Here is a 57671-nt window from a genome sequence, read left to right as displayed (position 1 = left end):
GTTGGGAGGTCATGTCGTCGAAGCCGACGAGGATCTCCTTGATCGTCTTGGCGACACCGACCCCCAGCAGCGCTCCCACGAAGTTGAGGATCGCAGCCATCACCAGCGCGATGCGCGGCGTCAGGGCACGGGTCGACACCGAGGTGGCGATCGCGTTGGCAGCGTCGTGGAAGCCGTTGGTGTAGTCGAAGAACAGTGCGATGACGACAGTGGCGATCACCAGGGCGAGGACAAGGTCCACTGCTCAGGACTCCTTGACGGCGATCTGCTCCACCGTGTTCGCGACTGACTCCAGCGCGTCGATGGCGTGCTCGAGGGAGTCCACGACGTCCTTGAGCTTGAGCACCTCCAGCGACTTGTAGCTTCCGCTGAACAGGTTGGCGACGATTCGGCGGTACGAGCGGTCGCCCTGGTTCTCCAGCCGGTTGATCTCGATCCAGTACTCGTCGAGGTCCTTCATCGTGCGCAGTCGCGGCATGGCATCGGCGGTCAGCTGGGTCGCCCGCTGCAGCACCTCGACCTGCGGCGCGAAGTCGGCCGGCAGCTCGCCGAGCTCGTACAGGCCCACGAGGTCGACGGTCTCCTCCATGAAGTCCATGACGTCGTCGAGGCTGCTGGCGAGACGGTAGATGTCCTCACGGTCGAACGGCGTGATGAACGTCGTGTTGGCCCGCTTGATGATCTTGTGGGTCGTCTCGTCCGCTTGGTGCTCGGCTTCTCTCATCAGGTCACCGAGAGCGTTCTTGTCGGTGCCGGAGTCGAGCATCTGCGCCAGCAGATTTGCACCCTCCACGAGGTGGTTCGCCATCTCGGTGAACAGATCGTAGAAGGATGTTTCAACTGGCCGAATGCGAAAACGCACGACTAGCTCCTGTCAATGCTGAGTAGGGCAAGCCCATGCTAGATGCACGCTGTTCGCACATGCCAGCCGCGGGGTCACCCGGCAGTGGGGATGCCCAGGATCTCGTCGACCTCGCGTTGCGAGAGGTGTCCGTCCTTCGAGGACGCCGCGATGATGAGACGGCTTGTCATCTCGATCTCGTCGAGCGCGTCGTCGTCGCGCAGGCGACTGTCCAACGGCTCAGGCATGCGGCGGGCTCCCAGGTGGTCCACGGTCAACATCAGCTCGACACTATCTCGCGGGCCGGTCTGGACGCAGCCGATCGCGCCCGCGTCAGTCGTGACGTGCGCGACGTACGAGGTCGAGCACCCCCATGACCAGGGCGAACACGATGAAGGCGATCGTCACGTGCAGGCTGTAGGACAGCGCATCGGCGAAGTCCCCGTCGGTCGACCTGACCCGCTCGAAGAACAGGGCGAGGACGATCGCGACGCCGATCGCCGAGCCGACACGCTGGGCGGTCTGCAGCAGACCACCGCCGGCACCGGCCCGGGCGGGATCCACCTCGTCCAGCGAGAGGGTGATGTTGGGCGAGATCACGAGACCGCCACCCAGACCGGCCAGGAGCAGCAGCGGCGCGAGCTTGAGCCCGATGCTGCCGTCCAGATGAGGCACGACCACGTCGATCCCCACGAGTGCGACGGTCACCATCGCGAGGCCCAGGACGACCAGCGCCCTGCCGAACCGCTCGACGAGGCGACCCCCGATCCACGCGGACGTGGCCGAGCCCACGGCGAAGGGCAGCTGGGAGAAGCCGGCCTCGAGCGGGGTGTAGCCAAGCCCTTCCTGCAGGAACAGGGTGAGGATGATGAAGATCGAGGTGAACCCGGCGAAGTAGAGGGTGCCCACGCCGAGCCCGAGGACGTACGACCTCACTCGGACGAGCGAGAGGTCGAGCAGCGTCTCGCGGCCTCGCGCCGTCCAGCGGCGCTCCCAGAGGACGAAGACCGCCAGCAGCAGTGCCGCGACTCCCACGAGCCACCAGGGCCGCTGCGCCAGCGACGAGTCCTGACCGCCCTGGACGAGGGGAAGGAGCACGAGGAGCATCGCCGTGCCGAACAGGACCACCCCGACCGGGTCGAGGGACTGCTTCGGCCCCTTCTCGGTGCGGGGCAGGTAGCGGGCGGCGAGGACCAGCAGCGCGATCCCGATGGGGAGGTTGACGTAGAAGACGAGCCGCCACCCCCACTCGTCCCCGCCGAGGTGGACGAGCAGGCCACCGAGGAGCGGGCCGATCGCGGTGGAGACGCCGATCGTGGTTCCGAAGAGACCGAAGGCCCGGCCCCGTTCGGGGCCACGGAACAGGTTCTGGATGAATCCGGAGACCTGCGGGGTGATGAGTCCACCGCCGAGCCCTTGGACGACTCGCGCCGCAGCGAGCATCCACGGCGTCTGCGCCGCTCCGCACGCAGCACTGGACAGGGTGAACAGTGCGACGCCCCACAGGAAGACGGTCCTCCGGCTGCGGGCGTCGCCCAGGCGTCCGGCCGGGACCAGGGCGATGCCGAAGGCGAGCGCGTAGCCGGCCACGACCCACTGGATCGTGCTGTTGCCGGCACCGAGCCCCTCGCTGATCGACGGCAGGGCGACGTTGACGATGCTGACGTCCAGCAGGGTCATCGCACCGGCTCCCAGGCACACGGCGAGGGCCTGCCAGCGCCGGGACTGTTCCTCGGGGGTCAGCTCACGGGCGTCGGTCTGCGTCACCAGACCACGCTAGGTCCGCTCACGCCTGCCCGCGAGTCGATCGTGCGGAGCCGGAGCGTGAGACGATGAGGACCTAAGTCCTGGACACCGTCATTGGGGAATGCCGTGCCTACCTACGACGCGCTCATCGAGCGCTACGGAGTGCTTGATCGAGCGCCCGGCCGCGACCTCCAGTCACTGGTCAGCCTGATCGCGCAGATCTGCGGTGTCCCGCACGCGGTGATCAACATCCTCAGCAGCAACCAGCAGCACCAGATCGTGGCCCACGGCATCGAGCCGGCGGTGTGCGCGCGGGAGGACTCGATGTGCGCGGTCGTGATGGACGACCCCGAGCCGGTGATCGTGCCCGACGCCAGCAACGACCTGCGCTTCTCCTCCAATCCCTTCGTCAACGGCGAGATCGGCGATGTCCGCTTCTACGCCTCGGCGCCGGTCACGACGGCCGACGGTCTGGCCATCGGACGCCTGTGCGTCTTCGACGTCGTCCCGCACGAGCTCACCGACGTGCAGCAGCGGGCGCTCGCGGTGATGGCCTCACAGGTCACCGACATGCTCGAGCTGCGCTACCGCAGCCAGGCGCTCGAGGACTCGCTGCGCGACCTGACGGCGGTCCGCGACGAGCTGCGTCGGTCCAATGAGCACCTCATCCAGTTCGCCGGCCAGGTCAGCCACGATCTCCGCACGCCACTGACCGCGATCCTCATCAACACCGAGCTGCTGGCCGGCGAGCCTGCGGTCACGGCCGACATCGGCGTGTCCGAGATGGTCCTGGCCGTCAAGGAGGCCGGGCACCGCATGGACGCCATGATCGAGGAGATGCTGACGTTCGCGCGGGAGAACGGCCGCCTGCGTCTCTCGCCGACCGATCTGTCCACGGTCGTCAGCTCCGTCGTCCGCGATGTCGCTCCGTTGATCATGCGCGAGGGGGCAGAGGTCAAGGTGGGCGAGCTGCCCGTGGTCCTCGGCGACCCCGACCTGCTCTACTCCGTCGTGCTCAACCTGCTGACCAATGCGGTCAAGTTCGTACGTCCCGGCGAGAAGGCCGTCGTCTCGATCACCGCCGACCGGCTCGACCGTCACTGGCGGGTCCGGGTCACCGACAACGGCATCGGCGTGCCCCCGGCCCGCCGCGCAGCGATGTTCGAGCTGTTCGCCCGGCAGGACGAGCACGCGTCCGGCCACGGCATCGGCCTGGCGACCGCGCGGAGGATCGTCGAGGCGCACGGCGGGACGATCGGGATGGAGAGCGCCGCCGAGGGCGGCACGAGCGTCTGGTTCGACCTGCCCGTGTGAGGTCCCGCTCCGGGACTGTGGAGCTCCCCGGCAGCTGATGCCGAACTGTGGAGTGCATGAGGACGTTGTGTGGAGATCGTGTGGATCGCGGCTCAATAGGTTGAGGTCACAAGCCAACGCAGCGCCTCGCCACTACCTCCCAAGGACACACCATGAAGAAGATCCTCCTCCCCCTCGCCACCCTCGTCGCCGCCGGCGCGGTCGCGGTCGGATCAGGCGCCACGTTCACCTCGACGAGCGCCAACACGATCAGCTCGGTCACCGCGGGCACCCTGTCGCAGACCAACTCGAAGGACAAGGCAGCGATCTTCACCGCCACCGACATCAAGCCCGGCGACACGGCCACCGGCTCGCTCACGATCACCAACACCGGCTCGCTGCCCGCGAAGTTCTCGCTCACCGAGACCGCGTCCACCAACACGTTCGCGGCCAGCAGCATGACGATGGTCATCACCAACACCACGACCAACAAGGTCGTCTTCAGCGGCCCGTTCGGCGATCTGGTGGACGGCGTGAAGACCGATCTCGGCGAGGTCGCCCCCAAGGCTGCCAACAGCTACACGTTCAGCGCCAAGCTGGCCGCGTCCGCGCCGAACGCCGACCAGGGCAAGGTCGCCACCGCCGCCTTCCAGTGGGACTCGGTCCAGGTCGAGAACCCCGCCAGCTGACACGCCGGGGCGCCGTGACGGCGCCCCGCCCCCGCCATCTCGACCCGCACACCTCGACAGGACACGCTCATGAGCCGCAAGCACAGCCGCCCCCGCCGCAGCACCGCTGCCCGCGTCGGCTCCGGCCTGGTCACGCTCCTGTCGATCCTCGCCACCCTGGCCGGCGTCGCGTACCTCGCGCCGAGCCTGTTCGGCTACGAGCGCTACGTGATCACGGGCGGCTCGATGTCGGGAACGTTCGAGAAGGGTGCGATCGCCTTCGAGGAGCCCGTCCCGGTGGACGAGCTCAAGGTCGGGGACGTCATCACGTACCTCCCACCCGCTGACAGCGGCGTGACGACCCTCGTGACGCACCGCATCATCAAGGACACCACGTTGAAGACCGGCGTCCGCCAGCTCCAGACCCAGGGCGACGCCAACCCGGACCCCGATCCGTGGAAGTTCAGCCTGACCGAGGGCGAGCAGCCGGTCGTACGCCACACCGTCCCGCACCTCGGCTGGGTCTTCGTGGCCCTGGCCGACCGGGAGATCCGCATGGTGGTCATCGGCATCCCGGCGGCGCTCATCGCCCTGGCCGCGCTGGTCGAGCTCGCTCGCGCCATCGGTGGTCGCCGCGAGGACGGACCACGAGCTGTCACGGGCCCTGTCCGTGAGCCCGCACACTCCGCCTGATCCGGACCGGTCATGACGACGATCACCCCAGGACTCATCTCGTGAGGACCATGAAGATCCTCGCTCCGCTCGCCACGGTGGTCGCCGGCGGCGCGCTCGCGGTGGGATCGGGCGCCACGTACACCTCGGTCAATGCGAGCACGATCAGCTCCGCCACCTCCGGGCCCCTGACGCAGAGCAACTCCAGGTCACGGGCCGCGATCTTCGACGCGAGCAACCTCCAGCCCGGTGACGTCGTCAGCGGAGGCCTGACGATCACGAACACCGCCTCGGTGCCCGCGCGGTTCCGCCTCGTCGAGACCGAATCGACCAACGCGTTCGGCCGCAGCCTGTCGATGGTCATCACCGACACCACCGCTCGACGCGTGATCTACGCCGGCACGTTCGGCGGTCTCGCGGACGGGGCCCTGACCGACCTGGGCCTCATGGGCCCAGGCGCCGCCACCGACTACTCGTTCACGGTCGAGCTCGACCGCCGTGCGACCAACCGGGCCCAGGGCAGGACCGCCGCCGCGGCCTTCGAGTGGAGCTCGGTCGAGGCCGGCGCCGCCACGAGCGACGAGTAGTCCCCCCAGCTTGCGGGCACCCCCGGCCCGCTCGACGACGTGCCGCCGACCACCTGGTCGGCGGCACGTTGTCGTTCGCGCAGATGTGGAGGTCCTGAGGCATTCGTGTGGAGATCACGTGGATCGTCCCTTCCTAGAGTTGAGTCATGAGCTCGACGCACGCACGGCACCGGCAGCAGGGGATCTCCCTGACCCGCCGGCTGCCCTGGGCCGTCGGCGCCCTGGTCGCCGTCGTCGCCTCGGTCGCCGTGACCGGCTCGTCCTCCGCGTCGTTCGTCTCCCGCACCGGCTCGACCAGCACCGTCACCGCCGCGGCCGACTGGACGCCGCCGTCCGTCACGGTCTCCACCCCGAGCCCCACCGTCAAGGGCATGACGACGATCGCCGCTCCCGCGCAGGACGACGTCACCGGCATCGACCGCGTCACGATCCAGCGGGCCGCCGCCGGCAGCTCCACCTGGACGACGGTCTGCACCGCGAGGACCGCCCCCTACGCGTGCGACTGGAACACGCTCCCGGACGCCGACGGCTCCTACGACCTGCGAGCCACGGCGGTCGACGGCGCCGGCAACAGCGCGACCTCCACGACGTTCCGCGCCACCGTCGCCAACAACCTCACGGTCTCGCTGCCCCGCCCGGGCGACTTCCTGCGGGGCACCGTGAGCACCACGGTCGGCGTCAGCAACCAGGGCGGCGTCAAGATCTCCTCGGTGAGGCTCGAGTTCGCCCCCACGGGCAGCACGAGCTGGGCCACGGCCTGCTCCTCGAGCACCGCGCCCTACACCTGCTCCGTCGACACCAGCGCCGTCCCCGGCGGGACGTACGACCTGCGCGCCGTCGCCGTGGCCGGCACCGCGACGTTCGCATCGCCCGTGGTCAGCCGCGTCGTCGTCGACAACATCGCTCCGGCCGTCACGATGACCGACCCGGGCACCCCCCTGAAGGGCACCAAGACCTTCGCCGCCGGTGCCAGCGACGAGCGCTCGGGCATCGCCAAGGTGGTCGTCCAGGCCGGGTCGGGCAGCACCTGGACCGATCTGTGCACCGCGACGAGCCTCCCGGCCAGCTGCGCCGCCGACACCAACACCCTCGCGAACGGCACCTACACGTTCCGCGCCGTCGCCACCGACAAGGCCGGCAACACCACGACCTCATCGCCGACGGCAGGGCGCGTCGTGCAGAACACGGTCTCCTCGGTCACCCTCACGGCGCCCCGCACCCAGCTGCGCGGCACGGTCACGCTGGACGCCCAGGCCAAGTCGACCGGGACGATCGCCTCGGTCAAGTTCCAGCGCTCGCCCGCCGGCGCCGGCACCTGGACCGACATCTGCACCGACACCACCTCGCCCTACAGCTGCTCGTTCGCCACGACCGGCCTCCCCGACGGCGCGTACGACCTGCGCGCAGTCGTGACCGACTCGGCCGGCGTCCAGACCCCCTCCGCCGTCGTCACCGATCGCACGATCGACAACACGCGTGGCAAGGGTGTCGACATCCAGACCACCAACGGCGGGACGAACGGCAAGGTCGACGCCGGGGACACCATCGTCTACACGTTCAGCGAGCAGATGGACCTCAGCTCGATCTACGCGGGTTGGTCCGGGACGGCGACGTCGGGCTCGGTCCAGTTCAGCAACGCGAGCTGGTGGGGCGGCGACGACGTCCTCGACGTCTCCGGTCCGGGCAATGCCGATCTGGGCACCGTCGCCCTCAACGAGGACTTCTTCCTGCTCGCCACCAGCGCTCGCGTGACGATGAGCGCGACGACCCTCACCGACGGCGGAGCCCGCACGGTCGTGACGATCCGGCTCGACTCCTCCCCCTACTCGGCCGCCGGCACGGCGAAGGCCGCCGACATGGTGTGGAGCCCGTCGTCCTCGATCCTCGACCTGGCGGGCAACCCGATCAGCACGAGCACTGTGACCGAGTCCGGCCCGACGGACGTGGACTTCTGATGCGCATGGAGCACACCACCCGCTCGCGGGGTGCCACGATGGCCGCGGCCCTGCTGGTCCTCGTCCAGCTGCTTCGTGGTGGGCTGACCCAGCCCGAGACGTACATCGAGGTGCTGCTGATGGCGCTCGTCCTGATGACGACGGTCGCCGCGTACTGGCTGCATCGCAGCAGCACGTGGGAATCGCGCCTCGTGCTGGGACTGATGGCGGCCGTGAGCGGAGCCAGCGCCGCCCTCACGTCGACGATCGGCCTGCCCGGACAGGACGTCCAGACGGTCAGCCCGCTGGGCGTCCTCGTCCTCGCACTGTCGATAGCGGTGATCGGCCTGCTCGTCGCGGACCGGCCGCGCACGACCGCCGGCCCGGACACGCGGTCACCGTATGCTTCCTGAGATGCCCCACCTCGTGCTGCTCGTCGAGGACGACGACCAGATCGCCGCTCCCCTCATCCGCACCCTCGAGCGTGAGGGCTACTCGGTCCAACGCGCCTCGGCCGGCCTCCCCGCGATCGACCGGGTCCAGGCCGGCGACGTCGATCTCGTGCTCCTGGATCTCGGCCTGCCGGACATCGACGGGCTGGAGGTCTGCCGTCGCATCCGCGCGGGAGGCTATGCGGGCGGCGTGCTGATCCTGACGGCCCGCGGCGGCGAGCTCGACCGCGTCGTGGGCCTCGACGTGGGCGCCGACGACTACCTGGCCAAGCCGTTCGGCCTCGCCGAGCTGCTGGCCCGCGCCCGTGCCCTGCTCCGGCGTGCGGCGCCCGCGGCAGCCGATGCGCCGGCGCCGGCAGCCACCCCGGCTGCGCCTGCCCCGCCCGCAGCAGCCACCGACGACGCCGGCGCCCTGCGGGTCGACACCGATGCTCGCCGTGTCTGGGTCGGCGCCGCCGAGCTGGCCGTCACGGCCAAGGAGTTCGACGTCCTCGCGCTCCTGCAGTCCACCCCCGGCGCGGTGTTCACCCGCGAGCGGGTCATGGACGACGTCTGGGACGAGAACTGGTTCGGCTCGACCAAGACGCTCGACACGACGATCGGGCGTCTGCGGCAAAAGCTCGAGGAGAGCGGCACCTCGTCTCGCATCGTGACGGTCCGCGGTGTCGGGTTCAGGCTGGAGAGCACCGCCGATGCGTGAACGCCTGGTGGTGACGCTCGTCGCGATGACCGTCGGGATGATCGCCGTCTTCGGCGTCGTGCGGGCCTACTCCACCGCCAACCTCGTCCAGGACCAGGAGCGCGAGTCCGTCAGCGAGTCGGCCGATCTCGTGGCTGTCGCAGTGGCGGCCCGCGGGCCCGACGAGATCACGCCCGCGTTCCTGGACCAGCTGACCCAGGAGGGGCAGACCCTCACGTACATGGCTGAGGACGGCACTCGCATCAGCACCCGCACGGCCCCCCGTGACGATGACGACATCTCCGCGACCCGACCCGTCGCCGACACCGGGGCCCGGGTCATCCTGACGCAGCAGGCCTCCGTCAGCGCGGGTCGTGTGTCGGACGCCCTGTGGTCGCTGGTGCTCGTGGGCCTCGCACTTGCCGTGCTGGCAGCAGTGATCGGCTGGCTGCTCGCCCAGCGCTTCGCCTACCCCTTCCGCCGGCTGGCGGAGGACGCGAAGCGCATCGGTGAGGGACACTTCGACACCCCTGTGCACAGGTCCAACATGCGGGAGGCGGCTGAGCTGGGCGACGCCCTGCGCAGCGCCGCCGGTCAGCTCGACGAGCTGGTGCGTCGCGAGCGCAATCTCGCGGTCGTCGCGTCACACGAGCTCCGCACGCCCATCACGGCGCTGCGGCTCTCGCTCGAGGACCTGACGCTGTGGCCCGAGACCCCGCCCGCGGTCGCCGACGAGCTGCAGCACAGCCTGACCCAGGTCGACCGGCTGAGCGGTGTCGTGACGGCGCTGCTCGAGAGCGGTGGCGATCGACGCAAGAACCGGGGCTCGACCGTCGACCTCGCCACCGTGGCCACCGACGCCGCGAAGCGCTGGTCGGCTCAGGCAGAGGCAGCCGGCCGCGAGATCACGGTGCTGCCCACGGAGGATCCCGCGATGGTGTGGGCCGCCCGCGAAGCGATCGACGCCGTCGTCGACATCCTGATCGAGAACGCCCTGCTGCACGGATCGGGCACCGTCACGATCGAGATCTTCCGGGACAGCACCCACTTCCGCTTCCGCGTGCACGACGAGGGGTCGCGCGTGATCGAGCCTGGCGTCCTGCACGCTTCGCCCACGGAGGCCGTCTCGGGTCTCAGCGACGCTGCCACCCGGGCCGAGGCGCTCGGCGGCTTCATCGGTGTCGGTGACCACCCGACGACCCTCGTGGCGCTGTTCCTTCCCCGCGCTGACCGGCGGCGCCGGGCCAGCGACGCCGTCAGGTGACGCTCTCGGCGTCGTGACCGAGGGGCTTCTCGCCCTCGCCCTGCTCGATCGAGTCCCGCTCGGGGCGCGAGCCGCCGGGCGCCATCAGCTCGGAGATCTGCCGCGCCAGATCCGGTCCCAGGGCGCCCCAGCCGTCCTCGTAGCCGTAGGCCGCACGCAGGGACACCGCCTCGTAGTCGCCCTGCAGGATGTCCACGTCGTCGGGGGTGATCAGGCCCGGATGCGCGACACCCACCGCCTCTGACACCTTCACCAGCTCCTTGCGGAACGTCCGGACGTACTGGGCGCACCGCTGACCCTTCTCGGTCGGATCGAGGCCGTGGGCCAGCCACGGGTCCTGGGTCGCGACGCCCGTCGGGCAGCGGTCGGTGTGGCACTTCTGCGACTGGATGCAGCCGATCGCGAGCATCGCCTCGCGGGCCACGCTGACCATGTCGGCACCCAGCGCGAACGCCACGACGGCGTTGTCGGGAAGGCCGAGCTTGCCCGAGCCGATGAACGTGACGTCATCGCTCAGGCCCGCGGCGGCGAACGTGCCGTAGACCCGGGAGAAGCCCATGCGGAACGGCAGGGCGATCGAGTCGGCGAAGATGCGCGGCGACGCGCCGGTGCCGCCCTCGCCGCCGTCGATCGTCACGAAGTCGACGCCGCGGTCCCGGCGCGACATGTGACGCGCGAGGTCGTACCAGAAGCCCATCTCGCCCACCGCGCTCTTGATGCCCACCGGGACACCCGTCTCGGTCGCGATGAGCTCGACGAAGTCGAGCAGGCTGTCGGTGTCGGTGAAGGCGGTGTGCCGCGAGGGACTCGCGCAGTCCTGCCCCATCGGGATGCCACGGATCTCGCTGATCTCGCGGGTCACCTTCGCCGCGGGCAGCAGGCCGCCGAGACCCGGCTTGGCGCCCTGGGAGAGCTTGATCTCGACCGCCCGGACCGGCGCGGACTCCACGACCTCCTTGAGCCGGTCGATCGAGAAGGTGCCGTCCTCGTTGCGGCACCCGAAGTATGCGGTGCCGATCTGCAGGACGATGTCGCCGCCCTGGCGGTGGTGCGAGGACAGGCCGCCCTCCCCCGTGTTGTGCATGCACCCGGCGAGCTTCGCTCCCCGGTTGAGCGCCTGGATCGCATTGCCCGACATCGACCCGAAGCTCATGCCCGAGACGTTCACGACCGACTCGGGACGGAACGCCTTGGCGCGCCCGCGCGGTCCGCCGAGGATCTTCGCGCTCGGCAGACCGGTGCTCTCGGCGTGATCGTGCGGCAGGGAGTCGGCGAACGTCCGGTGCTTGATGATCGCGTAGCCCGGCAGGTGCTCGATGTCGTTGTCGGTGCCGAAGCCCGAGTAGTTGTTCTCCTGCTTGGACGAGGCGTAGATCCAGGAGCGCTGATCGCGGCTGAACGGCCGTTCCTCGTCGTTGCTGGTCACGATGTACTGACGCAGCTCAGGGCCGATCGTCTCCAGCCAGTAGCGGGCGTGCGCCAGCACAGGGAAGTTGCGCATCAATGCGTGCTTCTTCTGTGTCAGGTCACGAGCCGCCACCGCCCCGATCGCTATGCCGACCCCTCCGAGCACCTGGCTGAGCTTCATGTCCAAGTCCTACCCCGCACGGGTGCGCTTGTCCACGCGAGGCGCGGACAAGCGCCGCCGTCCGGGACCTCGCCGGTCACCGTGTGAACGACTCGGCGCGCGGCACGGGACCGACGTCGTGATGGCGTCCCGGTCGGCGCAAGGCGTGCCGCTGCCCGGGCCCGGGGCCGTCGCGCCCGGCCAGGGCGTCCGCGACCGCGCCCGTGACGAACCCGTAGACGGTCTTGTGCACCAGGTCCACCGCCAGCTCGCCGCGGGGCCAGGTCTGCGGAGGGGCGCCGACTCCGGTCGCGTTCTCCAGGATCTGGTCATTGGTCAGCCGCAGGACGGAGAACTGCGCCGACGCGAGCGCGCCGCGAAGCCCGGCCTGGGCCATGAGCGAGCGCACCGTCCCGAGCAGGATGCCCTGCCCGTAGTGCATCGCGAGGTTGACCGCCCTGGAAGGACGTCCGGGGGTGTCAGTCCGGCCCACCAGCCGTTCGAGCACCCGCCCAGGGACGTCCGAGTCTGGTCTGCCGGTCAACCGCTGCTCGACCTTCTCGCCGGCCGTCATCACCGCCACCCCGACGGCACCCGAGACGACTCCCTGCCACGCCACCTTTCGCCACATGGGCTTCAGATACCCCGACGCCCTCACCGGGAGTCAGCTCCTCCGCAGCCCGCACCCCGCGCCCACGCGACGGCTCTCCTGAGGTACCGGACCTGTCTGCCGCACACCTCTGCGATACTCGCTCTTGGGCGTAGCGACGTTCTCCGGAGGGTTCTCCGGACCATTGTCCCCATGTCCCGGGCCTCTAGCTCAATTGGCAGAGCAGCGGACTTTTAATCCGCGGGTTGTGGGTTCGAGTCCCACGGGGCCCACCCGCTCGATCTCCAGCGCTGTCTCGGGACGGAAGCCCCCGGGGGCTCGCCCCCGACACAGTCATGGTCATACCGGTGGAATGCGCTCAACGTCACCCGCGCTTCCTATCCTGTTCTCAGGTACGCCTCGTATCGTAGGACGTCTGCCGGTTTGGCCGGCAGCCTTTCGAACGCCCCGAACCCGCAGGAGAAGATGGTGAGCAGCCCCGACGCGCCGGCCCCCGAGCCCGCGCCCGCGTCGCCGCCGACCTCCCGCAAGCGGGAGCGTTCCCGTGGCAGGCGCATCGTGCGGGGCCTCGGCTTCGGCGCGCTCGTCCTGGCCCTGATCGTCGGCATCGGGGGCGCGGCGGCGTACTGGAAGTTCAACCACAACATCGAGTCCAAGGCCCTCGACGAGGCCGACCACGTGGTCAAGGACGACACCCCGAAGGGCGCGCTCAACGTCCTGTTCATCGGCTCGGACTCGCGCAAGCTCAAGACCAAGGGCTACGGCAAGGAGGAGGGCCAGCGCAGCGACGCCCTCATGCTGGTGCACTTCTCCAAGAACAACACCCGCATCGACGCGGTCCAGATCCCCCGCGACACCCTCACCGACCTGCCCGCGTGCGACGACACCGGCAGCGGCGCGTTCGCCGGCGGTCCGCAGCAGATGATCAACTCGGCGCTCGCCGGCGGCCCGGCCTGCTCGGTGCGGGCGGTCGAGCAGCTGAGCGGCGTGCACATCAACCACTTCGTCCAGCTCGACTTCGACGGCTTCGCCTCGATGGTCAACGCCCTCGGTGGCGTCAAGGTGTGCCTCAACCAGGCGATGGTCGATCCCGACGCCAAGCTCAACCTCCCCGCCGGCAAGCAGAAGCTCAAGGGCAAGGACGCCCTCGCGCTGGCCCGCACCCGCCATGCGGTGGGCGACGGCAGCGACATCGGTCGCCTCGGTCACCAGCAGGTCGTGATGTCCTCGATCATCAGCCAGGCCCGCAGCGCCGGCACCCTCACCCGTCCGGACCGCCTGTTCAAGTTCATCAACGCCCTGACGTCCTCGATCACGGTCGACGACGGCATCTCCTCGATCCCCAAGCTCACGTCGCTGGCCCAGCGCGCCAGGTCGGTCGACGACTCGGACATCCGGTTCATCACGATGCCCAACGGCACCGCACCGACCGATCCCAACCGCGTCGTGAAGACGGCGGACGCCGACACGATCTTCGCTGCGATCGCGAAGGACAAGAAGGTGCCGGTCGAGGGCTCCGAGGACGAGAAGAAGGCCAGCCGGGAGACCCCGGTCAAGCTCCTGAACGCTGCGCAGACCAACGGTCTCGCGACGGCGGCGCAGGCCTCGATGTCGACCCTCGGCTACACGATCAGCGGCATCGAGAACGCCCAGAAGCCTGCCAAGAACACCCGCATCTTCGTGGACGGAACACCCGAGGCAATGGCCACCGCCGACGCGATCAACCGCGACTTCGGCTTCAAGGCCGACGTCGTCGTGCACTCCTCGGGCATGACCGGAGTTTGGCTCATCCTGGGCGCGGACCGCATCGAGGGCGGCGTCCAGCCGAAGGCTCCCAAGGCCGTCAAGGCCACGACCCGCACGGCCAGCGACTCCCTCTGCGCCTGAGCCCTGCTTGACCCCGGCCCGGCGGGGTACGACCGGCGCATGAGCCAATCACCGAACGAGCCCTTGGACCCCGACGAGACCGCCGACAACCCGGAGGTCGACGCACCCCGACCCTTCGAGCCCAGCGTCAGCAACCCGGACGCCGACGGGCTTGACGACTCGGTGTCATGACCCGCGTCGGAGCCGTGCGCTCGATCGTGCTGGAGTGCCGGGACCCGGAGCCCCTCGCGGAGTTCTGGTCGCAGGTCCTGGGCCAGGAGATCGACCAGCGCGAGGACGACTGGTGGTCCCTCGAGCGTCAGGCCGGCGGCCCCCGCCTGGCCTTCCAGGTCGTGGAGGCGTTCGAGCCCCCGCCCTGGCCGGGCCGCTCCGGGGAGCAACAGGTCCATCTCGACATCGAGGTCGACGACCTGACTGCCGGGACTGACGACGTCGTGCGGCTGGGTGCGCACATCCTGTCGGACGTCGTCGACCCCGACCAAGACCCGTGGCGGGTGTTCGCAGATCCGGCTGGTCACCCGTTCTGCCTGGTCTCGTTCGGCTGACTCAACCCCCGTGCACGAGGCGGCCGTCCACGTACGTCCGCAGCACACGCACGTCGGCGATCCGGTCCGGCGGCACCCCCAGGACGTCGCGGTCCACGACCGCGAAGTCTGCAGCCGCGCCCACCGCGAGACGCCCTGAGGTGCGCTCGAGCCGATTCACCCAGGCGCTGCCGCTCGTGTAGGCGTCGAGCGCCTCCGCGACGGTCAGGCCCTCGTGCGCGAGCAACGGGCCGAGCCGACTGGTCGGTGCCGTCCGGTTGACCGCGACGTGCATCGCGCCGAACGGGTCCGGCGACGACACGGGCCAGTCGCTGCCGAACGCGAGGCGCGCTCCGGAGGTGAGCAGCGACCGGAAGACGTACTGCTGCTCCCGAGCGGACGCGGTGAGGAACGGCAGCGTCAGATCGACCATCTGATCGTCCAGACAGGCCCACAACGGCTGCGCATTCGCCGTGACGTCGAGCGCCGCGAATCGCGGCACGTCGTCCGGGTGGACGATCTGCACGTGCGCCAGGTGGTGCCGGTTCCCCCGCCGCTCGTTGACCGCGATGGCGTGCTCGATCGCGTCCAGGCTGTCGCGCACGGCCCGGTCCCCCAGCGCGTGCACGTGGACCTGGAAGTCGGCGGCGTCGAGCTGCTGGACGTACGCCGCGAGGTCGGCGGGCTCGATGAAGGACAGGCCGCAGTTCTCGGTCGGTCGGCCGTGCCCGTCGAGATAGGGATCGATCACCGCCGCGGTGAACGTCTCGCACACCCCGTCCTGCATGATCTTGACGCTGCCGGCGTCGATGCCGGCCGCAGCGGCCCGGGCCCGTCGTTCGATCAGCCCGGGGATCTGGTCCGCCCCCCGCCCGCGGTCCCACCACAGTGCCGCGACGACCTTGGCGGTCAGCAGGCCGTCGCGGGCCGCAGCGAGATAGGTCTCGAGCGAGTCGGCCATGCCGAGGCCCTCGCCCACCAGGGCGTCCTGCCACCCCACGATGCCCAGCGAGTGCAGGTACGCCTGCGCGGTCAGCAGCGCCCGGGTCTGCTCGCCCGGCGTCGCCGGCGGGACCAGGGCCCGGACGAGCTCCATGGCCCCCTCGTGCAGCGCCCCGGTCGGCTCGCCGTCCGCGTCCCGCTCGATGCGGCCGTCGCTCGGGTCGGGCGTCGTCCGGTCGATCCGTGCGCGGCGCAGCGCCGCGCTGTTGACCCAGGCGCTGTGGTGATCCCTGTTGGGCAGGAACGCAGGGCGGTCGGGCAGCACCCGGTCGAGCGCCTCGGCGGTCGGCACTCCGCCGGGGAAGGCGTCCATCGACCAGCCGCCGCCGAGCACCCACTCGGCGTCCGGGTGTGCCGCCGCGTACGCCGCGATGCGGTCGAGACAGCCGTCGACGTCGCCGCCGCCGGTCAGGTCGCACGCGTTCATCTCCAGCCCCGCCTGCACGGGGTGCACGTGGGCGTCGTGGAACCCGGGCAGCACCCAGGCCCCGTCCAGGTCGACGACCTCGGCTCCGGCCGGGAGCTCCGATCCGATCGTCACGATGCGGCCGTCACGGATGGCGATCGAGTCGGCATCTCGCGACCATCCCGTGCCGTCGTGGACATGGGCGTTGGCGAGCACGAGATCAGCCGTCATGTGACCAACGTGCCAGACAATCGTCTGCGCGGGGCGACGGTGCAACGGCACAATTGCGGCGTGGATGATCGTGACCCGACCGGGGCCCTCCTGTTCAGCGCGTCAGCTCAACGCATCGTCGACTACCTCAACGCGCACACGCCGATCCCCGACTGGTCGGTGTCACGGGTCGCGGGTGGCGAGCAGGTCCACGTCCACGTGCACCCCGAGACGTTCCTCAGCGTGGGCCAGCGCGAGCCGTGGCCCGAGACGTTCTGCGTCCGCATGCTCGACGGCGCCTCCCGGTTCGTGCCGGACTCGAGTGCCAACCCCGACTACGCGGACCACCCGCTCGCCCAGCAGGTGCGCGCGTACGCAGGGATGCCGCTCACCGACGACCTCGGGCAGACCTTCGGCACCCTGTGCGGCGTGGGGCCCGATCCGCTGACCGACGTCTCGGAGATCGACGTCGAGCTCATCGAGCTGATGGCCGACCTGCTCTCGTCGCAGCTGGCCATGGCCCGCACCCTCGATCGGCAGCGGCGAGCCGCTGAGATCGCGGAGGCGCTCGCGCACACCGACGCCCTGACCGGACTGACGAACCGCCGCGGGTGGGACCTGCTCGTGCAGGACGCCCAGCAGCGGATCGACGCCTACGGCGACCTCGCGGCGGTCGCGGTCATCGATCTCGACGGGCTCAAGGCGGTCAACGACTCGGCCGGCCACGACGCGGGCGACGAGCTGATCTGCGCGGCCGCCGCAGCCCTCTCCCGCACGGCGGGTGAGGCCGACCGGCTGGCCCGCTACGGCGGCGACGAGTTCGTCGTGCTCTCCAACAGCGTCGCCGTCGCCGACCTGGACGCCCACTTCGAGCGCTTCCGGTCGTGCCTGGCCGAGGCCGGGATCGCCGCCTCGATCGGCCATGCGTCCACCACCCCCGGCCTCGTCACGGTCATGGACGCCTTCGCCCTCGCCGACGCGAACATGTACGCCTCGAAGCCGGCCCGCCGCACCGCGTAGGTCGCCTCCGTCAGGAGCGCTCCACCACACCGGCCATGCGGTCCAGGAGCCAGCCGGTGCCGTGCTCCCGGCCTGCCGCCGCCTCCGGGCCCGGGCCGTGGACGCCGTCGAGGTGCACCCCCTGCTCGGTGAACGTCAGGTGGGTGCCGCCGTCGGTCGGCTCGAGGACGACCGTCGTGATGGACGTCGAGGCGTGCACGCCGTCGTCCCACATGTCGTAGACGTAGACGATGCGCTCACGCTCGACGATGTCGGTGTAGGTCGCGCGGAACTCGCTGCGGTGCCCGTTCATCGTCCCGTTGTTGATCGAGATGCCACCGACACGGAAGTCCTCGGAGACCTCGACGTCCTCGAAGTCACCGCCCCCGAACCACTGCTTCTTGACGTCCGGGTCGGCGAAGGCGGCCCACACCTTGTCGACGGGCGCCGTGTAGTCGCGCTCCAGGACGAAGGTTGCGTGGGTCTGGGTGCGCTCAGTCGTCGTGCTCATGTCTGCTCTCCTCGCTGTCGGTCCCGCTGTCGGTCACCACGTCGTGGTCGAGGAGGGCCCCGAGCCGGTCGAGCCGCTGCTCGGCGGCCAGCCGCTGCCGGCCCAGCCACGCGCTGGCGACCGCCAGGGCGTCGGGGGCCAGCTGGAAGGTCCGGACCCGCCCGACCTTCTCCGAGCTCACGATCCCGGCCTCCTCCAGCACCTTCAGGTGCTGGACGACCGCCGGCATCGACATCTCGTGCGGATCCGCGAGCTGACTCACCGAAGCGGGGCCGGCCACCAGGTGCTCGACCATGGCCCGCCGCGTCCGGTCCGCCATGGCGCGAAAGACCCGGTCCAGCTGCTCCTCATACTTAACCACACACTTAAGTATTGTCGTTTCGCTCGTGGTGTCAACCCCCTTGCCGGCGACGTGCCGGAGCCGATCGTGGCGTCCGGCCTTCGATAGGTTGAGCGCATGAACGCCGTCAAGAGCCCCTGGCTGATCGCCTTCGGCGTGGTCGCCGTCGTGCACCTCGTCCTCAACGGCGTGGAGGCGACCCCGTGGGACAGCATCACCAAGTGCCTGCTCGCACCCCTCCTCGTCGGGTGGGTCCTGGAGCAGCGCGGCCCTCGCCTGCTGGCCGTCGCGCTGGTCTTCTGCTGCCTCGGTGACCTGTTCCTGGAGATCGAGGACATGTTCACCGCGGGCATGGCCGCCTTCGCCGTCGCCCACGTCTGCCTCATCACGTTCTTCGTGCGCCGCGGCGCGATCGAGCAGCTGCGCCGCAAGCCGCTGATCCTCGTGGCGTACGTCGTCGCGGCCGTGGCCCTGGTCGCCTGGTGCTGGGGCGGGCTGGAGCCCGGCCTCAAGCCGCTCGTCCCGGTGTACGCCGGGCTGCTCCTGGCGACCGCCGCGACCGCGCTCTCGACGGACCTGCGTGCCGGGATCGGCGGGGCCCTCTTCCTCGTGTCCGACGGGATCATCGCCCTGGCCGAGGCGGGGCGGATCGACCAGGACGCGACCGTCACGGGACTGGCCATCATGGCGCTGTACATCCTGGCGATCTTCTTCCTGACCACGGGCATCGTGTGGCGGGAGAAGAGGACCGTCGCCGCGGGAGCCGGCTTCGACCCCACCGTCCGCACGGACTGCTGGCCGCGACTGCCGGCCGCCCGGTAGATGGCCGGGGCCGCCCAGTCCGCCGGCGAGCCGCCCCTGCTGGGATCCGATCGGACCTATCGCTGGGCCAACCGCGTCTTCGCGGCGCTCTTCCGCCTCATGGGCTACCGCTTCGACGTCCGAGGGGCCGAGCACATCCCGGCCGCGGGACCGGCCGTGCTCGCGGCCAATCACGTCGGGTTCCTCGACTTCACCTTCATCGGCTACGCCGCCCGCGAGCGCGGACGCCTCGTGCGGTTCATGGCCAAGACCTCGGTGTTCGGCCTGCCGGTCGTCGGCCGGCTCATGCGCGCGATGGGACACATCCCGGTCGATCGCCGGCACGGGGCTCGCGCGTACCGCCGGTCACTGCGGCTGCTGGACGCAGATCAGCTCGTGGGGGTGTTCCCGGAGGCCACGATCAGCCGCTCGTGGCTGCTCAAGCCGTTCAAGCGCGGCGCCGCCGCGATGGCGCTCAACCGCGGCGTCCCGCTGGTCCCCGTGGTCGTCTGGGGCGGCCACCGCGTGCTGACGGTGGACGGGCACCGGTCCCTGCGACGAGGGACGCCGATCACGATCCTCGTCGGTGAGCCGCTGACCGCACGCCACGACGAGGACGTCGGGGCACTGACGACCCGGCTCCGCACCTGCATGGACGACTTGCTCGCCGAGGCGATCGACAGCTACCCCGCCGCTCCGCGCGACGAGGACGACTCGTGGTGGTTGCCATACGATCGCGGTGGGAGCGCCCCCGATCCCGAGACCGCTGCCGCGCTCGATCGTGAGGCCGTCGCGCGCACTGGTGACACGATCGACTAGGCACGACCCACCGTCGAGTGACCGCAGGAGGTCCACCATGACGTACGGATCCACCACCCCCGTCGCCGTCGGCGACCTGACGTTCGACGTCCGGATCACCGGTCCCGAGGACGGCGAACCGATCATCTTGCTGCACGGCTTCCCCGAGACCTCGCTGTCCTGGGCATCGGTCGCGGCCCGTCTGTCCGACGCCGGCCATCGCGTCATCGCCCCCGACCAGCGCGGCTACTCCCCGCACGCCCGGCCCGAGGGCGTCGAGGCGTACACGACCGACCTCCTGGTCACCGACGTGCTCGGCATCGCCGACGCCCTGGGGCTCGGGACGTTCCACCTCGCCGGTCACGACTGGGGATCAGTGGTCGCGTGGCTCGTGGCCGTGCAGCACCCCGAGCGCGTCAGGACCCTCACGGCCGTGTCCGTGCCCCACCTCGCGGCGTACAACGCAGCACTGCGCAACGATCCCGACCAGCAGCAGAGAGCCGCCTACATCCAGCTGTTCCGCGAGCCCGGCGGCAAGGCCGAGGGCCTGCTGCTGGCCGACGAGGGCAGACGCCTCATCGCGATGTACGGCGATGCCGTGCCGGTCGGCCTCGTCGTCCGCTACGTGGCCCAGCTGGCCGAGCCGGGCGCCCTGACCGCAGCGCTCAACTGGTACCGGGCGATGACGGCGGAGCTCGCCTCGACGCCGCCCGTGCACGTGCCCACGACGTTCGTGTGGGGAGATCACGACATGGCGATCGGGCGCGTGGCCGCCGAGGCGTGCGGTGACTTCGTCGACGCCGACTACCGGTTCGTCGAGCTCGACGGCATCGGGCACTGGGTGCCCGAGCAGGCCCCCGACCCGCTGGCCGAGGCCATCATCGCGCGCGCGAGGGCCTGAGCCGGCGAGGACGTCAGGCGGTGCGGGCCTCGGGCGCCGCGACCTGCAGGGGCCATCCCTCGGGATCGTCGAGGCTGCGGCCCACCGTGCTGGCATAGCGGTTCCAGTCCTCCGCCCGGTCGGCGAACCACCGGCGCTGCCGCTCCATGAGGTCGTCGAGCGTGCCGGCGGCCACCTCGGGGTGGCGGCGGCCGATCTCGTGGGCCACCTCGCGCGCGGCGTACGCATCGGCTGCGGCGTCATGCGCGTTGTCGAGCGTGATGCCGTAATAGGCCGAGACGTCGGTGAGGCGACGGGGTCCGAGACCGCCGCGCTCGATGCCCCAGTCGATGACGAAGGGATCCACCACGAGCAGACGGTCCCAGTCGGGCTGGGCCGTGCCCCAGCGCTGCGCCTCGGCTCGCAGCATCGTCAGGTCATAGGCCGCGTTGAACACGACCAGTCCGATGCGGCGGTCGACGAGGTCCTGCACCCAGGCGACGATCCGGGCGATCGCCTCGTGCGGGGCGGGGGAACCGGCCAGCGCCTCGGCCGTCAGACCGTGCACCGCGGCGGACGCCTCGGGGATCGGGACCCCCGGATCGACCAGGCCCACGACGTCGCGACCCCGGTCGTCCAGGAGCGCGAAGCTGAGGACCCGGTCGGTCAGCGGATCGACCCCGGTGGTCTCGAAGTCGAGCGAGGCAAGAGGTGCCACGTGCCAGCCGGGGTGGTCCCCGCGGGGAGGCGGGGTCGGCGAGCAGGGCAGGCAGAGGGTCAGCCACCGCCCCGGACGACCGATCAGTCGGCCGGCCGCGATCGCGACGGCCGAGCTGCACTCGGCGCACGTCGCGGCGTACTTGTTGGATCTCATGTGCTGACTTCCGGCTCGTGGTTGCTGCGCCTCACGCTATCCGCCGGATGAGACAGGTCACACGTACGACCTGTGACCCCCGGGCAAGCGATACGATCGTCCCACTTCACAACTCCAGGGGGAAATGATGAAGGGTACGAGCTTTGCCGGCCGCACGGCCGTGATCACCGGTGCGGGGGGCGGCATCGGCCGCGCAGCCGCGATCCAGGCCGCACACAAGGGCGCGCGCCTCGCCCTGACCGACGTCGACACAGAGCGCCTGGCCGAGACCGTGGCCCTCGTCGAGGATCACGTGGTCCACCACGAGGCGTTCGACATCTCCCACGAGGACTCGGTCGCGGCGTTCGCCCACCGCACGCTGGTCCACGGACCGGTCGACATCGTCATGAACATCGCCGGCGTCGCGACCTGGGGCCGTATCGAGGACCTGACGTCGCAGCACTGGCGCGACTCCATCGAGATCGACCTGATGGGACCCATCCACGTCCTGTCGGCGTTCGTCCCGCCCATGATCGAGACCGGCAATGGCGGCCACATCGTCAACGTGTCCTCCCCGGCCGGCCTGTTCGGCCTGCCCGTCAACGCCCCGTACAGCGCCGCCAAGTTCGGCCTCCACGGCGTCAGCGAGGTCCTGCGGTTCGACCTCGCGCAGCACGGGATCGGCGTCACGCTCGTCTGCCCGGGCGCGGTGAAGACCCCTGCGGGCGACGGCTTCACCATCGCCGGGGTCGACCGCGAGCACCCCGCACTGGTCAAGACGGTCAGTGACTGGAAGCGCAACGGGGTCTCTCCCGAGGAGGCCGCCGCCGCCATGATCCGGGGCGCGGAGAGCGGCAAGTACTTGGTCTTCACATCCCAGGACGTCCGCGCCGCTCACTATCTGCAGCGCTACGTCCCGAAGGCGTACGAGGCGGCCATGCGTCGGCTCAACCGCCGACTCAGCCGCGTCATCGCCGAGGCCGAGGAGCCGCACTACGTCTGAGCGTCGCTCACCCGCCCGCGGCGGCGATCAGTGACGTGAACAGGCCCACGTCCTCGAGGGTCTCCGGATGCCACTGAACGCCGACCCAGAACGGTCGGTCGGGTCGTTCCATCCCCTCCAGCACCCCGTCGGCGGAGTGGGCCGCGGCCTGGAAGCCGGGGTGGGTGGCCACGGACTGGTGATGATGGCACCGGACGTCGCCCTTGTCGCCCACGGCCGCGGCCAGACGCGTGCCGGGCACGACGTCCACGCTGACGTCACCGAACTGCGCTCCCCCGGGCGAGTGCTCCTCGTGGCCCACGAGATCGGGCACGTGCTGGTGCAGCGTCCCGCCCGCGTGCACGGCCATGACCTGCATGCCGCGGCAGATGCCGAGGACGGGCAGGTCGTGGGCGTCTGCCGCGTCGAGCAGGGCGAGCTCCCACTGGTCGCGGTCGACCCGCCAGCCGGCGGTCCGCTCGTGCACCTGCGCGCCGTAGCGACGCGGGTCGACGTCGGCGCCCCCGGCCAGCACGAGCCCGTCGAGCCGGCCGACCACCGCGTCGGCGTTCTCGGGGTGGCCGGGCGGCAGGATCACCGCAACCCCGCCCGCCGCTGCGACCGCGCCGGCGTACGTCGAGGGAAGCAGGTCGGCGGACTCGTGCCAGACGCCCCACCGCGCGGGCTCCCGGTAGGCGCTCAGGCCGATGACGGGACGGGTCACAACGGGGTCACGTAGGCGCCTGAGATGCCGCCGTCGACGAGGAACGTCGAGGCGGTCATGAAGCTGGACTCGTCACTGGCCAGGAACAGCACGGCGTTCGCGATCTCCTCGGGCTCGGCGAAGCGGCCGACCGGCACGTGCACGAGCCGCCGGGCGGCCCGCTCGGGATCGTCGGCGAACAGCTCCTGCAGCAACGGCGTGTTGACCGGGCCGGGGCACAGCGCATTGACCCGCACGCCCTGGCGGGCGAACTGCACACCGAGCTCACGCGACATCGACAGGACACCGCCCTTGGACGCGGAGTACGAGATCTGCGACGTCGCGGCCCCCATGACGGCCACGAAGGAGGCGGTGTTGATGATCGACCCGCGGCCCTGGTCGAGCATGTAGGGCAGCACGGCCTTGCAGCACAGATAGACGCTGGTCAGGTTGACGTCCTGCACGCGGCGCCACGCGTCGAGATCGGTGTCGAGGATCGAGTCGTCCTCGGGCGGTGAGATGCCCGCGTTGTTGAAGGCGATGTCCACCGATCCGTACGTCTCGTGGGCGGTGCGGAACAGCGCGTCGACCTGCTCCTTGTCGGTGACGTCGACGTGGACGTACGTGCCGCCGACCTCCTCGGCGACGCCCGGCCCCGACGTGTCGTCCACGTCCCCGATGACGACGTGGGCGCCCTCTGCGGCGAAGCGGCGGACCGTCGCCAGCCCGATGCCCGAGCAGCCCCCGGTGACGACGGCGACCCTGCCCTCGATGCGTCCTGCCATGTCCTACCCGCTCTCTGTGTCGTCCCCGCTGGCCGGTCAGTCGTGGGAGATGAAGACGTTCTTGACGTCGGTGAACCCGTGCGGCGCGTCGGGGCCGAGCTCACGGCCGAGGCCCGACTGCTTGAATCCGCCGAACGGTGTCCAGTAGCGCACCGAGGCGTGCGAGTTGACGCTCAGGTTGCCGGCCTCGACGCCGCGCGAGACGCGCAGCGCTCGCCCGATGTCACGGGTGTAGATCGAGCCGGACAGGCCGAACTCGGTGTCGTTGGCCAGCTCGAGTGCGTGCGCCTCGTCGTCGAACGGCATCACCGCGACGACCGGGCCGAAGACCTCCTCGCGCCAGATGCGCTCCTGCGGGTCGTCGGCGAGGACGACGGTCGGCGCGAACCAGTAGCCGGGGCCCTCGGGCGCCGAGCCCGTGAAGGCCACCTCGGCCTCGTCGACGAAGCCCTGCACGGTCGCCCTCTGCGCCGCAGAGATCAGCGGGCCCATCTCGCTGGACCGGTCGGCCGGATCGAGCACCTTGACCGCGGCGACCGCGGGCTGCAGGTGTGAGACGAACTCGTCGTACGCCGAGCGCTCCACCAGGATGCGCGAGCGCGCGCAGCAGTCCTGGCCCGCGTTGTCGAACACCGCCCCCGGGGCAGCCGCCGCGGCCCCGGCGAGGTCCGCGTCGGCGAAGACGATGTTGGCGCTCTTGCCCCCGAGCTCGAGCGTCACCCGCTTCACCTGGTCCGCACAGCCGGCCATGATCTTCTTGCCGACCTCGGTCGATCCGGTGAAGCAGACCTTGCGGACGGACCGGTGGGTCACGAACCTCTCCCCCACGATCGATCCCTTGCCCGGGACGACGGTCAGGACGCCCTCGGGGATCCCGGCGTCGAGCGCGAGCTGGGCGAGCCGGATCGCGGTCAACGGGGTGAGCTCGGCGGGCTTCAGCACCACCGTGTTGCCGGCCGCGATCGCCGGCGCGAAGCCCCAGCCGGCGATCGGCATCGGGAAGTTCCAGGGCACGATGATGCCGACCACGCCCAGCGGCTCGTGGAACGTCATGTTGACGCCGCCCGGCACGGGGATCTGCAGGCCGGTCAGCCGCTCGGGCGCCGCGGAGTAGTAGTTGAGGACGTCGCGGACGTTGCCCGCCTCCCATGTCGCATTGCCCCACGTGTGTCCCGAGCCGCGGACCTCGAGCTCGGCGAGCTCGGGCACGTGCTCGTCGACGATCGCGGCGAACCGGCGCAGCAGCCGCGCACGCTCGCCGGGCGCGGTGTCCCGCCAGCCCGGGAACGCCTCCGCGGCCCGCTCGATCGCCGCGTCCGCGGCGGCGAGGTCCGCCATCTCGACCTCGGCCACGGCCTCCTCGGTCGCGGGGTTGATCACGGTGTGGGTGCTCGTCATGCGGGTCCTCAGAGTCGTTCGAAGCCGCGGCGCAGCTCCCAGTCGGTCACGGCCGCGTCGAACGCCTTGAGCTCGACGTCCGCCATGTTGGTGTAGTGGTCGACGACCTCGTCGCCGAACACCACGCGGGCGACCGCCGAGCCGTGGAACGCCTCGCGTGCCTCCCGCATCGTGCTCGGCACCTTCGCATTGCCCGACGTGTACGCGTTGCCGGTCTCCTCGGCCTCGAGCTCGAGCTCGTTCTCGATCCCATACAGGCCACCCCCGAGCATCGCGGCCAGCGCGAGATAGGGATTGGCGTCGCCGCCCGGCACGCGGTTCTCCAGACGCGCGCTCGGCCCGTGCCCCACCAGACGTACCGCGCACGTGCGGTTGTCGAGGCCCCACGCGACCGCGGTCGGCGCAAAAGAGCCGTCCGCGAAGCGCTTGTAGGAGTTGATGTTGGGCGCGTAGAACAGCGTGAAGTCACGCATCGTGGCCAGGATGCCGGCGATGAACTGGTCGTACACCGGGGTGCGGCCCCCGCGTCCCCCGTCGGCCTCGTCGTCCCAGAACACCGTGGCGCCGTCGGTGCCCCGCAGGGACAGGTGGATGTGGCACGAGCTGCCCTCGCGCTCGTCGTACTTGGCCATGAACGTCAGCGCCTGCCCGTGCTGCGCCGCGATCTCCTTGGCTGCGGTCTTGTAGACCGCGTGGTTGTCCGCCGTGACGATGGCGTCGTCGAAGAGGAAGCCGATCTCGTGCTGGCCGTAGTTGCACTCGCCCTTGGCGCCCTCGACGTTCATGCCGGCGGCGTACATCGTGTTGCGGATGTCGCGCAGCAGCGGCTCGACCCGGCTCGTGCCGAGGATCGAGTAGTCGATGTTGTACTGGTTGGCGGGGGTCAGGTCGCGATAGCCCGAGCTCCACGCCTGCTCGTACGTCGTGTCGAACACGATGAACTCCAGCTCGGTGCCGGCGAGCGCGGCGAACCCCGCAGCAGCGGCCCGGTCGACCTGCATCTGCAGGATCGTGCGGGGAGACTGCACGACCGGGGTGTGATCGAGCCACACCAGGTCGCACTGGATCATGACGGTGGCCGGCAGGTGCTCGAGCACCCGGATCGTGTCGAGGTCGAGGGCGAACTCCATGTCGCCGTAGCCCCGCTCCCACGAGCTCATGTCATAGCCCGCGACGGTGTTCATGTCGACGTCGACGCTGAGCAGGTAGTTGCACCCCTCGGTGCCCTGCTTGAGCGCGACGTCCAGGAAGTACGCCGCGTGGAGCCGCTTGCCCTGCAGACGTCCCTGCATGTCGGTGAACGCCACCACGACCGTGTCGACATGGCCTTCCTCGATGCGGACCCTGAGCTGCTCGAGGGTCAGGTGCCGGTCGTTGCGAGTGCTCATGCGCTCTCCTTCACATCGGGGCCCGGTTCACATCAGGGACCGGTTCACATCAGGGCCCGGAGCAGTGCGGCCGTGTCGTCGCAGTGCCGCTCCATCGCGCGTCGCGCGGCCGCGGCGTCACCCGACACGATCGCCTCGGTCACCGCGACGTGCTGGCGGCGTGAGTGATCGATGTTGCGGTCGAGGACCGGGATCGCCTCGAGCATGTCGTGCAGGCACATCTGCACGTTGGTCACCGCGTCGATCAGCAGGGGCGAGTCCGACAGCGAGGCGATGGCCAGGTGGAACAACGAGTCGGCCTGCCGGTGCACGGCCTTGCTCGTGGCGCGGGTGACCTCGTCCAGGGACGTCAGGAGCATCTGCTGCTGGGCGGTGCTCAGCTGCTTCTCCGCGGCCGCGTGCGCCGCCCCCGGCTCGACGATGCGCCGGAAGTCGAGCGCGTCGAGCAGCTCTGATCGAGGCCGGGCGAACGTCGGGGCCGAGCCGGGCTCCGACGGCCGGAACGTCACGACCGTGCCGCCGCCCCGCCCGCGCCGGGTCGTCACCAGACCCGCCTCCCGCAGGGCCGCGATCGCCTCGCGGAGCGTGGCCCGCGACACCCCGATCCGCTCGGCGAGCTCGCGCTCGGGCGGCAGCGTGCTGCCGTCCTGGTAGAGACCGAGGCGGATCGACGTCGCGAGCCTCTCGACGCACGACTCGAACGCGTGGTGCGCACGCACCGGGCGCAGGACCGCGTCGGCGAGGTGCTCACCGCCAAGGAGTGCGCTCACCGCTGACCTCCGGCCCGCAATTGGTCTGATTCCGCACCATATAGGCCGTCCTGCGGGTTGTCCATGGTCATGACTCGGGGCCATTGGCCCCTGATCGGCCTCGCCGATCGCCCCTACTGTCGGGCCAGGGGCGCGCCGGACCGCTCCACGAGGGAGGCACGACCGTGGCATCTGGCAAGCACCTGCTGCACCACCCCAAGGGCAGCCCCTTGCTGCTCATCCTGATGATGCTGACCGTCCTGCCGTCCGTCGTGCTCGCAGACGCATGGGGAGCGGGCGCCGCGGGGATCATCGGCGGCCTGACCGGGCTGTTCTCCCTCGTCGTGTTCATCGGTGGCCCGCTGCGTGCCGACCTGCGGATCGCCGCTGTCATGGGACCTCTGCTCATCTTCGCGGCGGCAGTGCCTCGCCTGGTGGCTGAGGCGTCCAGGCCCGCCGCCATCGTCCTCGTCGTCCTCCTCGGCTTCGTCGCCGCGCTGCTCCCCCTGCTCGGACCCCGCTTCGCCAATGCAGGGATGGGCCTGGGGATGACGACCGTGTTCGGCTACGGCTACGCGCCGAACGGGGGAGCCGATCACCAGCAGGTCATCGCCGCCGCGGTGGCCGGCGTCGCAGTCGCCCTCGCACTTCGCGTGCTGATGGGCATCTCCGATCCGTCCAAACCGACCCGCGAGCAGATCGCGCAGGTCCTCGTCGCCGACGACTCCGCGGCGGCCACCTCGACTGCCTTCGGCACGTGGATCAGCGACGGGAGGCAGCGCTGGCTGGCAGACGTCCTCGACGCGGCGTCGCGCTACCGCCTCGCCCTCCGCGCGGCAGAGCTGTCAGGGACCGATCCCGACGCGATCGCCGCCATGCGCGACCGGGCGAAGGACCTGGCCGGGCGGTTGCAGGCGAAGCCCTCGACGTCGCACCCGTCCGATCCGGACAAGTCGGCCCAGGACCCGTCAGTCCAGCACGCCCCCGTCGCCACCTCGTCCCGCCTTGCCGACGCCTCGGACGCCCTCGACGACGTCGAGCGGGCGATCCGCGAGCACGACACGAGCGCGGTCCCGCTCGAGCACGACAGCCGCCACCAGTTCAAGGACGCTGTGCTGCACCCGTCCGCCCGGCTGCGATCGGTCCAGCTCCGGCACGGGTTCCGCACCGCGCTCGGCCTGCTCATCATGCTCATCATCACGTCGGGACTGAATCGCGGCGACCCGCTCGTCTCCACGGCGATGCTGGCCACCTTCAGCATCCTGCAGGCCAGCTGGCGCGACACCTTGACCAAGGCGACCAACAAGATCATCGGACTGGTCGGCGGCTCGCTGCTCGTCGCGGTGATCCTGCTGACCGTGCCGTCACGCTTCCTGACCCCGATCGCCGGCGTGGCCCTGTGCATGGGCCTGTGGTTCATCGTCACGCGACCCGCGCTGGGCCAGGGGTGCATGGTCGTCGTGAGCGTGGGATTCAACTCGGTGACCCGCGATCTCAACGCCACGAACCTGCTCCTGCAGTACGTGGGGCTGACGGCAGCCGCGGTGGTCGTCGGACTGGTCGTCGGCTTCGCGGTCGTGCCCGCATTCCGGCCACCGCCGTTGCGCCGACGCATCGAGTCGGCAACCGAGGCCACCACAGCTGCGCTCCGCGCCGCCGTGAGCGGCGAGACACCGGGGCTGTCCGACGCCGTGGCACTGCACCGCGAGGCCGCTCAGCAGCAGGAGGAGCTGGTGCCTGACCACGAAAAGCTGGACGACCAGCAGCTGACCGAGCTCGACCGACTGCGGACCGGTCTGCACGACCTGACCGTCCTGGTCGACGCGACCCGTCCGACCCCCGCAGAGCTGGACGAGGTCCTGCTCGCACTGAGCCCCACCGAGATGGTGGTGCCCGACGGGCCCGGCTCGGGCACCGGTCCTGAGCAGCCCCGCCAGGCGTCGTCGACCGCCCAGGAGCTGGCCCAGCAGACCGGCGAGGCCGAGCGATACCTGCTGCGGACCCTCCCTGCCGGCGTCTGAGTGCCGGGTCGCGCGCCCGAACCTAGTCCTGGAACGCGTCTGTCACGGACTCGTCGATCGTGTGCTTGGGACCGGTGAACCAGCGGCGGGCCGAAGCGAACCACCAGATGGTCAGCGCGAGGAGCGTCCCGCCGGTCAGGATCGGCGCGTAGTTGACGAACTTCCAGGAGAAGTCGTCGTCCCACGGCCGCGCCGCAGGGGTGAACGGCAGGATGAAGTAGATGCAGATGATCGCGATCTCCGCGACGGCGATCAGGTTCATCCACTTGTACTTCGACCCGTTGTTCCAGCTGCCGGGCTGGAACGCGTCACCCATCCGCCAGCGCAGGAAGATGGGGATCAGGAACGCGAGGTAGAGGCCGATCACGGCGACTGAGGTGACCGCGTAGAACGCGACCGGGACGGGTGCCCCGTTGATGTCCACCTCGATCAGGGCCGGCAGGGTGATGATCGCGCCGATCACCGCCACGAAGACCACCGCATTGGCCGGGACCTTCGTGGCCGACACCTTGGACCAGATCCTCGAGCCGGGGATGGCGCCGTCACGGCTGAACGCGAACGTCATCCGCGAGGCGCTCGTGAGGCACGCGATCATGCAAAAGAACTGTCCTGCGGTCGAGATCGCGAGCACCAGGACGTGCCAGCCCTGCGGCAACGCCTGACCGAAGATCAGGTCGACACCACCGCCACCCTCGGTCACCGCGTCCGGGTCCTGCACCGCGAACAGGAAGGCCAGCAGGAGCAGCCAGCCGCCGAGTGCGGAGTACGCGATCGAGCGCCAGATGCCCTTCGCGGCACCCTCGGCCGCGCCCTGCGTCTCCTCCGAGAGGTGGGCCGAGGCGTCGAAGCCGGTGATCGTGTACTGGGTCAGCAGGAAGCCGAGCGGCAGCACGAGGAACCAGTACGTGCCGCCGTTGACGGATCCGTCGGCGTAGCCGGAGTTGTTGATCTTCTCGGTGAACATGAAGCTCAGCGACTGGTGGGTGTCGGGGATGATGAGCAGGACCGCGATGATCAGCGCGACGCCCACCACGTGCCACCACACCGAGATGTTGTTGACGACCGCGAGCAGGTGCCCGCTGAAGATGTTGAGCAGGGCGGCGACCACGAGGATCGCGATGAAGATCAGGAACACGCGCTGCAGGCTGTAGCTGTCGCGCCAGCCCTCGCTCAGGGTCTGCAACGTCAGGTCCATGAAGGTCGCACAGCCGTACGCGACCGAGGCGGTGACCGCGAGCAGGCCGATGAGGTTGAGCCACCCGGTGAAGAACCCGGCCGCGGGTCCACCCATCTTGGACGCCCACCAGTAGATGCCGCCCGATGTCGGGTAGGCCGAGACCAGCTCGGACATCGTGAAGCCGATGATGAGGATGAACAGCGAGATGATCGGCCAGCCCCACGAGATCGCGACCGGCCCGCCGTTGTTCCAGGCCTGGCCGAACGTCGTGAAGCAGCCGGCCAGGATCGAGATGATCGAGAACGAGATCGCGAAGTTGGAGAAGCTGGACCAGGACCGGTTCAGCTCCTGCTTGTAGCCAAGGCTCGCGAGGTGCTTCTCGTCGTCACTGAGTTGATCGGCCATGGATGCACCCGGGCTCTCAAGAGAAGTTGGTGCATGCTAGCGCGCGTGTGCCCGTTGTCTCTAGCCCTTTCGGCCACTGATTTCACACGTTCACACCGTCGAAATGGCCCGAAACCGCAACGTTGCCTACAGTTGTTCGCGGGATCCTTCGTCGGTCCCCCGCGTGCGGCGCAGCTCGTCGCGCTCGGTGCGCAGCCGCTTGACCTCGGTGCGGCGGGCCTTCAGCCGCATGCTCAGCACCGTGATGATCACGGCCAGCGCCACGCCTGCGATCACGCCGATCAGGGTCGCCGCCCGGAAGCCGGGTGCGTCGACGTCCATGATGCGCTCGCCCGCGTGCGCGGCCCTGCTGTTGCCGGCCACGACCGAGAGGGTCAGCCAGTTGGGGGCGGCGAGCACGATCGCGACGACCGCGAGGATGCCACGCCACGTCCAGCTGTAGAACCGGTGCCGGAGCTGGAACAGCATCAGCAGCGGGACCAGCGAGAACACGAAGCCGTAGAACAGTCCCCACAGGGTGCCGCGCGAGACGCTGCCGTCGACCTGGTCCGCGACCCGCTGCGCCCACCACCGCGGGAAGAACGCCGCCGACAGGAGATACACGACGTACGCGATGCCGACCAAGACGATCGCCAGGACGATGCGCTTGACCCACACGGGTGGGCCGACCTTCGACTGGTCGGCGACCCGACCGTCGATGCGGTCGTCCTCGTGCGGCGGGTTGTACGCAGCGGAGTCCTCATGGCTCATCTCGCCATCATGGCAGCACTGGGGGGTTCTGCTCAGTTGCGTGCGCTCTTCATCGCCCGCCACTCGGCCGCCCGGACGATGCCGTCCCGCCCCATGCCCGCCCGGCCCTGCATCTTCTTGACCGCCGCGAGCGTCACGGCGTCGTAGAAGCCGTTGCGATCCGCCCGCGGCAGCCCGAGCGCGGTCTGCAGGACCACGACGGCCTTCGCGACCCGACCCCTGCGGATCACGCTGTCGCCGTAGTGCGCGACCCCGTAGGCGATCGCGGCGGAGCGCGTGCCGGGCGTGGCCGTCCGGCTCTTGACGCTGGAGGGGCTGAGCGAGGCCCAGGTCGGCTGGTCCAGCACGCCTGTGTACGGGATGTCGTGGGCGCGCTGGTAGCGCCGGACCGCAGCCCAGGTCGCATCGTCGAAGCGCCCGGTGCGGGGCACCTTCAACAGCGCCTGCGCCTTCTTGACCGTTCCGCCGGTGCGGCCGTACTGACGATCGCCCAGCGTGGTCCTGACCAGCAGCGGCGACACCGCGGGGCACGCGGCCGTCCGCGGCGAGCCGGACCGCGCGGCGTACGTTCCCTTGAACCTGACGCACGGACCGTAGTCGGTGGGGCTGACCTTGCCGGTCCAGAACGAGACGTTGCCGCGGGCGCCGTTCCAGCTGAGCGACACGTGCACGTGGTCCTGGTGGTCACGGCTGGGCCGCCAGCCGGCCCGCGTGTCGTAGACGCCCCAGATCTTCTCGTCGTAGATCACGTACATGATGCCGAGGCGTCGGGCGTTGCGGCCGTTGTCGCGGGTCACCCACGCCAGGAAGTCGGCCGCCGCCGCCTTCTGCTGCTTGTCGTTCGGATCCACCATCCAGTCCCATGCGCGGCCGTCGCTGTGCTCGGAGACTCCCTCGGTGCAGCTGCGCGAGATCGAGCCCGCCCTGCCCTGTCCGTATGTCGACATCACCAGGTCGCGCAGCTTGAGCACGCCGGGCATGTCGAGCGGGCTGCACGACGTCTGCGGCAGGTAGGGGGCGGCGGGGTCGAGCTCGTCGGGCAGCTCGACCGGCGCGGGCAGCCCGGTCGGGTTCTTCGGCAGCGTGATCGGCGGATCGCCCGCCATGGCAGGGGTGGCCAGGAGCCCTGAGCCGATCAGGAGCACCACCAGGACGACCAGGATCCTGCGCATGCCGACCACCTCCCGGGACAAGACCTCCCATGGTGCGCCCCAGCAGCCTCATCTGTCACCCCTCCACCCGGCGTCGGTCCCACCAGATAGATTCAGGGGGTGCGTATCGCGACCTGGAACGTCAACTCCATCCGGAGCCGCATCGACCGCGTGACGGGGTGGCTCGAGCGCAATGACATCGATGTCCTGGCCATCCAGGAGACGAAGTGCCGCGAGGACCAGTTCCCCGGCCTCGAGCTGTCCTCGATGGGCTACGAGGTCGCCCACTTCGGCCTGAGCCAGTGGAACGGTGTCGCGCTGATCTCCCGCGTCGGCCTGAAGGACGTCGCGACCCAGTTCGCCGACGACCAGCCGACGTTCGGCGATCCCGCGGTCGTCGAGGCCCGCTCGATCGGCGCGACGTGCGGCGGGGTGCGGGTCTGGAGCCTCTACGTGCCCAACGGCCGCGAGGTCGACCACCCGCACTATGTCTACAAGCTCGCCTGGCTCGAGCGCCTGCGCCAGGTCGCGGGCGACTGGCTGGCCGACAACCCCGACGCGCAGATCGCGCTGACCGGCGACTGGAATGTCGCGCCGCAGGACGACGACGTGTGGGACATGTCGGTCTTCGAGGGCCACACCCACGTCTCCCAGCCCGAGCGGGATGCGTTCCAGGGCATCCTCGACGCGGGCTACGAAGACGTCGTGCGTCCCCACACCCCGGGCCCGGGCGTCTACACGTACTGGGACTACCAGCAGCTCGCCTTCCCCAAGAAGCGCGGCCTGCGCATCGACTTCATCCTGGCCTCGCAGGCGCTCGCCGCGCGGGTCGACTCGGCGTGGATCGACCGCGAGGAGCGCAAGGGCAAGGGCGCGAGCGACCACGCCCCCGTCGTCATCGAGATCGGCTGAGCCGGGCGGGACGACGGCGGCGCGCCGCGACGGCGGCGCGACCCCGCCTGGGTCCCCGGTATTCTGACGAGGCACGACCGCCTTGTCCCGTGCCCTGCAGTCGACCCGGAAGCGAGCACCCCCACCGGTGAGCCCCCAGACACCCGGCCTCCCTCCGCACCTCGTCGACCTCGCGGACTCCGGCGTCGTCTCGGCCGCGCGGCTCGCCGCGACCCTGCTGCGCTACGAGTACGCCGACTCGATCGAGCTGCTGGCGCGCATGGCCTCGCGCGGCACCTACACCGCTGACCAGATCATCGGCATCGCGGCCGACCTCACCCACGGGCGTCCGGTCGTCGACCGGGCCCTGACCCCGCTGCACGCCCCGGGCACGTACGCCTTCGCGTACCTCGAGCTGGGGCTCGCCTTCGGCTCCCACGGCGACTTCACCGCGGCCGCCGACCTGTTCGCGCTCGCCCGCAAGATCGCCGACCGGGACGGCGTCCCGTACGAGTACGACCGCCAGGACGTCCAGGTGCACCTCGCGGTCGGACGGGTCGACTACGTCCGACAGCACACCTCGCACGCGAATCCCGACGTCGTCACCAACGACGCCCGGTCCTGGTACCACTGGGCCGCCAACACCGACATCATCAACCCCTTCCGCGGCGTCGAGCCGGCGTCCCTCGAGACCTGGCAGCAGGCGTTCAACGCCCCCTTCATCGACCGAGGGCTGGCCCCGATGACGTTCGAGGCGACCGGGACCCCGTTCGACACCGTGCGCACGAATGCCGCCGCCGGATCCGTCGACGGACCCCTCATCAGCATCGTGATGCCGGTCTACGCGCCCACCCGCAGCCTGCTCACCGCGGCCCGCTCGGTGCTCGACCAGACCTGGGGCAATGTCGAGGTCATCGTCGTCGACGACCACAGCCCGGAGGGGCACGAGGACATCTTCGAGGAGGTGCGGGCGCTCAGCGACCGCGTCTCGTACCACCGGATGCCGCAGAACGGCGGGGCGTACCGGGCCCGCAACCTCGGGCTGTCGCTGGCCCGCGGAGAGCTCGCGGGCATCCAGGACGGCGACGACTGGTCGCACCCGCAGCGCCTCGAGCGCCAGATGGCCGCGTTCGCCCGTGACAAGCGCCTCGTCGCGACGCTGTCGAAGTCGATCCGGCTGCACACCGACCTCTACATGACCCGGGTCGGCTCGTTGCCGTTCGCGCACAACGCACCCTCGCTGCTGTTCAAGCGTGAGGCGGTCCTCGGCCGGCTCGGCCCGTTCGACCAGATGCGCAAGGCCGCCGACACCGAGTACATCGAGCGAATCGCGGCCGTCTTCGGGCAGCAGGCGGTCACGACGCTCAAGGAGCCGCTCTCGCTCTACCAGCTCACCGACGGGTCGCTGTCGCGCGAGGACTTCCGTCCGAGCTGGCACCGGCCCGCGCGGGTGTCCTACCACTCGGCGTTCCGCCACTGGCACCACCGCATCCGCACCGAGGGGATCGAGCCGCGCTCGCCGGACGCCGAGGGGCGCCGGCCGTTCCCGGCCCCGCCCGAGCTCGAGGGCACGACGTACCCCGACACGAGCCCCGACGTCGTGATGCTGACCGATCCGCGCCCCGGGCCGCAGTCCGGCTCGGGCGTGGCCGGCGAGATCGCCGCCCTGCACGCCGACGGGCTGCGCGTCGGGCTCGCACGGACCGACGCCTTGCGGTTCGCGTCCCAGAAGCGGCACTACCCGCGGGCCGACCTGCTCGACCTCATGGCGCACGACGTGACCTCGTGGATGACCCTCGGCGCCCCGGTGTCCCCCACCGTGCTGCTGATCAGGGACGTCGAGCTCCTCGCGCTGCCACGATCGACCGATGCCGTCGCGATGACCCCGCAGCGGGTCGTCGTCATCGCGGACCGGATGCCCACCGAGGGCACTGCGCCGCGCGTCTCGTGGGAACCGCCCCACATCGAGGCGGCGGTGCGCCGCATGTTCAACCGGCCGGCCGAGTGGATCCCGGCGACCGAGGAGATCGGTCGCGCGATCTGGGCCAGCGGGGTCACCGGCACGGTCCACCCTCCGCGGCTGATGGAGATCGCCACGGTCGCCCGCTTCCCGCGCCGGCGGATCGGCGAGCGTCTGGTCCTGGGCATCGCGGACCCCTCGGCGTACCCCGTCGAGCAGGCGTCCCCGGCCGAGCTGGCCCGCCTGCTCCCGCCGGTCGCGCACCACGACGTGCGCGTGCTCCAGGACCCCACCCGTCCTGCACCGGCAGTGCCCGGCGTCCTGGCCTTCTCGACCGACATCATCGCCGCGAGCGAGTTCTACGACCAGTGCGACGTCGTGGTCGTGCCCGCGCCCGCCGTGGCCGGCTCTGCACTGCTGCGACCCGCGGTCGAGGCCATGGCACGCGGCTGCGTCGTGATCGCCGACCCGGCCCTGCGCGGCGTCCTCGGCGAGGCCGCGCTCTATCTCGACGACGGTCCGCTCGAGCAGCTCCTCGACAAGCTCACCACCGACCCCGCGCTGCTCGCCGAGCAGCAGGGGCGCTCACTGGCGTTCTGCCAGACTGAGCTGTCCGCCGCGGCGTACGTCGCGGCGATCCGCACGTTGACCACCACAGGGGGATCCCGATGAGCAGCACCTGGCAGGGCACCGCGAAGTCGTACGCGCGACGCCTCGTCGCCGAACGCACCAAGGCACTGGCCCTCGCGACCGCGATCCTGCTGGTCGTCGGGGTCGTCGGGCTGCTGGCCGACGAGTACGACCTCGTGCTGTTCGCGATCCTGCTGCTGCAGGGCGCCATCGCCGGCTATCTCGTCACCGCGCCGGCGCAGCAGCCCGGCGTGACGACCGAGGTGCGTACCGCGGTCGACCAGTCGTCCGCCCGCACCCTGGCCGATCTCTCCCGGGCCCGGCAGTCGATCCTGGACGCGATCGCCGAGCTCGACGCCCGCACGAAGTGACCGCCGAGCCCGTCCGCATCATCGCGGCGAGCCTGCACGGGCTCGACGTCGTCGACGGCGGCCGCACGCTGCGCCTGACCGGCACCTGCCGGCGTCCCGGCACGGACGGCGCCGAGCCGCCCGCCGACCAGACGCTCACGCTGCACTGGAGCGATCCAGACGGGGCTGAGGTCGTGCAGGCCGTCGCGGAGCCGCGGCTGCGCTACGAGGACGGGGCCCACCGCTGGACCGGGTTCGTCGCTGACGTGCCGATCGAGCAGATCCCGGTCGGCACGACCGGCCTCGAGATCGAGCTGACGACGCCGGGCGGCGAGCCGTCGCGGGTCGTCGTCCACGCCGCCCCCGGCGCGCTCGCGACGTCCCGCCCGATCGTCTCCTCGGGTCGCCGGCTCCAGCTGTACCCCTCGCCGTCCGAGCGCGCCGAGGTGGTCGCACAGGCGTACCCCGCCCCGCTCGCCGGCGTGCGGTGGACCGCGGCCCGGGCGGTCCGCGCGCTCAAGGACATCGTGCGGCGCCGTCCGTACGCCTTCGTCCAGCCGCTGCGTGCGCTGACCCGGCCGTTCTTCGTGGGCCGCGAGATCTGGCTCGTCGGTGAACGCGCCGACACCGCTCGCGACAACGGCTTCCACCTGTTCACGTACCTGCGCCGCGAGCGCCCTGACATCCGGGCGTACTACGTGCTCGACCCGTCGAGCGACCGCTTCGAGGAGCTGTCGGCGCTCGGCCGGGTCGTGAAGCACTCGTCGTGGCGGCACCGCGTCCTGATGGTGCACGCGACGGTGCTCGCGAATGCGTACTCGGTCAAGCACATGCTCCCCAGCCGGTGGAAGAAGCAGCACTACATGCGCCAGCTCAACTGGCGGATCGGCGCGTACCGGGTCTATCTCAAGCACGGCGTCAACGACAAGACCAAGGACGTGCGGCGGCGCACGGGCGGCTACGACCTGTTCCTGACCGCGAGCCACGCCGAGACCGAGGCGGTGCGCGCGACGTCCGGCTACGACCAGCAGATCGCGGAGACCGGGCTGCCCCGGTTCGACGCGCTCGTGCCCACGCCGCGCAGCCGGACGATCCTGTTCATGCCGACGTGGCGCCGCTATCTCGCGCCCGACCTGTTCAGTGACGGGTCGAGCGGGGAGATCCCGTTCGAGGGCTCGACCTACCAGCGCTTCGTCGACGGCTTCCTGACCAGCGAGCGGCTGCACGCCCTGCTGGAGCAGCACGACCACCGGCTCGAGTTCATGCCCCACTACAACCTGCGCGCGCAGTACGCGGACCCGACGGTCGGCGGTGACCGGGTCACGATCCTCGACGGGGGTGCCTCCGACATCCAGGAGGTCATGCGGCGCTGCGACCTGTTCCTGACCGACTACTCGTCGGTGCACTTCGACCTGGCCTATCTCGGCACCCCGATGGTCTACACGCACTTCGACCGCGAGGAGTTCTCCGCGGGGCACGCCGAGCCGTCCTGGTTCGACCACGAGCGGGACGGCTTCGGGCCCGTGACGTACGACCTGGACGCCACGATCGACGCGGTCGAGCGCTATCTCGTGGCGGACTGCGTCCGCGAGCCCGAGTACGACCGGCGCGCCCAGGACGCCTTCACGTTCCACGACCGCGACAACTCCCGCCGCGCCGTCGAGGCCATCGAGCACCTCGTCCGTACCCGCGCCATCACCTGACCCCGCGGGCGCGGCCCCGCGTTGCCGGTTTCCCACGGTCCCGTGGGAATTGGTCACTCCCCTCGCGTCTCAACACGAGGTAAGTGACCAAACACCACGGTCCCGTGGGAAACCGTCAATCCGGGAGCTTGCGGCCGAAGGCTCCGTCGGAGGCGGTGTGGAGGGCGTCGGCGAGCTGCTTCTTGGTGCTGTCGACGAAGGTCTTGGTCAGGTGGGTGCCCTGGCGGTAGACCAGGACGTTGCCGATCACGGCCGAGCAGCGGCCGCCGTCGGGGCAGATCGTGTCGGACATGTCCAGGATCTTGACGCCCGGGACCTGCTTGGCCGCGCGCAGGGCCGCCGGCGCACCGGAGCCGGACTCACCCCGCTCGCGGTCGAAGGCGCAGGCCGTGAGGTCCTCGGGGTTCTGCGCGACGCACTCGTACACCGGCTGGTTGGTCGGCGCGGGGTTGTCGAGCAGCGCGACGACGGGGATGCCCGCGTCGGTGAGGGTCTTCCAGTAGCGGGCCATGCCGTCGGCCATCGCGTCGACCGTGGCGTCCTTGTCGTCGGTCTTGCCCTCGGGCAGCGCGTCCTGCATGCGGTGGGACGCGATGACCAGGTCGGGCTTGAGCTCGAGGATGTCCTGCAGGGCGGTGCGGCCCCACTGGCGGCAGTCGACCTTGTTGCTGCGATCGATGCTGGCGTCGGTGAAGGGGCAGGCCGACTTCGTGATCTGGATGAGCTTCCAGCCCTCGTCCTTCGCGATCTCCTCGAGCGCGGTCTGCCACTGCGCCATCTTGGAGTCGCCGATGATGACGACCGTGCGGTCCGAGGACGTGTCGCCCCACTCGCACAGCTTGGGCTTCGGGTCGCCCCCACGGACCTGACACCCCGAGTCGTCGTCGTAGAACGGCGGCCGGTCGTCGACCGCTCCCGTCGCCAGGGGTCGCATGGTGTCGACCGACTTGATGTCGCTCCACACGACATCCTTGTTGGCGGGGTCGAGCAGGGCGGCGGCACCCGGGCTGCCGGACGTGCTCGCCTCCCGGACGTTCGAACCGAGGCTGACCGACGCGTTGAGGGCGAGGCCGACGCCCACGCCGACCGCAGTGAGCGCGAGCCCCATGCCGATCGCCCGGCCGTTGGGCTTGAAGAACGAGCCGAAGCGGACCGGGTTCTCGATGAACCGGTTGCTGAGGTACGCCGGCACGATCGACAAGACCATCAGCAGCACGAGGTAGCGCAGCCGCATGTCCGGACGCTCGGCCTGCGCCGCGACCAGGATCGGCCAGTGCCACAGGTAGATCGAGTACGACAGGCCGCCGATCCAGACCATCGGCTTGATGCTCAGCAGCCGCTGCGGCGACCCCGGCGTCGGCGACAGGCCGCTCGCGATCATGAGCGCGGCGCCGACCGTCGGCACGAGGGCGTTGGCGCCCGGCCACGTCGTCGACTCGTCGAAGACGAAGACCGCGTACGCGATCAGGGCGATGCCGACCCAGCCGCCGATCGCGCGCAGCACGGACGGGAGCCGGTCGACCTGGTTCGCGGCGAGCGCCAGCAGCGCACCGATCCCGAGCTCCCAGATGCGCGTCGTCGTGACGAAGTACGCGGTCGCGGGGCTGTCGGCCGTCTGCTGCACCGAGTACGCGAACGAGGCGACCGTCGCGAGGCCGAGGACCACGAACGCCCCGCGCTTCCAGCGCTTGGCCGCGACCAGGCCGATCACGAGCATGAGGATCGGCCAGACGACGTAGAACTGCTCCTCGACCGCCAGCGACCAGTAGTGCTGGACCGGGGACTGACCGATGTCCTCGGCCAGGTAGTCGACGCCACGGTCCGCGAGGCGCCAGTTCACGACGTACGCGGCCGCGGAGATGATGTCGCCGCCGAAGTCCTTGCGCTGCGTGATCGGCAGGAAGAAGTACGTCACGAGGGCCGAGAACACGAGCACGGTCGCGCTCGCGGGCAGGAGCCGCTTCATGCGGCGGGCCCAGAACGTGCTGAGGCTGACGCGGCCCGTGCGGGACACCTCCCGCGCGAGCAGGCCCGTGATGAGGAATCCGGACAGCACGAAGAACACGTCGACGCCCACGAAGCCGCCGGCCATGAACGGCACGCCGGCGTGGGCGATGAGGACCGAGCCGACCGCGATCGTGCGCATGCCCTCGATGTCGAGGCGGATGGTGCGGCCGTGGTCGGGCTTCGTCAGGGTCGCGCTGCTGCCGCCTGAGAAGTGCTGTGCGGTGGTCATGCGCGCGGATCCCATCTGGGCGGGGTCGATCGGTCAGGACGGGCCGTGGGCCTCGGACAGGTTATCGGATCTGCGAAAGCCGACCGGGGACCGCGCGCGGCGCCGGTGACCACCGTCACCCCGAGCGGGGGCGCCCGTCGCCGGCCCCCAGGGCACCGTCCGTCGCCCGGGCCAGCGCCGCCGCCAGCTGCGGACGCATCGAGTCGACGTACGACCGGGTGAGGTGGGTCCCCTGCCGGTACGCCAGCACGTTGCCGATGACCGGTGCGCACCGGCCGGCATCGGGGCAGATCACGTCGGTCAGGTCCACGATGCCCACCCCCCCGACGCGGTCGGCCGCGGCCCGCTGCGCAGCCGCCGCCGACACCGCGATGCCGCGCTCCTTGTCGAAGGCGCACTGGTCGAGTGCGAACGGGTGCTGCGCGACGCACTCGTGCACCTCCCGGTCCGGGCTGGGGTTGTCCAGGATCGTGACGAGCGGGATGTCCCGCGCGGTGATCGCGCTCCAGTACGTCGACAGTCCGTCGACCATCGCTGCCTGCGTGAGTCTCTTGGTGCCCGGCTCGTACGCCGTGCCGTGCCGCTGCGAGGTGATCACCAGGTCGGGCTCGAGGTCGAGGATCGTGCGGAGCGCCGCCCTGCCCCAGGCGAGACAGTCACGGTCGATGTCCGTGCCGCGCGTGTGGTCGGCGAACGCGCAGCCGGACTTGGTGAGCTGCACGAGTCGCCAGCCCTCGTCCGCCGCGATGTCGTCGAGCGCGGTCAGCCACACCTGCATCTTGGAGTCGCCCGTGATCACCACCGTCCGGTCCCCGTCCGGGTCCCCGAACACGCACGTGCGCGCCGTCGCATCGCCGAACCGGGTCTGGCACGAGCGCTGCTCGTCCGGCGGGGGCATGTCCCGCTCGGCGTCCCCCGGCAGCGGGCGGATGGGATCGGCCGTCTGCAGATCGCTCCACTGCGTGACCTGTCCCTGCACGGTCTCCAGGATCGCTGCGCCCGGGCTGTCCGGGAGCGTCGCCTCGGTGAGGTCGGTCGAGCCGCTGCTCGTCGCGAGCACGAGGCCCGCCGCGACGCCCGCCGCGGTGAGCGCCGCGCCTAACCCGAGCGCCCGGCCCGTGGACCGGAACGCCGCCCCGAAGCGGACCGGGTTCTCGATCAGGCGGTGGCACAGCCACGCCGGCGCGATCGACGCCAGCACGAGGGCGACGACCCAGCCCTGCGCGAGATCGGGGTCGTGGGCCTGCGCGGCCACGAGCACCGGCCAGTGCCACAGATAGATCGAGTAGGACAGACCGCCGATCCACACCATCGGCGCGAGGCTCAGCATCCGTTGGGGCGATCCCGGCGTGGGGGCGAGGCCCGACGCGATCATGAGGGCGGCCCCGACCGTCGGCACCAGGGCGTTGGCGCCGGGCCAGGTCGTCCCGGCGTCGAAGACGAGCACCGCGTACGCGATGAGGGCCAGGCCCACCCAGCCCCCCACGGCTCGCACGGCCGCGGGAAGCGCCGCGACCCGTGTGGTCGCCAGGGCCAGCAGTGCGCCGACACCGAGCTCCCAGACGCGCGTGGTCGAGACGAAGAATGCGGTCCCCGGGTGGCTGTGGGACTGGACCACGGACCACGCGAAGGAAGCGGCCGTCACGAGCCCCAGCACGCCGAACGCCACGCCCCTCCAACGGCGGGCGGCCAGCACCGCGACCGCGAGCATCAGCAGCGGCCACAGGACGTAGAACTGCTCCTCGACCGACAGCGACCAGTAGTGCTGCACGGGCGACGCCCCGACGTCCTCGGCGAGGTAGTCCACCGAACGCTCCGCGAGCCGCCAGTTCACGACGTACAGCGCGGCCGCGACGATGTCACCGCCGAACTCGTCGCGCTGCGTGATCGGCAGGTAGACGTACGCCACGACGGCCGAGAACACGAGCACCACAGCGCCTGCGGGCAGGAGCCGCTTGACCCTGCGGGCCCAGAAGGTGCCGATGCGGATCCGTCCGCTGCGCGAGATCTCCCGGGCGAGCAGACCGGTGATCAAGAAGCCCGACAGCACGAAGAACACGTCGACCCCGACGAAGCCGCCGGCCGCCCACGGCAGTCCCGCGTGGAACAGCAGCACCGCGACGACGGCGATCGCCCGCATGCCCTCGATGTCCAGCCGCAGGGTGCGCCCGTGGTCAGGTCGTCGGGTGGGCCGCTCGGCGCGATGCCGCCCGGTCACAGCTGCCATCGTCTGGGGCTCCGTCTTTCGCGCCTGGTTGTCGACCTGTCCCGGGCGCCCGGGCCCCGGTCAGACTAGCGGAGGTGGGGTAACCTTCCGCACGCAGCAGTTCCACCACTGAAGGAGCACGCCTTGTCCGTCGACATGGCCATCATCGGACTCGGCTACGTCGGTCTCCCCCTCGCGCAGCAGGCCGCACGATCGGGCCTCACGGTCACCGGCTTCGACGTCAACGCCGCGATGGTCCAGACGCTCAACCACGGGCGCAGCCACATCGACGACCTGTCGGACGCCGACATCGCCGAGATGCTCTCGCTGGGGTTCACCGCCTCGACCGAGGAGTCCGTCCTCGCGGACGCCGACGCGATCGTCATCTGCGTCCCGACGCCCCTGTCGATCGACGGCGAGCCCGATCTCGGCGCGGTCGTCTCGGCGACCACGACGATCGCGCGCCAGCTGCGCCCCGGGCACCTCGTGGTCCTGGAGTCCACGACGTACCCCGGCACGACGGACGAGGTCGTCCGCCCGATCCTCGAGGAGGGCGGGCTCGTCGCAGGCGTGGACTTCCACCTCGCGTTCAGCCCCGAGCGGGTCGATCCGGGCAACCCCACGTACGGGATCGCCAACACCCCCAAGGTCGTCGGCGGCCACACCCCGGAGTCCACCAAGGTCGCCACCGCGTTCTACAGCCGGTTCATCGACACCGTCGTGCCGTCCAAGGGCACGCGCGAGGCCGAGATGACCAAGCTGCTGGAGAACACGTACCGGCACATCAACATCGCCTTGGTCAACGAGATGGCGCAGTTCTGCCACGAGATGGACATCGACCTGTGGGAGGTCATCCGCAACGCGGCGACCAAGCCCTTCGGCTTCCAGGCCTTCTACCCGGGGCCCGGCGTCGGCGGCCACTGCATCCCGATCGACCCCAACTACCTGTCGTTCAAGGTCCGCTCGACGCTCGGACGGCCGTTCCAGTTCGTCGAGCTCGCCCAGTCGATCAACCTGCAGATGCCCGCGTACGTCGTGGACCGCGTCGCGGACCTGCTCAACGACGCCGGCCGGGCGCTCAACGGCTCGACGATCCTGCTGCTCGGCGTGACCTACAAGCCCAACATCGCCGATCAGCGCGAGTCGCCCGCGACCCCGCTCGCCGGCCTGCTGCGCGACAAGGCCGCGAACCTGCTCTTCCACGATCCCCACGTCGAGTCCTGGACCCCCGGCGGGGTCGCGGTCACCCGCGCGGACGATCTCGACGAGGCGCTGCGCACGGCCGACGTGACGGTGCTGCTGCAGAACCACCGCGACTACGACCTCGCGCACATCGCCGCGACGGCCCGGGTCCTGTTCGACACCAAGGGTGCGACCGACGCGCCGGGCGTCGAGCGCCTGTAACCCTCCTCAGGGGCGAAGGCTCGCGACGTACGCCGCGAAGTCGGCCGGGTCGAGCACCGCGCGGGCGAACTGCAGCCCGCGCTCACGCTGGGCCTGCCAGCGCGCCGGATCGGCGACCATGGGCTCCACGAGCCCGATGACGTCCTCGGGCGCACCGTAGAGCGCAGCGTCCCCGAACGCACGACGGTGCCGCTCGTCGACGACCAGCACCGCCCCGACGGCGAGGGCCTCGAGCATCGGCTGCAGCGCCACGGCGCCCCAGGCCTCGGGCGTGTGGCCGACGAAGACGTCGATGTCGCGCAGGAACTCCGCGACGGACACGCCCTTGACCGCGGTCCAGTTGTCCGGCACGGGATTCTTGACGAACAGCCGCGGCACGACGCCGTCCTCGTCGAGGACGCGGACGTCGTAGGGGCCGCCGGGCGGCAGGGCCGCGGCGATCCGCATGCCCTTGAGCCGGTCCCTCGCCTCGCGCTCGATGTACGCCATGCCCAAGGTGGGTGGCGAGTGCATCCCGGGCTCGAGCCGGTCGGCCGCGCTGGCGACGCCGAACGGTCGCGGCGACAGGATCGTCCCGTTGGCGCCGGCCGCCCGCAACGCCTGCGCGACCTCAGCGTCCGCCGGCCACCACTCGACGTCGACCCCGAGCAGCTCACGCCCGCGGCGCTCGACCGTCCGCGCGTCGTACAGCTCGCCGCCGTTGTCCAGCCGGGGTCCGCAGCCGGCCAGCACCACGAGGCGGCGGGTCGTCACCCGGACGCCGGCCGCGTCACGTGGGAACATCAACAGCTCGGGCGAGTCCACGACGGTCACCGCGGCGTCCACCGGCTCGGTCCACAGCAGCCAGCCGACGTCGCCGGCAGCGCGCATCTCGAGCACCTCGGGCAGCGGCTGACGGGGATTGCGGAACGCATGGCGCAGGGCGATCGACTCGCCGAGCTGCACGTCGAGCCCGGCCTCGATCAGGGACCGCACCCGCGGGACGGCCCCGTCGTAGCGGTGCACGCCGACCCGCCAGTCGCTGATGTACGCGACGTCGCAGGTCACCGGCTCGACCTGTCGGCCGAGGAATGCCCGAGGTGCCGCGAACGGACGCGGCGAGGCCGGATCGGGATCGCGGAACGGGGAGGCGCCGGCCGCGATCTGCTGGTGCCAGTGGCGGTAGCCGGTCGTGTACGCGAGCCGGGTGGCCGCACGCCAGCCGAATGCGTAGTCGTCGCGGGACAGCGAGTCGGTCGTCAGCTGCGTGACGGCGGCGACGTCGGGCAGGGCCACGACGGCGTCCTCGCCGAAGACGATCTCGAGGCGGCGCCAGAACTCGGTGTCCGCGCCCTTGCGCACGGGGTCGAAGCCGCCAAGACGCTCGAGCACCTCGGTGCGGCGGAACATGAGCGACGAGACGTTGACGCGGGTCGGGGCGTAACCGACCAGGTTGAGCGTCAGGTCGGAGGGCATGCGGACCGCGGTGGTCAGGGACGCCACGACCTCGGGGCGCTGCTGCAGGACCGCGACCTGCCGGGCCAGTCGCTCGGGGTGGGACCAGTCGTCGGAGTCCTGGAACGTGACCAGCTCCCCGCGGGCGTGCCGGAGCGCGGCGTTGCGGATCTGGTAGGTGCCGCCGTTCTCGGGCATGCGCAGCACCCGGATCCGTGGGTCCAGCTCGGCCAGCGCGTCGATCCGGGCGGTGTGCTCGGCCGGGGAGCAGTCGTCGACGACGAGCAGCTCGAGGCGGGACCACGTCTGGTCCAGGATCGAGCGGACCGCGGTGTCGAGGCTGTGGTCGGGTGCGTAGACCGACATGATCACCGTGACCAGCGGGCCCGCCGAGGAGTCCACGGCCGGCAGGGCCGAGCGGTCGGCGACCTCGAGCCGGTCGAACAGCGGGCCGGGTCCCGCCCCGATGCGGACCGGGGCCAGCGACTCCGGGGCGAACACCTCGTTGAACGATGCGCACCACGCCTCGGCATCGAACGCCTCGCCGGTGGCACGCGGCGAGAGGCGGTCGGTGCGGACGACCCAGTGCGTCTGCTCGTCGGCGATGTCGGGGTCCTCGGCGAGGATCGTGGCCACGTAGTCGTGCTGGCCCGCCGCGAGGTTGGTCTGCACCAGCAGCCCCGGGAAGTGGAACGGCTGGTCGGCGATCGGCCCCAGCGCATGGGCGAAGCGGTGCATCCGCGCGGCCGAGCCGAAGTCGGGATCGCGGTACTGCCGACCCACCAGGACCCGGGCCACCGCACCGATGCCGCGGGCGCTGAACGCGGCCCGCAGCTCGTCGTCGGCGTGCAGCTGCCCGGTCGCGATGAAGTCGTCGCAGGCCTTCGCGACGCCTGCGTGGTCCAGCCGCCCGTCGGTGGCCATCAGCGAGACGAGGTCCAGCGCGTCGGCGAAGCCGAACCGCAGAGCGATCGCCGCGACCGCGTAGGGGCCGACCCCGATGTAGCGAGCCTGCCTCCGCAGGACCTCCAGCCGGTCGGGCAGGGCTTCGGTGGTCTTCGCTCGTCCGATCACTCGTGCAGCCTAGTCACTCGCGCCGTCCAGTCAGCCGCGCAGACCGGCCACGAACGCGGCGAACCGGGCGGGGTCCAGCTCGGAGCGGACGAAGGCGTCGCCCCTCGCCCGCTGCGCCGCGTACGCCGTCGCGTCGGCGGCCAGCGCGTCCACGACGCCGCGGACGCCGGCCGGGTCGGCGTAGACCGCGGCGTCACCGAGCGCCGGGCGGTGCCGGGGGTCGACGACCAGGACCGCGCCCGCCGCGAGTGCCTGCAGCATGGGCCACGTCGGAGCCGTGCCCCACGCGTCAGGTGCGTAGCCGACGTAGAAGTCGACCTCGGACAGGAAGTCCGCGAGGGGGACGCCATGGACGAGGGTCCAGGTCTCGGGGACGGGATTCTTGCGGAACAGGCCGGGCACGACGTCGTCATCGTCGAGGATCCGCACGTCGTAGCCCGCGTCGGGGGGCAGGCACTGCACGATCTGCGTGCCCTTCAGGCGGTTCTTGCTCATCCGCTCGAGCTGCGCGGTCGCGACGACCGGCCGCGGGCGGGCCCCACTGCCCCGCCGCGCCCCCGGGTCGACCACGCCGATGCTGCGCGGCGGCAGGATCGTCGCCGTCGCACCATGGCTGCGCAGATCGGCCGCGACGCCGTCGTGTGCCGGCAGCCACTCGACGTCCACGCCGAACAGCTCGCGGCCCGCCCGCTCGACCGTGGCCGGGTCGTACAGCGTCCAGTCCCGCTGGGGCACCCGCGTCGGCGTGCCGGCCGCCACGACGAGCCGCCCCGTGGTCAGCCGCACCCCCTCGGTGCTGCGCGGGAACATCAGCAGCTCCGGGGAGTCGACGAAGGTGACCGCGGCGTGGACGGGCTCGGTCCAGACCAGCCAGCCGACCTCACCGGACGCGCGCATGTCCAGGACGTCGGGCAACGTGTTGCGCCGGATGCGGAAGGCATGGCGCAGGCTCATCGCCTGGCCGAGGTGGACGTCGAGCCCGGCCTCGGTCAGCGCGCGCACGCGACGTGGTGCCGCGTCGTAGCGGTGGATGCGGGTGCGCCAGTCGCTGACGTACGCCACGTCGCACGTCACGGGCGCCGGAGTGCGGGTCAGGAACGAGGCCGGCGCGGGGAACCGGCGCGGCCCCTGCGGGTCGAGGAACGGCGAGACCCGGCCCGCGGCGATGCGGTGGTGCCAGTGGCCCGCGTCGACCCCGTACGCGTCACGGGTCGCCGCCCGCCAGCCGAAGGAGAAGTCGTCGCGGGACAGCGAGTCGGCAGTCAGCTGGGCGACCGCGCACATGTCGGGCAGCGGGACGACGGCCTCTTCGCCGAAGACCGTCTCGAGCCGGTTGCGGAACTCCGAGTCCGCGTCCTTGCGCACGGGGTCGAAGCCGCCGAGCCGCTCACGCACCGGCGCGATGCGGAACATCATGGACGAGGCGTTCACACGGGTCGCGTCGTAGCCGACCCGGTTGAGCACGAGATCGGGCGTGAGGCGCACCCACGAGCTCAGCGTGGCCACGACCTCGGGACGGTCGACCAGCACCGCCACCTGGCGGGCCAGCCGCTCGGGATGGGACCAGTCATCGGAGTCCTGGAACGTCATGAGCTCGCCGCGGGCCTCGGCAAGGGCCCGGTTGCGGATCGGGTACGTCCCGCCGTTCTCGGCCATGCGCAGGACCCGGACGCGGGGGTCCCAGTCGGCCACCGCGTCGATGCGGGCGGTGAACTCCGCCGGGGAGCAGTCGTCGACGACCAGCAGCTCGAACGCGGTCCAGGTCTGCGCCAGGATCGAGCGCACCGCGGTCTCGAGGCTCTCGTCGGGGGCGTAGACGGACATCACGACCGTGACCAGCGGCCCGTCGCCCGGGTCGACGGACGGCGGGACGGCAGCCGTCTCGAGACGATCGAACACGGGACGGTCCGAGTCGCCGAGGCGCACGGGCGTCACCCCGTGCGGAGCGAAGATCTCGGTGAACGACTCGCTCCACCGGCGGGCGTCGAACGCCGAGCCGGTCACGGCGGGGCCGAGCCGGTCGGTGCGGATCACCCAGGCCAGGTGGTCGTCCGCGAGCGTGGGGTCGTCGGCCAGCAGGGCGTCGAGGTAGGCGTGCTGACCCGCTGCGAGCTGGGTCTGCAGCAGCAGCCGCGGGAAGCCCGTGGGCTGGTCGTCGACGGGTCCGAGGGCGTGGGCCAGCCGGTGCATCCGTGCGGAGGACGCGTAGTCGGGGTCGCGGTACGCGCGTCCGACCAGCGCCTGCGCGAGCGCGCCGACGGGGCGTGCGGCGTACCGCTCGCGCAGCTCGTCGGGGGCACGCAGGGCGCCCGACGCCGCGAACCGCTCCGCGGTCGCGGTCAGCGACGCGTAGTCCTCGCGCCCGTCGGTCGCCATCAGCGACAGCAGGTCGAGCGCCCCCGGGAAGCCGAACCGGATCGCGGTCGACGCGACCGAGTACGGGTCGACGTCGATGTAGCGCATCTGCTCGCGCAGGACGTCGAGGTGGTCGCTCACGGCTCTCCCGATCGGTTGGGTCGTCGTCGATCGAAGACTATCGACCGCGCCGATGCCGCGAGGCAGGCGACCGGTGCACCGGCGTCCTGCCCCGCGGGAGCGGAGTCGCTCAGCTGAGCCAGGTCGGGCGCAGCGGCCAGTCGGCGTTGCCGCGCTCGTCGGTCTTGACCGCGAGGACGTGGTGCAGCTCGATCTCGTTGCGCTCGAAGGCCAGACGCGAGCCGGCCATGTAGAGGCCCCACACCTTGGCCCGGCCGACCGAGACCTCCTCGAGCGCCTCGTCCCAGTTGGCCACCAGGTTGTCGGTCCAGCCCTTCAGCGTCATGGCGTAGTGCTCGCGCAGGTTCTCCACGTGGCGCACTTCCAGGCCCGCGTCCTGTGCCGCCATCGTGATGCGCCCGACGCCAGTGAGCTCACCGTCGGGGAACACGTAGCGGTCGATGAAGGCACCCGTCGTCGTGATCTTGTTGTTCGGCCGGGTGATGCAGTGGTTGAGCAGCCGCCCGCCGACCTTGAGCCGGCTGTGCAGGAAGCCGAAGTAGTCGTCGTACTGCTTGACCCCGATGTGCTCGGTCATGCCGATCGAGCTGATCGCGTCGAAGCCGGTCTCGGTGACGTCGCGGTAGTCCTGGAAGCGGACCTCCGCGAGATCTTCGAGACCCTCGCGCCTGATCTGCTCCTGCGCCCAGGCCGCCTGCTCGCGCGACAGCGTCACGCCGAGGACCTTGACGCCGTAGTGCTTCGCCGCGTGGCGGACCATGCCGCCCCAGCCGCAGCCGACGTCGAGCAGCCGCTGGCCGGGCTTGAGGTCGAGCTTGCGCGCGACGAGGTCGTACTTCTCGTGCTGCGCCTGCTCCAGCGTCGAGTCGAGCGTTGGGAACACCGCGCACGTGTACGTCATGGACGGGCCCAGGACCAGCTCGTAGAAGCGGTTGGAGACGTCGTAGTGGTGCTGGATCGCCTCGGCGTCGCGCCTCTTGTTGTGCCGCATGCCCTCCAGCGCACGTCGCCACTTGGGCAGGTGCTCCTCCGCAGGCGGCGGCGGGGGCTTGAGGTTGCCGAAGCCGAGACCGCGCACGATCTGCACCATCTCGGACGCCGAGGGCACCTTGAAGCGCAGCTGGCTCATGAGCAGGACCATCGCGTCGTACGGGTCACCGGGGTGGATCCCGTCGAGCTCGAGGTCCCCCGCGACGTACGCACGGGCGAAACCGAGGTCGCCCGGCGCGGTCATCAGGTAGGACAGGCCGCGCTCGTTGAGCAGCCGCAGCGTGAAGGGCGCGTCGACGGGGCCGCCCGAGCTGCCGTCGAAGGCCTCGAACCTGAAGGGCAGCCCGTCCTTCATGAGCTTGCCGAGGGCGTCCGCGATGGACAGCCGCACTGCGACATCCGTGGTGGTCATGAATTCCTCACCGCTTTCTCGAACAGGGTGCTGAGTCTGCTCTCCGGGTCATATCTCCTGCGAGCGGCGGCCAGCACCTCGCCGCCGTACATCCGGTCGAACGTCTCCTGGTCGTAGAAGGCCTCCGAGTACAACGACTTGTGGCCGCCCAGCGCGTGCACGGCCTCCTCCACCTTGCGGTTCACGAAGCCCGCCGGTGCGTCCGCGGGCACCTCGACGGTGCCCCAGAAGCCCACGTTGACGTAGGTCGTGGCCGGCTCGAGCGGGTACGCCGGCCAGCTGCGGGTGGTGCGCAGGGGGCACAGCCACACCGGGCGCATGCCGATCTCGGCGTCGAACCACTCGAGGAACTCGGGCAATCTCTCCAGCGGCACCTCGACGTCCTGGATGACGCGCTCGCGGCCGGGGATCTTCTTGATCCTGTCGAGGGTCCTGATGATCCCGAGCTTCTCGTCGAGGCCGACGATCTTGTGGAAGACGTCGCTGCGGCGGTACCGCGCGGGCCAGATGCGCCGGATCCACCGGTTCTGGGCGCCGAAGGCACCTGAGCACCAGAACCAGTCGGTGTCCCAGCGCCAGAGGTAGTCGTTGATCGACAGGGCGTCGGTCTCGCGCTGCTGGATCGAGCGGTAGTAGACCTGCTGGCCCGTGTAGTCGCTCAGGGAGCCGGGACCGCCCGACGGCAACGTGTCGGTGAAGTGGGCCAGCGTCAGGTAGATCTCGTCGGGCGAGAACGCCGTGCCGTCCATGCCGTCGACCCGCTCACCGTGCCACTCCCCCGTCTCGGCGATCGACTCGATCGTCTTGATCGCCTGGGCCGCGTCCGCCATGCGGACGTGCCGCAGGGTCACGTAGGGCGGCACCTGCTCGAGCTTGATCTTGAGCCGCGTCGCGTAGCCGAGGCTCCCGTACGAGTTGGGGAACGCCTCGAACAGCTCGCTGTTCTCATTCTCCGGCGTCGCCGTGACGATCTCGCCGGAGCCGGTGAGGATGTCCATCTCCAGCACCGACTCGTGCGGCAGCCCGTTGCGGAACGAGGTCGACTCGATGCCCAGGCCCGTGACCGCGCCGCCGAGGGTGATCGTGCGCAGCTGGGGGACGACGTAGGGGATGAACCCCAGCAGCAAGGTCGCGGCGACGAGGTCCTCGTACGTGCAGACCCCCTGCACGTCGGCGGTCTGCGCCGCGGTGTCGATCGCGATGACGCCGTCGAGACCGCCCACGTCGAGGCCCGGGACGTCGTTGCCGGCGCGGGGGCGGAACAGGTTCGACGTCTTCTTCGCCAGTCGAATCCGAGAACCCGGCGGGATCCTTCGATAGGACTCCACCAGGGTGTCGACGGCTTCGCGGTGTGCGTGCCAACCTCTCACGTGCGCTCCCAGCTCTAGTTGCCCAGCACAGGCTATTGCCGATCGCTACGCGCCGAACAGGGCGGGTGGTCCCTAAAGCGGTTGCGCGACGAAACGAACTGCGGCTGCGTAGCCCTCGATCCCCATGCCCACCACGACCGCCGCGGCGATGTCGCTGAGGTACGACCGATGGCGGAACGACTCGCGGGCGTGGACGTTGCTGAGGTGCACCTCGACCAACGGAGCCGCGAGCTGCGTCGCGGCGTCACGCACCGCGATCGACGTGTGCGTCCAGGCGCCCGCGTTGAGGACGACCGGCGAGCCAGCGTCGGCCGCCTCGTGCAGCCAGCCGATCATCTCGGCCTCGGAGTCGGTCTGGCGGACGTCGACGTCGACGCCGACCTCCCCGGCGACCTGCTCACAGCGAGCGACCAGGTCGGCGTACGTCGCGGTGCCGTAGACGGCCGGCTCGCGCACGCCGAGACGGCCCAGGTTGGGGCCGTTGAGGACGAGGACGGTCATCGGGTCACCTCTGCAGTTGCCAGATCAGCGCGGTCGCGGCGCTGGACGCCCTCAGATCGTACTCACCGGCGGCCGTCAGCCGCGCCTCGTCGCCGGGAGCGAGATCGGTGTCGCCGCAGTGGATCGTGCCGCCCGTGACGACGACCAGGCTCCGCGGGGCGGCCGGCACCGTGACGGACTGCCCGGCCTCGAGGCTGACCGCGAGCAGCTCGGCCCGGGCGTGGACCTCGACGGTGGGCGTGAGCCTGCCGGGGATCGGCGCCACGCCCTGCTGGGCGTACGCCGGCGGGCCGTCGTGATCGGACCGCAGCATCATCTGCACGAAGACGAGCGGCTCGACGTCCGAGGCGTTGCGCTCGGAGTGCTGGACCCCCGTGCCCGCACTGAGCCGCTGGGCCGTCCCGGGGCGGATCTCGCCGCTGTGCCCGGTTGAGTCCTCGTGGCGGAGCACGCCGTGAAGCACCCAGGTGACGATCTCGACGTCGGCGTGGGTGTGCAGGTCGTAGCCGCGGCCGGGGGCCACGTGCTCGGTGTTGATCGCCATGACCGGTCCGAAGGCGATCTGCTCGGGGTCGTAGTGCACGCCGTACGAGAAGCTGTGCCACGTCTCGACGCCGTCGCCGACGGTGTGGAACCGCTCGGCAGCCCGGCGCACCAGCAGCGTCGACGGCTCAGGCATAGCCGAGCTCGTGCAGGCGGTCGTCCTCGATGCCGAAGTGGTGGGCGATCTCGTGGACGACGGTGATGCCGACCTCCTCGACCACGTCCTCCTCGGTGTCGCAGATCGCCAGCGTGGGGTTGCGATAGACGAAGATGCGGTCCGGCATCGCGCCGGCGTACGTGCTGTCGCGCTCGGTCAGCGGGATGCCGTCGTAGAGGCCCAGCAGGGTCGGGTCGTCGGCGGGTGCGTCGTCCTCGATGAACAGCACGACGTTGTCGAGCAGCGACGCGAGCTCCTCGGGCACCGCAGCGAAGGCGTCCTCGACCAGCTCGGCGAACCGGTCCTCGCTCAGCTCGATCATGGCCCCATCCTGCCTGATGCGGTTTCGCGTCGCGCCAGCTCACCCTCTATGCTGAACGCGTTTCCGGCCCCCATCGTCTAGCGGCCTAGGACGCCGCCCTTTCACGGCGGTAGCACGGGTTCGAATCCCGTTGGGGGTGCCACTCGACACGGCGTCGTGCGGTGCTGCTTTCCCATTTGGGTTGCGAGCAGTCAGCCTGGACGCCACCATGGACCAACCGGTTAGACAGCAGTCGGTGATCCCCCTCCTAGGGAGCATCATGCGCCTGCACTCGCCGAACTCCGCCGACTGGACCCTGCAGATCTATCGGGTCCAGGGCGGCCTCCACCAGCAACGCGTCCTGTCGACCTTCCTCGAGCTGGGATGGGACGGCGTCACGGCGCTGGGCACCCAGGCCGACTCGAGCTGGTTCATCGTCGTGGAGTGCTCATCGCACTCGCTGCAGGTGCAGGCCGAACGGGTCGTCATGACGATGGACCCGCTCGCGGTCCTGACGTACACCACCGACGCCGCCCGGCTGCGCTCGCGCCAAGGCTGACGGCACCGCGCTCCTAGCCGAGCGAGTCGCTCCCGACCCCGCGCTTGACGATCTCCTTCGCGACCTCGTGCAGCCGGCGATTCTCGGTCTGCGAGACCCGCTTGAGCACCGCGAAGGCCGCCGCGGCATCCATCTCGTAGCGCTGCATCAACATGCCCTGGGCCTGGCCGATGAGCGTGCGGTTGACGACTGCGCTCTCGAGATTCTCGATCTTGCGCGCCGCCGAGAGCGCGACCGCGATGTGCGCCGCCAGCGCGTGGGCCGCCGTCCGGTCGTGGCTGTCGAAGGCGTCAGGCTCCCGGGAGTACAGGTTGAGGCAGCCGATCGTGTCGCCGGAGACGAACAGCTGCAGGCACAGCATGCTGCGCACCCCGAGCTCCTGCGCTGCTCGCGGCGACCAGAGCGGCCAGCGGTGCTCCTGGCCGAGGTCGTCGCTCTGGACGGTCTCCTCCTCCCAGATCGACTGCAGGCACGGGCCGTCCTCCAGCTCGTACTGCAGGGCGTCGCCCCGCCGCACGAGATCGTCGGTGGCCGCGACGGTCTCGACCTTCTTGCCGCGGCGGACCATCGACACGGCGGCGTGCCGGACGTTCGGGATCAGGTCGACGGCGCCCGCGACCGCGGCCTCCATGCTGCGGTCGACGGCGTCGCTGGCCCGCATGGCTCGCACCACGTCAGAGAATTGGTCGCGTTGATCGCTCACCCCTTCGACCCTACGCCACCCAAGAGCACCCCGTGGCCGTCGCAGCTGGATCACGCGGGCTGCTCGGGGCACATACCGCGACGATCCTCGGCGTCGATCTGGACTGCACGAAAGGGATGATCACGCAGGGTGATCATCCCTTGTCGTGCTGGCGCTCCTAACGACCCGACGGCTGACCCACCTGCTTGGCCACGACCACCCGGAACTTCGTGTAGTGGAAGCGCCCGTTGCGGTAGACGACCCGGTCGGTGCAGCTGATCAGCACCAGCCGGTGGGCCCCGACGGTCCTGAAGAACCGCGCTGGCAGCTTCCGGGTCCGGTCGTACTTCTTGGTCTCGGTCACCTTGTACCGGTACGTCTTGCCGGCGCTGCGCACCGTCACCGTCTGACCAGGGTGGGCCCGCCGCAGTCCCCACATGGCTCCGTGGCGGTCGCGCCGGTCGGAGACGTGCCCGGCGACCACCGCGGTGCCGATCTTGTCGCCGAATCCTGCCGACTTCCGCAGCCAGGCGGTCACGGCCACGTTGTCGGGCAGGTTCATCCGACCATGGGAGGTCGTCGTCGGCGTGACCCGGGCGCGCAAGCCGAATCCCTTCGCCCTGATCTCGAACCGAGCGGCCCGGGAGGCCTTCGGTCCACCGAGGATGCCGGAGAACCCGCCGTCGACCACCGGCACGGGGTACGTCGGCTTGGCCACGGTCGTGGTCTCGGACGCGAGGCCACACCGCGACGAGGCCGCCCGGTTGGCGTCCGTCCTCCTGGTCGCCACCTGCCAGGTGTAGACGCCCGGCTCGTAGAGCTTCACCCCCGGGGTCCTGGACCAGCCGCTCGTGGCACGCCACGTCACGGTGCGCGCCAGGTGCGCCGGGCGGCAGGACGCTCGCGAGAGCGACCTGAACGGGCCGTAGAGCCGCGCGGTGGCGGGCACCGAGGTTCCCCGGGCGAGGCCGGTGACCTGGACGCGGTCGTGGAAGGACTGCCCCGGCTTGACCCGCTGCTGCGAGGTGCGGGTGCGGATCCGCGGCTGGGCGGCGACGGGCGCGTCCACCTGCACGACGGCGGAGTCGGGCGACGACGAGATGTCCTCCCCGGCGGGGTCCGTGCCGGTCCCTCGGGCCGTGTTGCGCAGCCCCGCACCGTTCAGGTCTGCCGCCGTCACCGTGTAGACGCTGGTACAGACCACGCTGGCGCCGGGTGCCAGCTGAGCCGGCTCAGCGGGGCACGTCGCGGCCGGCAAGGTCCCGGAACCGGTGAAGCTGTCCTCGACGGCTGCCACGTCCCCGATCGGTACGTTGCCGGTGTTGGTGACCCGGAACGAGTACGTCACCCGTTGGCCGACCGCCGTGACGGTGGTGGGGCTCGCGGTCTTCTCCAGGCTCAGAGCCGGGTCGTCGGGGCCGACCCTGATTGCTGCCTGCGCCTGGGGTGACTCGACCGCCTGACCGATCGGGGTCTCACCCCTGGCCACGGCGGTGTTGACGATCCGCCCCGACGCGTCCGCCTGCTCGGTGTCGACGACGTAGGTGCCGGTGCAGGTGGTGGAGGCCCCCGGATCCAACACGTTGTCCTCGCAGACCAGTGCGTCCGTGCTGACGCGGTCATCGGTGACGTCGACGTTGGTCACCGTCGAGCCACCGGTGTTCGTCACCGTGTACCCGTATTCGACCTCCGTCCCGTCCACGTAGGGCCCGGGTGTCTGCACCGTCTTGGTGAGCGCGAGCCGTGAGACCAGCGGGACCGTGACGGTCGCCTCCGGCGAGGTGATGTCGTCGCCCCCGGGACTCACCGCCGTGGCGGTGGCGATGTTCACGACCGAACCGGCCGCCGCATCCGCCGCCGTGACGGTGTACGTGCCGCGACACACGGTCGTGGAGCCTGGAGCGGGGGCCGGCGGCAGCGTCGTGCTGTCACAGGTGATCACTCCGGTGATCCGGTCGTCGGTGATGTCGAGGGTCGACAGGGTCTCCTGGCCGGCATTGGTCACCGTGTACTGGTACGGGATCACGGTGCCGGCGGTGATCACCGCTGGCAGCGGCTCGCCGGACCTGTCCACCTGCTTCTCCAGCTGCAGCTGGGAGAGCCGTACGACCGACTGCACCACGGCGTTGCGGATCAGGTGCACGTCGTTCTGCCCTCCGGTGGCGGCGGAGAGGCCGAACTTGTAGGTGCTCGGCAGGTCCGCGGGAGCCGGCACGTCCAGCTCGGTGATCCAGGGGTCGTCCGCGTCGGCCGGGTTGTACCGGACCTGGACGATCACCCGAGGCTCGGGCGCGGGCGTCACCTGGATGTTCACCTGGCGCCAGGAGCCGGCCCGGGTGGTGGCACGCAGCGTCCCGGTGCCCCCGTTCAGGGTCGACCCGGGGTTGTCCGGGTCCGCCGGCGCCGGAGGCGTGGTCGAGGCCAGGTAGCAGTACCCCACGGTCCCCTGACCCGGGCCGCGCAGGGTGATCACGTTGGGCGCTATCGGCCCATTGGCGGTGGACGGGGAACGCTGGTCGGCGGGGCAACCGGTGCCCCGGGCCTCGCCGTCGTTGTAGTAGTTGCCGAACGCGTCGAGCCCGACGCCGAGCAGTCCGCCGACCACCCCGGGCTCGAACTCGCCCTGCCCGGCCCGCCGCTGGGCATATCCGAGGCTGCCTCCCGGCGCTCCGGTCGCCGTCAGGTCGGTGGCACCGTCGACCAGGAAGAACCCGATGCCGTCCGCGCCGGTGCCGCCGT

At 70.6% G+C, this 57671-nt stretch carries 52 protein-coding genes and 2 tRNA genes (2 of these 54 cut by a window edge); 25 read left to right on the top strand and 29 right to left on the bottom strand.

Annotation, left to right across the window (positions count from 1 at the left end; genetic code table 11):
- The 4 genes from GEV27_RS14590 to GEV27_RS14580 all read right to left on the bottom strand — a co-directional run.
- On the bottom strand, positions 1–241 hold the start of the coding sequence (locus GEV27_RS14590) for an inorganic phosphate transporter (protein ID WP_153651621.1). The gene continues 782 nt to the left of window position 1, outside the view; 241 of the gene's 1023 nt are visible here — the first part of the coding sequence; its start codon is at positions 239–241; its stop codon lies off the left edge, out of view.
- 3 nt (positions 242–244) lie between these two features.
- Complete coding sequence (locus GEV27_RS14585; RefSeq protein WP_153651620.1) at positions 245–862, bottom strand: DUF47 domain-containing protein; 618 nt, start codon at positions 860–862, stop codon at positions 245–247.
- 74 nt (positions 863–936) lie between these two features.
- A complete protein-coding gene (locus tag GEV27_RS17600) occupies positions 937–1089 on the bottom strand; it encodes a hypothetical protein (protein WP_194839947.1) in 153 nt (50 codons plus the stop codon).
- An 85-nt stretch (positions 1090–1174) separates the two neighbouring features.
- The gene (locus GEV27_RS14580; protein ID WP_309222278.1) at positions 1175–2608 is read right to left on the bottom strand and encodes an MFS transporter; all 1434 of its coding nucleotides are present in this window, start codon (positions 2606–2608) and stop codon (positions 1175–1177) included.
- A 105-nt stretch (positions 2609–2713) separates the two neighbouring features.
- Between GEV27_RS14580 and GEV27_RS18275 the strand changes: the two genes are divergently transcribed.
- From GEV27_RS18275 to GEV27_RS14540, 8 genes are all read left to right on the top strand, one after another.
- Entirely contained in the window at positions 2714–3901 is a 1188-nt protein-coding gene (locus GEV27_RS18275; protein ID WP_153934925.1) for a GAF domain-containing sensor histidine kinase, read from the top strand.
- Between the two features lie 152 nt (positions 3902–4053).
- Entirely contained in the window at positions 4054–4569 is a 516-nt protein-coding gene (locus GEV27_RS14570) for a TasA family protein (RefSeq protein WP_153934924.1), read from the top strand.
- 69 nt (positions 4570–4638) lie between these two features.
- A complete protein-coding gene (locus GEV27_RS14565) occupies positions 4639–5241 on the top strand; it encodes a signal peptidase I (protein ID WP_153651617.1) in 603 nt (200 codons plus the stop codon).
- A gap of 41 nt (positions 5242–5282) precedes the next feature.
- A complete protein-coding gene (locus tag GEV27_RS14560; RefSeq protein WP_228765274.1) occupies positions 5283–5807 on the top strand; it encodes a hypothetical protein in 525 nt (174 codons plus the stop codon).
- A 146-nt stretch (positions 5808–5953) separates the two neighbouring features.
- Positions 5954–7762: an Ig-like domain-containing protein gene (locus tag GEV27_RS14555; RefSeq protein ID WP_153934923.1), complete on the top strand. Its 1809-nt coding sequence runs from the start codon at positions 5954–5956 to the stop codon at positions 7760–7762.
- Positions 7763–7767: 5 nt separating this feature from the next.
- The gene (locus GEV27_RS14550) at positions 7768–8154 is read left to right on the top strand and encodes a hypothetical protein (RefSeq protein ID WP_153934922.1); all 387 of its coding nucleotides are present in this window, start codon (positions 7768–7770) and stop codon (positions 8152–8154) included.
- Between the two features lies 1 nt (position 8155).
- On the top strand, positions 8156–8893 hold the full coding sequence (locus tag GEV27_RS14545) for a response regulator transcription factor (RefSeq protein WP_153934921.1): 738 nt from the start codon (positions 8156–8158) through the stop codon (positions 8891–8893).
- Positions 8886–10136 carry a HAMP domain-containing sensor histidine kinase gene (locus GEV27_RS14540; RefSeq protein ID WP_153934920.1) on the top strand — a complete coding sequence of 417 codons (1251 nt, stop codon included), beginning with the start codon at positions 8886–8888 and terminating at the stop codon, positions 10134–10136. The genes GEV27_RS14545 and GEV27_RS14540 overlap by 8 nt, the downstream gene beginning before the upstream one ends.
- On the opposite strand, the gene GEV27_RS14535 is transcribed toward GEV27_RS14540, so the two are convergent.
- On the bottom strand, positions 10129–11724 hold the full coding sequence (locus GEV27_RS14535; protein ID WP_153934919.1) for an FMN-binding glutamate synthase family protein: 1596 nt from the start codon (positions 11722–11724) through the stop codon (positions 10129–10131). The genes GEV27_RS14540 and GEV27_RS14535 overlap by 8 nt on opposite strands.
- Before the next feature lie 76 nt (positions 11725–11800).
- Positions 11801–12334 carry a hypothetical protein gene (locus GEV27_RS14530; protein ID WP_153934918.1) on the bottom strand — a complete coding sequence of 178 codons (534 nt, stop codon included), beginning with the start codon at positions 12332–12334 and terminating at the stop codon, positions 11801–11803.
- A gap of 178 nt (positions 12335–12512) precedes the next feature.
- On the opposite strand from GEV27_RS14530, the gene GEV27_RS14525 reads away from it, so the two are divergent.
- From GEV27_RS14525 to GEV27_RS14515, 4 genes are all read left to right on the top strand, one after another.
- Positions 12513–12585: transfer RNA gene (locus GEV27_RS14525), tRNA-Lys, on the top strand.
- Between the two features lie 196 nt (positions 12586–12781).
- Positions 12782–14200: an LCP family protein gene (locus GEV27_RS14520; protein WP_153934917.1), complete on the top strand. Its 1419-nt coding sequence runs from the start codon at positions 12782–12784 to the stop codon at positions 14198–14200.
- A 39-nt stretch (positions 14201–14239) separates the two neighbouring features.
- Positions 14240–14371 carry a hypothetical protein gene (locus GEV27_RS18120; RefSeq protein ID WP_255489239.1) on the top strand — a complete coding sequence of 44 codons (132 nt, stop codon included), beginning with the start codon at positions 14240–14242 and terminating at the stop codon, positions 14369–14371.
- The gene (locus GEV27_RS14515; RefSeq protein ID WP_153934916.1) at positions 14368–14745 is read left to right on the top strand and encodes a VOC family protein; all 378 of its coding nucleotides are present in this window, start codon (positions 14368–14370) and stop codon (positions 14743–14745) included. The genes GEV27_RS18120 and GEV27_RS14515 overlap by 4 nt, the downstream gene beginning before the upstream one ends.
- Position 14746: 1 nt before the next feature.
- Here GEV27_RS14515 and GEV27_RS14510 read toward each other — a convergent pair whose 3' ends face one another.
- Complete coding sequence (locus GEV27_RS14510) at positions 14747–16363, bottom strand: amidohydrolase (RefSeq protein ID WP_153934915.1); 1617 nt, start codon at positions 16361–16363, stop codon at positions 14747–14749.
- Between the two features lie 60 nt (positions 16364–16423).
- Here GEV27_RS14510 and GEV27_RS18270 point away from each other — a divergent pair, with 60 nt between their 5' ends.
- A complete protein-coding gene (locus GEV27_RS18270; RefSeq protein ID WP_194944222.1) occupies positions 16424–17362 on the top strand; it encodes a sensor domain-containing diguanylate cyclase in 939 nt (312 codons plus the stop codon).
- A gap of 10 nt (positions 17363–17372) precedes the next feature.
- Here the strand turns inward: GEV27_RS18270 and GEV27_RS14500 are convergent, their stop codons facing one another.
- The gene (locus GEV27_RS14500; RefSeq protein WP_153651592.1) at positions 17373–17852 is read right to left on the bottom strand and encodes an SRPBCC domain-containing protein; all 480 of its coding nucleotides are present in this window, start codon (positions 17850–17852) and stop codon (positions 17373–17375) included.
- Positions 17836–18213 carry a metalloregulator ArsR/SmtB family transcription factor gene (locus GEV27_RS14495; protein ID WP_309222277.1) on the bottom strand — a complete coding sequence of 126 codons (378 nt, stop codon included), beginning with the start codon at positions 18211–18213 and terminating at the stop codon, positions 17836–17838. The genes GEV27_RS14500 and GEV27_RS14495 overlap by 17 nt, the downstream gene beginning before the upstream one ends.
- Positions 18214–18309: 96 nt before the next feature.
- Here GEV27_RS14495 and GEV27_RS14490 point away from each other — a divergent pair, with 96 nt between their 5' ends.
- From GEV27_RS14490 to GEV27_RS14480, 3 genes are read left to right on the top strand one after another with little or no spacing between them, the layout of a single operon-like run.
- Positions 18310–19014: a lysoplasmalogenase gene (locus tag GEV27_RS14490; RefSeq protein WP_153934913.1), complete on the top strand. Its 705-nt coding sequence runs from the start codon at positions 18310–18312 to the stop codon at positions 19012–19014.
- Positions 19015–19812, top strand: a complete 798-nt coding sequence (locus GEV27_RS14485) for a 1-acyl-sn-glycerol-3-phosphate acyltransferase (RefSeq protein WP_153934912.1) — start codon at positions 19015–19017, stop codon at positions 19810–19812.
- A gap of 37 nt (positions 19813–19849) precedes the next feature.
- Positions 19850–20692 (top strand): alpha/beta fold hydrolase, encoded by an 843-nt coding sequence (locus GEV27_RS14480; RefSeq protein WP_153934911.1) that lies wholly within the window; start codon positions 19850–19852, stop codon positions 20690–20692.
- A 13-nt stretch (positions 20693–20705) separates the two neighbouring features.
- Here the strand turns inward: GEV27_RS14480 and GEV27_RS14475 are convergent, their stop codons facing one another.
- Positions 20706–21545, bottom strand: coding sequence for an exonuclease domain-containing protein (locus GEV27_RS14475; RefSeq protein ID WP_153934910.1), 840 nt, complete (start codon positions 21543–21545; stop codon positions 20706–20708).
- Between the two features lie 127 nt (positions 21546–21672).
- Between GEV27_RS14475 and GEV27_RS14470 the strand changes: the two genes are divergently transcribed.
- Positions 21673–22527 carry an SDR family oxidoreductase gene (locus tag GEV27_RS14470; RefSeq protein ID WP_153934909.1) on the top strand — a complete coding sequence of 285 codons (855 nt, stop codon included), beginning with the start codon at positions 21673–21675 and terminating at the stop codon, positions 22525–22527.
- A 7-nt stretch (positions 22528–22534) separates the two neighbouring features.
- On the opposite strand, the gene GEV27_RS14465 is transcribed toward GEV27_RS14470, so the two are convergent.
- From GEV27_RS14465 to GEV27_RS14445, 5 genes are read right to left on the bottom strand one after another with little or no spacing between them, the layout of a single operon-like run.
- Positions 22535–23230, bottom strand: coding sequence for a gamma-glutamyl-gamma-aminobutyrate hydrolase family protein (locus GEV27_RS14465; RefSeq protein WP_309222276.1), 696 nt, complete (start codon positions 23228–23230; stop codon positions 22535–22537).
- Positions 23227–23994, bottom strand: coding sequence for a 3-oxoacyl-ACP reductase (locus tag GEV27_RS14460; protein ID WP_153651584.1), 768 nt, complete (start codon positions 23992–23994; stop codon positions 23227–23229). The genes GEV27_RS14465 and GEV27_RS14460 overlap by 4 nt, the downstream gene beginning before the upstream one ends.
- A 36-nt stretch (positions 23995–24030) precedes the next feature.
- Positions 24031–25392, bottom strand: coding sequence for an aldehyde dehydrogenase (locus GEV27_RS14455; protein WP_153934908.1), 1362 nt, complete (start codon positions 25390–25392; stop codon positions 24031–24033).
- Positions 25393–25400: 8 nt separating this feature from the next.
- Entirely contained in the window at positions 25401–26780 is a 1380-nt protein-coding gene (locus GEV27_RS14450) for a glutamine synthetase family protein (protein ID WP_153934907.1), read from the bottom strand.
- Positions 26781–26824: 44 nt separating this feature from the next.
- Entirely contained in the window at positions 26825–27550 is a 726-nt protein-coding gene (locus tag GEV27_RS14445) for a GntR family transcriptional regulator (protein WP_309222275.1), read from the bottom strand.
- 164 nt (positions 27551–27714) lie between these two features.
- Here GEV27_RS14445 and GEV27_RS14440 point away from each other — a divergent pair, with 164 nt between their 5' ends.
- The gene (locus GEV27_RS14440) at positions 27715–29550 is read left to right on the top strand and encodes an FUSC family protein (protein WP_153934905.1); all 1836 of its coding nucleotides are present in this window, start codon (positions 27715–27717) and stop codon (positions 29548–29550) included.
- A 22-nt stretch (positions 29551–29572) separates the two neighbouring features.
- Here GEV27_RS14440 and GEV27_RS14435 read toward each other — a convergent pair whose 3' ends face one another.
- The 3 genes from GEV27_RS14435 to GEV27_RS14425 all read right to left on the bottom strand — a co-directional run bounded on the left by GEV27_RS14435 (position 29573) and on the right by GEV27_RS14425 (position 33054).
- Complete coding sequence (locus tag GEV27_RS14435) at positions 29573–31132, bottom strand: amino acid permease (protein ID WP_153909504.1); 1560 nt, start codon at positions 31130–31132, stop codon at positions 29573–29575.
- 126 nt (positions 31133–31258) lie between these two features.
- Positions 31259–31882 carry a hypothetical protein gene (locus GEV27_RS14430; protein ID WP_153934904.1) on the bottom strand — a complete coding sequence of 208 codons (624 nt, stop codon included), beginning with the start codon at positions 31880–31882 and terminating at the stop codon, positions 31259–31261.
- Between the two features lie 32 nt (positions 31883–31914).
- Entirely contained in the window at positions 31915–33054 is a 1140-nt protein-coding gene (locus GEV27_RS14425; protein WP_153934903.1) for a peptidoglycan-binding domain-containing protein, read from the bottom strand.
- Between the two features lie 99 nt (positions 33055–33153).
- Between GEV27_RS14425 and GEV27_RS14420 the strand changes: the two genes are divergently transcribed.
- From GEV27_RS14420 to GEV27_RS14405, 4 genes are all read left to right on the top strand, one after another.
- The gene (locus GEV27_RS14420) at positions 33154–33945 is read left to right on the top strand and encodes an exodeoxyribonuclease III (protein WP_309222274.1); all 792 of its coding nucleotides are present in this window, start codon (positions 33154–33156) and stop codon (positions 33943–33945) included.
- A 127-nt stretch (positions 33946–34072) separates the two neighbouring features.
- Positions 34073–36556, top strand: a complete 2484-nt coding sequence (locus GEV27_RS14415) for a glycosyltransferase family A protein (RefSeq protein WP_153934902.1) — start codon at positions 34073–34075, stop codon at positions 36554–36556.
- Positions 36553–36885 carry a hypothetical protein gene (locus GEV27_RS14410; RefSeq protein WP_153651574.1) on the top strand — a complete coding sequence of 111 codons (333 nt, stop codon included), beginning with the start codon at positions 36553–36555 and terminating at the stop codon, positions 36883–36885. Before GEV27_RS14415 ends, GEV27_RS14410 begins: the two co-directional genes overlap by 4 nt.
- On the top strand, positions 36882–38567 hold the full coding sequence (locus GEV27_RS14405; RefSeq protein ID WP_153934901.1) for a CDP-glycerol glycerophosphotransferase family protein: 1686 nt from the start codon (positions 36882–36884) through the stop codon (positions 38565–38567). The genes GEV27_RS14410 and GEV27_RS14405 overlap by 4 nt, the downstream gene beginning before the upstream one ends.
- A gap of 115 nt (positions 38568–38682) precedes the next feature.
- Here the strand turns inward: GEV27_RS14405 and GEV27_RS14400 are convergent, their stop codons facing one another.
- Complete coding sequence (locus tag GEV27_RS14400) at positions 38683–40803, bottom strand: acyltransferase family protein (RefSeq protein ID WP_194944221.1); 2121 nt, start codon at positions 40801–40803, stop codon at positions 38683–38685.
- A 115-nt stretch (positions 40804–40918) separates the two neighbouring features.
- The gene (locus tag GEV27_RS14395) at positions 40919–43021 is read right to left on the bottom strand and encodes an acyltransferase family protein (RefSeq protein WP_194944220.1); all 2103 of its coding nucleotides are present in this window, start codon (positions 43019–43021) and stop codon (positions 40919–40921) included.
- A gap of 132 nt (positions 43022–43153) precedes the next feature.
- Here GEV27_RS14395 and GEV27_RS14390 point away from each other — a divergent pair, with 132 nt between their 5' ends.
- Complete coding sequence (locus tag GEV27_RS14390; protein WP_228765273.1) at positions 43154–44413, top strand: nucleotide sugar dehydrogenase; 1260 nt, start codon at positions 43154–43156, stop codon at positions 44411–44413.
- A 6-nt stretch (positions 44414–44419) separates the two neighbouring features.
- On the opposite strand, the gene GEV27_RS14385 is transcribed toward GEV27_RS14390, so the two are convergent.
- From GEV27_RS14385 to GEV27_RS14355, 7 genes are all read right to left on the bottom strand, one after another.
- Positions 44420–46921 carry a glycosyltransferase family A protein gene (locus GEV27_RS14385; RefSeq protein ID WP_153934899.1) on the bottom strand — a complete coding sequence of 834 codons (2502 nt, stop codon included), beginning with the start codon at positions 46919–46921 and terminating at the stop codon, positions 44420–44422.
- Positions 46922–46951: 30 nt separating this feature from the next.
- Positions 46952–49417: a glycosyltransferase family A protein gene (locus tag GEV27_RS14380; protein WP_153934898.1), complete on the bottom strand. Its 2466-nt coding sequence runs from the start codon at positions 49415–49417 to the stop codon at positions 46952–46954.
- A gap of 109 nt (positions 49418–49526) precedes the next feature.
- Positions 49527–50819, bottom strand: a complete 1293-nt coding sequence (locus GEV27_RS14375) for a cyclopropane-fatty-acyl-phospholipid synthase family protein (RefSeq protein ID WP_153934897.1) — start codon at positions 50817–50819, stop codon at positions 49527–49529.
- The gene (locus GEV27_RS14370; RefSeq protein WP_309222273.1) at positions 50816–52189 is read right to left on the bottom strand and encodes an FAD-binding oxidoreductase; all 1374 of its coding nucleotides are present in this window, start codon (positions 52187–52189) and stop codon (positions 50816–50818) included. Before GEV27_RS14370 ends, GEV27_RS14375 begins: the two co-directional genes overlap by 4 nt.
- 72 nt (positions 52190–52261) lie before the next feature.
- Entirely contained in the window at positions 52262–52690 is a 429-nt protein-coding gene (aroQ, locus tag GEV27_RS14365) for a type II 3-dehydroquinate dehydratase (RefSeq protein ID WP_153651565.1), read from the bottom strand.
- Positions 52691–52694: 4 nt separating this feature from the next.
- Positions 52695–53369 carry a pirin family protein gene (locus GEV27_RS14360; protein WP_153934895.1) on the bottom strand — a complete coding sequence of 225 codons (675 nt, stop codon included), beginning with the start codon at positions 53367–53369 and terminating at the stop codon, positions 52695–52697.
- Entirely contained in the window at positions 53362–53712 is a 351-nt protein-coding gene (locus GEV27_RS14355) for a metallopeptidase family protein (RefSeq protein ID WP_153934894.1), read from the bottom strand. The genes GEV27_RS14360 and GEV27_RS14355 overlap by 8 nt, the downstream gene beginning before the upstream one ends.
- 66 nt (positions 53713–53778) lie before the next feature.
- Between GEV27_RS14355 and GEV27_RS14350 the strand changes: the two genes are divergently transcribed.
- Both GEV27_RS14350 and GEV27_RS14345 read left to right on the top strand, forming a co-directional pair.
- Positions 53779–53854: transfer RNA gene (locus GEV27_RS14350), tRNA-Glu, on the top strand.
- Between the two features lie 117 nt (positions 53855–53971).
- Positions 53972–54250, top strand: coding sequence for a hypothetical protein (locus tag GEV27_RS14345; RefSeq protein ID WP_153934893.1), 279 nt, complete (start codon positions 53972–53974; stop codon positions 54248–54250).
- Between the two features lie 13 nt (positions 54251–54263).
- Here GEV27_RS14345 and GEV27_RS14340 read toward each other — a convergent pair whose 3' ends face one another.
- Both GEV27_RS14340 and GEV27_RS14335 read right to left on the bottom strand, forming a co-directional pair.
- Positions 54264–54953, bottom strand: coding sequence for a GAF and ANTAR domain-containing protein (locus tag GEV27_RS14340; protein ID WP_153909516.1), 690 nt, complete (start codon positions 54951–54953; stop codon positions 54264–54266).
- A 157-nt stretch (positions 54954–55110) separates the two neighbouring features.
- Positions 55111–57671, bottom strand: the 3' portion of a protein-coding gene (locus tag GEV27_RS14335; RefSeq protein WP_153934892.1) for a sortase domain-bontaining protein. It continues 400 nt past the right edge of the window; the window shows 2561 of its 2961 coding nt (coding positions 401–2961); its start codon lies beyond the right edge, outside the window; it ends in the stop codon at positions 55111–55113.

The sequence above is a fragment of the Aeromicrobium sp. S22 genome (assembly GCF_009661045.1).
In the GTDB taxonomy this organism is placed as follows: Bacteria; Actinomycetota; Actinomycetes; order Propionibacteriales; family Nocardioidaceae; genus Aeromicrobium; species Aeromicrobium yanjiei.
Note: the sequence above shows the minus strand (reverse complement) of the source record. Positions and strands in the feature narration are given on the sequence as shown.

What these genes read in the sequence shown, in the direction of transcription:
- GEV27_RS14435 (WP_153909504.1), bottom strand. Translation starts at nt 31,132, where the DNA reads ATGGCCGATCAACTCAGTGACGACGAGAAGCACCTCGCGAGCCTTGGC.
- GEV27_RS14400 (WP_194944221.1), bottom strand. Translation starts at nt 40,803, where the DNA reads ATGACCACCGCACAGCACTTCTCAGGCGGCAGCAGCGCGACCCTGACG.
- GEV27_RS14460 (WP_153651584.1), bottom strand. Translation starts at nt 23,994, where the DNA reads ATGGCAGGACGCATCGAGGGCAGGGTCGCCGTCGTCACCGGGGGCTGC.
- GEV27_RS14510 (WP_153934915.1), bottom strand. Translation starts at nt 16,363, where the DNA reads ATGACGGCTGATCTCGTGCTCGCCAACGCCCATGTCCACGACGGCACG.
- GEV27_RS14455 (WP_153934908.1), bottom strand. Translation starts at nt 25,392, where the DNA reads ATGACGAGCACCCACACCGTGATCAACCCCGCGACCGAGGAGGCCGTG.
- GEV27_RS18120 (WP_255489239.1), top strand. Translation starts at nt 14,240, where the DNA reads ATGAGCCAATCACCGAACGAGCCCTTGGACCCCGACGAGACCGCCGAC.
- GEV27_RS14500 (WP_153651592.1), bottom strand. Translation starts at nt 17,852, where the DNA reads ATGAGCACGACGACTGAGCGCACCCAGACCCACGCAACCTTCGTCCTG.
- GEV27_RS14515 (WP_153934916.1), top strand. Translation starts at nt 14,368, where the DNA reads ATGACCCGCGTCGGAGCCGTGCGCTCGATCGTGCTGGAGTGCCGGGAC.
- GEV27_RS14425 (WP_153934903.1), bottom strand. Translation starts at nt 33,054, where the DNA reads ATGCGCAGGATCCTGGTCGTCCTGGTGGTGCTCCTGATCGGCTCAGGG.
- GEV27_RS14430 (WP_153934904.1), bottom strand. Translation starts at nt 31,882, where the DNA reads ATGAGCCATGAGGACTCCGCTGCGTACAACCCGCCGCACGAGGACGAC.
- GEV27_RS14570 (WP_153934924.1), top strand. Translation starts at nt 4,054, where the DNA reads ATGAAGAAGATCCTCCTCCCCCTCGCCACCCTCGTCGCCGCCGGCGCG.
- GEV27_RS14345 (WP_153934893.1), top strand. Translation starts at nt 53,972, where the DNA reads ATGCGCCTGCACTCGCCGAACTCCGCCGACTGGACCCTGCAGATCTAT.
- aroQ (WP_153651565.1), bottom strand. Translation starts at nt 52,690, where the DNA reads ATGACCGTCCTCGTCCTCAACGGCCCCAACCTGGGCCGTCTCGGCGTG.
- GEV27_RS14540 (WP_153934920.1), top strand. Translation starts at nt 8,886, where the DNA reads ATGCGTGAACGCCTGGTGGTGACGCTCGTCGCGATGACCGTCGGGATG.
- GEV27_RS14375 (WP_153934897.1), bottom strand. Translation starts at nt 50,819, where the DNA reads ATGACCACCACGGATGTCGCAGTGCGGCTGTCCATCGCGGACGCCCTC.
- GEV27_RS14450 (WP_153934907.1), bottom strand. Translation starts at nt 26,780, where the DNA reads ATGAGCACTCGCAACGACCGGCACCTGACCCTCGAGCAGCTCAGGGTC.
- GEV27_RS14555 (WP_153934923.1), top strand. Translation starts at nt 5,954, where the DNA reads ATGAGCTCGACGCACGCACGGCACCGGCAGCAGGGGATCTCCCTGACC.
- GEV27_RS14530 (WP_153934918.1), bottom strand. Translation starts at nt 12,334, where the DNA reads ATGTGGCGAAAGGTGGCGTGGCAGGGAGTCGTCTCGGGTGCCGTCGGG.
- GEV27_RS14485 (WP_153934912.1), top strand. Translation starts at nt 19,015, where the DNA reads ATGGCCGGGGCCGCCCAGTCCGCCGGCGAGCCGCCCCTGCTGGGATCC.
- GEV27_RS14355 (WP_153934894.1), bottom strand. Translation starts at nt 53,712, where the DNA reads ATGATCGAGCTGAGCGAGGACCGGTTCGCCGAGCTGGTCGAGGACGCC.
- GEV27_RS17600 (WP_194839947.1), bottom strand. Translation starts at nt 1,089, where the DNA reads ATGCCTGAGCCGTTGGACAGTCGCCTGCGCGACGACGACGCGCTCGAC.
- GEV27_RS14475 (WP_153934910.1), bottom strand. Translation starts at nt 21,545, where the DNA reads ATGAGATCCAACAAGTACGCCGCGACGTGCGCCGAGTGCAGCTCGGCC.
- GEV27_RS14545 (WP_153934921.1), top strand. Translation starts at nt 8,156, where the DNA reads ATGCCCCACCTCGTGCTGCTCGTCGAGGACGACGACCAGATCGCCGCT.
- GEV27_RS14480 (WP_153934911.1), top strand. Translation starts at nt 19,850, where the DNA reads ATGACGTACGGATCCACCACCCCCGTCGCCGTCGGCGACCTGACGTTC.
- GEV27_RS14360 (WP_153934895.1), bottom strand. Translation starts at nt 53,369, where the DNA reads ATGCCTGAGCCGTCGACGCTGCTGGTGCGCCGGGCTGCCGAGCGGTTC.
- GEV27_RS14410 (WP_153651574.1), top strand. Translation starts at nt 36,553, where the DNA reads ATGAGCAGCACCTGGCAGGGCACCGCGAAGTCGTACGCGCGACGCCTC.
- GEV27_RS14565 (WP_153651617.1), top strand. Translation starts at nt 4,639, where the DNA reads ATGAGCCGCAAGCACAGCCGCCCCCGCCGCAGCACCGCTGCCCGCGTC.
- GEV27_RS14535 (WP_153934919.1), bottom strand. Translation starts at nt 11,724, where the DNA reads ATGAAGCTCAGCCAGGTGCTCGGAGGGGTCGGCATAGCGATCGGGGCG.
- GEV27_RS14490 (WP_153934913.1), top strand. Translation starts at nt 18,310, where the DNA reads ATGAACGCCGTCAAGAGCCCCTGGCTGATCGCCTTCGGCGTGGTCGCC.
- GEV27_RS14550 (WP_153934922.1), top strand. Translation starts at nt 7,768, where the DNA reads ATGGAGCACACCACCCGCTCGCGGGGTGCCACGATGGCCGCGGCCCTG.
- GEV27_RS14470 (WP_153934909.1), top strand. Translation starts at nt 21,673, where the DNA reads ATGAAGGGTACGAGCTTTGCCGGCCGCACGGCCGTGATCACCGGTGCG.